The sequence below is a fragment of the Nostoc sp. genome (assembly GCF_036917155.1).
GTDB lineage: Bacteria > Cyanobacteriota > Cyanobacteriia > Cyanobacteriales > Nostocaceae > Nostoc.
Genome location: NZ_JBALDZ010000194.1, coordinates 1 through 49,877, shown reverse-complemented (window position 1 = coordinate 49,877; position 49,877 = coordinate 1). Strand labels below are relative to the sequence as shown.

General features: G+C 41.7%; 44 protein-coding genes and 1 pseudogene. 30 read left to right on the top strand and 15 right to left on the bottom strand.

From position 1 onward, the window contains the following. The 3 genes from V7K67_RS24935 to V7K67_RS24925 form a co-directional block, all read left to right on the top strand. On the top strand, window positions 1-394 hold a 394-nt coding region (locus V7K67_RS24935), incomplete at its 5' end, for a hypothetical protein (RefSeq protein WP_334729370.1). After that, window positions 357-941: a hypothetical protein gene (locus V7K67_RS24930; protein ID WP_334729371.1), complete on the top strand. Its 585-nt coding sequence runs from the start codon at window positions 357-359 to the stop codon at window positions 939-941. The genes V7K67_RS24935 and V7K67_RS24930, both read left to right, overlap by 38 nt. Before the next feature lie 236 nt (window positions 942-1,177). Next, window positions 1,178-1,375, top strand: coding sequence for a hypothetical protein (locus V7K67_RS24925; protein ID WP_334729372.1), 198 nt, complete (start codon window positions 1,178-1,180; stop codon window positions 1,373-1,375). Between the two features lie 299 nt (window positions 1,376-1,674). Here V7K67_RS24925 and V7K67_RS24920 read toward each other — a convergent pair whose 3' ends face one another. Next, a complete protein-coding gene (locus tag V7K67_RS24920) occupies window positions 1,675-2,178 on the bottom strand; it encodes a DUF4385 domain-containing protein (RefSeq protein ID WP_335168836.1) in 504 nt (167 codons plus the stop codon). Window positions 2,179-2,255: 77 nt separating this feature from the next. Between V7K67_RS24920 and V7K67_RS24915 the strand changes: the two genes are divergently transcribed. Both V7K67_RS24915 and V7K67_RS24910 read left to right on the top strand, forming a co-directional pair. Then, window positions 2,256-2,723, top strand: coding sequence for a VOC family protein (locus V7K67_RS24915; protein WP_334729374.1), 468 nt, complete (start codon window positions 2,256-2,258; stop codon window positions 2,721-2,723). Between the two features lie 28 nt (window positions 2,724-2,751). Continuing rightward, window positions 2,752-3,048 carry a hypothetical protein gene (locus V7K67_RS24910; protein ID WP_334710854.1) on the top strand — a complete coding sequence of 99 codons (297 nt, stop codon included), beginning with the start codon at window positions 2,752-2,754 and terminating at the stop codon, window positions 3,046-3,048. Between the two features lie 15 nt (window positions 3,049-3,063). Here V7K67_RS24910 and V7K67_RS24905 read toward each other — a convergent pair. Both V7K67_RS24905 and V7K67_RS24900 read right to left on the bottom strand, forming a co-directional pair. Beyond that, a pseudogene (locus V7K67_RS24905) lies at window positions 3,064-3,321 on the bottom strand (Uma2 family endonuclease); the annotation flags it as partial. A 64-nt stretch (window positions 3,322-3,385) separates the two neighbouring features. Further along, a complete protein-coding gene (locus tag V7K67_RS24900) occupies window positions 3,386-4,108 on the bottom strand; it encodes a class I SAM-dependent methyltransferase (protein ID WP_442943924.1) in 723 nt (240 codons plus the stop codon). Window positions 4,109-4,153: 45 nt separating this feature from the next. On the opposite strand from V7K67_RS24900, the gene V7K67_RS24895 reads away from it, so the two are divergent. From V7K67_RS24895 to V7K67_RS24885, 3 genes are all read left to right on the top strand, one after another. Next, window positions 4,154-4,972 carry a class I SAM-dependent methyltransferase gene (locus tag V7K67_RS24895; RefSeq protein WP_334729376.1) on the top strand — a complete coding sequence of 273 codons (819 nt, stop codon included), beginning with the start codon at window positions 4,154-4,156 and terminating at the stop codon, window positions 4,970-4,972. A 254-nt stretch (window positions 4,973-5,226) separates the two neighbouring features. Then, window positions 5,227-7,491, top strand: a complete 2,265-nt coding sequence (locus tag V7K67_RS24890) for a cation:proton antiporter domain-containing protein (RefSeq protein WP_335168832.1) — start codon at window positions 5,227-5,229, stop codon at window positions 7,489-7,491. 105 nt (window positions 7,492-7,596) lie between these two features. Continuing rightward, window positions 7,597-8,259 (top strand): class I SAM-dependent methyltransferase, encoded by a 663-nt coding sequence (locus V7K67_RS24885; protein WP_334729378.1) that lies wholly within the window; start codon window positions 7,597-7,599, stop codon window positions 8,257-8,259. Here the strand turns inward: V7K67_RS24885 and V7K67_RS24880 are convergent. Then, window positions 8,204-8,416 carry a transposase DNA-binding-containing protein gene (locus V7K67_RS24880; RefSeq protein ID WP_334729379.1) on the bottom strand — a complete coding sequence of 71 codons (213 nt, stop codon included), beginning with the start codon at window positions 8,414-8,416 and terminating at the stop codon, window positions 8,204-8,206. The genes V7K67_RS24885 and V7K67_RS24880 overlap by 56 nt on opposite strands. A 498-nt stretch (window positions 8,417-8,914) precedes the next feature. On the opposite strand from V7K67_RS24880, the gene cobO reads away from it, so the two are divergent. After that, complete coding sequence (gene cobO / locus V7K67_RS24875) at window positions 8,915-9,592, top strand: cob(I)yrinic acid a,c-diamide adenosyltransferase (RefSeq protein WP_334729380.1); 678 nt, start codon at window positions 8,915-8,917, stop codon at window positions 9,590-9,592. Window positions 9,593-9,752: 160 nt separating this feature from the next. Here the strand turns inward: cobO and V7K67_RS24870 are convergent, their stop codons facing one another. Beyond that, window positions 9,753-10,298: a fascin domain-containing protein gene (locus V7K67_RS24870; protein WP_334729381.1), complete on the bottom strand. Its 546-nt coding sequence runs from the start codon at window positions 10,296-10,298 to the stop codon at window positions 9,753-9,755. Window positions 10,299-10,745: 447 nt separating this feature from the next. Between V7K67_RS24870 and V7K67_RS24865 the strand changes: the two genes are divergently transcribed. Next, entirely contained in the window at window positions 10,746-12,140 is a 1,395-nt protein-coding gene (locus tag V7K67_RS24865) for an NB-ARC domain-containing protein (RefSeq protein ID WP_334729382.1), read from the top strand. 707 nt (window positions 12,141-12,847) lie between these two features. On the opposite strand, the gene V7K67_RS24860 is transcribed toward V7K67_RS24865, so the two are convergent. Beyond that, the gene (locus V7K67_RS24860) at window positions 12,848-13,678 is read right to left on the bottom strand and encodes a peptidoglycan-binding domain-containing protein (RefSeq protein ID WP_335168829.1); all 831 of its coding nucleotides are present in this window, start codon (window positions 13,676-13,678) and stop codon (window positions 12,848-12,850) included. Between the two features lie 898 nt (window positions 13,679-14,576). Here V7K67_RS24860 and V7K67_RS24855 point away from each other — a divergent pair. Further along, complete coding sequence (locus V7K67_RS24855; protein ID WP_334732122.1) at window positions 14,577-20,705, top strand: trifunctional serine/threonine-protein kinase/ATP-binding protein/sensor histidine kinase; 6,129 nt, start codon at window positions 14,577-14,579, stop codon at window positions 20,703-20,705. 45 nt (window positions 20,706-20,750) lie between these two features. On the opposite strand, the gene V7K67_RS24850 is transcribed toward V7K67_RS24855, so the two are convergent. Beyond that, the gene (locus V7K67_RS24850) at window positions 20,751-21,710 is read right to left on the bottom strand and encodes an alpha/beta hydrolase (protein ID WP_334707782.1); all 960 of its coding nucleotides are present in this window, start codon (window positions 21,708-21,710) and stop codon (window positions 20,751-20,753) included. Between the two features lie 150 nt (window positions 21,711-21,860). Between V7K67_RS24850 and V7K67_RS24845 the strand changes: the two genes are divergently transcribed. The 4 genes from V7K67_RS24845 (at window position 21,861) to V7K67_RS24830 (ending at window position 26,331) form a co-directional block, all read left to right on the top strand. Then, on the top strand, window positions 21,861-22,814 hold the full coding sequence (locus tag V7K67_RS24845; protein WP_335168827.1) for a lysylphosphatidylglycerol synthase domain-containing protein: 954 nt from the start codon (window positions 21,861-21,863) through the stop codon (window positions 22,812-22,814). A 297-nt stretch (window positions 22,815-23,111) separates the two neighbouring features. Next, entirely contained in the window at window positions 23,112-23,501 is a 390-nt protein-coding gene (locus tag V7K67_RS24840) for an agenet domain-containing protein (protein WP_334732125.1), read from the top strand. Between the two features lie 238 nt (window positions 23,502-23,739). Further along, window positions 23,740-24,177 (top strand): hypothetical protein, encoded by a 438-nt coding sequence (locus V7K67_RS24835; protein WP_335168825.1) that lies wholly within the window; start codon window positions 23,740-23,742, stop codon window positions 24,175-24,177. A 60-nt stretch (window positions 24,178-24,237) separates the two neighbouring features. Next, window positions 24,238-26,331 carry a tetratricopeptide repeat protein gene (locus V7K67_RS24830; protein ID WP_335168823.1) on the top strand — a complete coding sequence of 698 codons (2,094 nt, stop codon included), beginning with the start codon at window positions 24,238-24,240 and terminating at the stop codon, window positions 26,329-26,331. On the opposite strand, the gene V7K67_RS24825 is transcribed toward V7K67_RS24830, so the two are convergent. Continuing rightward, window positions 26,307-26,531: a hypothetical protein gene (locus tag V7K67_RS24825; RefSeq protein ID WP_335168821.1), complete on the bottom strand. Its 225-nt coding sequence runs from the start codon at window positions 26,529-26,531 to the stop codon at window positions 26,307-26,309. The two genes, V7K67_RS24830 and V7K67_RS24825, sit on opposite strands and share 25 nt — an antisense overlap. Window positions 26,532-26,696: 165 nt before the next feature. Here V7K67_RS24825 and V7K67_RS24820 point away from each other — a divergent pair, with 165 nt between their 5' ends. The 3 genes from V7K67_RS24820 to V7K67_RS24810 are packed head-to-tail and all read left to right on the top strand — an operon-like array spanning window position 26,697 to window position 27,341. Beyond that, window positions 26,697-26,990, top strand: coding sequence for a type II toxin-antitoxin system HicB family antitoxin (locus tag V7K67_RS24820; protein ID WP_012410920.1), 294 nt, complete (start codon window positions 26,697-26,699; stop codon window positions 26,988-26,990). Between the two features lie 2 nt (window positions 26,991-26,992). Beyond that, window positions 26,993-27,181 carry a type II toxin-antitoxin system HicA family toxin gene (locus V7K67_RS24815; protein ID WP_335168819.1) on the top strand — a complete coding sequence of 63 codons (189 nt, stop codon included), beginning with the start codon at window positions 26,993-26,995 and terminating at the stop codon, window positions 27,179-27,181. After that, entirely contained in the window at window positions 27,141-27,341 is a 201-nt protein-coding gene (locus tag V7K67_RS24810; RefSeq protein WP_335168817.1) for a hypothetical protein, read from the top strand. The genes V7K67_RS24815 and V7K67_RS24810 overlap by 41 nt, the downstream gene beginning before the upstream one ends. Window positions 27,342-27,364: 23 nt before the next feature. Here the strand turns inward: V7K67_RS24810 and V7K67_RS24805 are convergent, their stop codons facing one another. From V7K67_RS24805 to V7K67_RS24795, 3 genes are all read right to left on the bottom strand, one after another. Next, the gene (locus V7K67_RS24805; RefSeq protein WP_335168815.1) at window positions 27,365-27,724 is read right to left on the bottom strand and encodes a DUF5615 family PIN-like protein; all 360 of its coding nucleotides are present in this window, start codon (window positions 27,722-27,724) and stop codon (window positions 27,365-27,367) included. Continuing rightward, window positions 27,724-28,053 carry a DUF433 domain-containing protein gene (locus tag V7K67_RS24800; RefSeq protein WP_335168813.1) on the bottom strand — a complete coding sequence of 110 codons (330 nt, stop codon included), beginning with the start codon at window positions 28,051-28,053 and terminating at the stop codon, window positions 27,724-27,726. Before V7K67_RS24800 ends, V7K67_RS24805 begins: the two co-directional genes overlap by 1 nt. 234 nt (window positions 28,054-28,287) lie before the next feature. Further along, the gene (locus tag V7K67_RS24795) at window positions 28,288-28,533 is read right to left on the bottom strand and encodes an AbrB/MazE/SpoVT family DNA-binding domain-containing protein (RefSeq protein ID WP_335168811.1); all 246 of its coding nucleotides are present in this window, start codon (window positions 28,531-28,533) and stop codon (window positions 28,288-28,290) included. A gap of 264 nt (window positions 28,534-28,797) precedes the next feature. On the opposite strand from V7K67_RS24795, the gene V7K67_RS24790 reads away from it, so the two are divergent. From V7K67_RS24790 to V7K67_RS24770, 5 genes are all read left to right on the top strand, one after another. Continuing rightward, on the top strand, window positions 28,798-29,367 hold the full coding sequence (locus tag V7K67_RS24790) for a Uma2 family endonuclease (protein WP_335168809.1): 570 nt from the start codon (window positions 28,798-28,800) through the stop codon (window positions 29,365-29,367). A 119-nt stretch (window positions 29,368-29,486) separates the two neighbouring features. Beyond that, window positions 29,487-31,328 (top strand): aspartate kinase, encoded by a 1,842-nt coding sequence (locus V7K67_RS24785; RefSeq protein ID WP_334732127.1) that lies wholly within the window; start codon window positions 29,487-29,489, stop codon window positions 31,326-31,328. 509 nt (window positions 31,329-31,837) lie between these two features. Then, complete coding sequence (locus V7K67_RS24780) at window positions 31,838-33,898, top strand: tetratricopeptide repeat protein (RefSeq protein WP_335168807.1); 2,061 nt, start codon at window positions 31,838-31,840, stop codon at window positions 33,896-33,898. A gap of 387 nt (window positions 33,899-34,285) precedes the next feature. After that, the gene (locus V7K67_RS24775; protein WP_335168805.1) at window positions 34,286-35,266 is read left to right on the top strand and encodes a magnesium transporter CorA family protein; all 981 of its coding nucleotides are present in this window, start codon (window positions 34,286-34,288) and stop codon (window positions 35,264-35,266) included. 147 nt (window positions 35,267-35,413) lie between these two features. Next, window positions 35,414-36,922, top strand: a complete 1,509-nt coding sequence (locus V7K67_RS24770; protein ID WP_334732130.1) for an acyl-CoA synthetase — start codon at window positions 35,414-35,416, stop codon at window positions 36,920-36,922. Window positions 36,923-37,298: 376 nt separating this feature from the next. Here the strand turns inward: V7K67_RS24770 and V7K67_RS24765 are convergent, their stop codons facing one another. Together V7K67_RS24765 and V7K67_RS24760 are read right to left on the bottom strand one after the other, a co-directional pair. Next, a complete protein-coding gene (locus tag V7K67_RS24765; protein WP_334732131.1) occupies window positions 37,299-39,581 on the bottom strand; it encodes a DUF1796 family putative cysteine peptidase in 2,283 nt (760 codons plus the stop codon). Between the two features lie 312 nt (window positions 39,582-39,893). Then, the gene (locus V7K67_RS24760) at window positions 39,894-40,094 is read right to left on the bottom strand and encodes a hypothetical protein (protein WP_334732132.1); all 201 of its coding nucleotides are present in this window, start codon (window positions 40,092-40,094) and stop codon (window positions 39,894-39,896) included. Between the two features lie 226 nt (window positions 40,095-40,320). Here V7K67_RS24760 and V7K67_RS24755 point away from each other — a divergent pair, with 226 nt between their 5' ends. The 4 genes from V7K67_RS24755 to V7K67_RS24740 all read left to right on the top strand — a co-directional run bounded on the left by V7K67_RS24755 (window position 40,321) and on the right by V7K67_RS24740 (window position 43,921). Further along, window positions 40,321-41,037, top strand: a complete 717-nt coding sequence (locus V7K67_RS24755) for a biliverdin-producing heme oxygenase (protein ID WP_335168802.1) — start codon at window positions 40,321-40,323, stop codon at window positions 41,035-41,037. Window positions 41,038-41,222: 185 nt separating this feature from the next. Then, the gene (hemN, locus tag V7K67_RS24750) at window positions 41,223-42,605 is read left to right on the top strand and encodes an oxygen-independent coproporphyrinogen III oxidase (RefSeq protein ID WP_334732134.1); all 1,383 of its coding nucleotides are present in this window, start codon (window positions 41,223-41,225) and stop codon (window positions 42,603-42,605) included. 179 nt (window positions 42,606-42,784) lie between these two features. Next, entirely contained in the window at window positions 42,785-43,063 is a 279-nt protein-coding gene (locus V7K67_RS24745) for a GlsB/YeaQ/YmgE family stress response membrane protein (protein WP_334708402.1), read from the top strand. 165 nt (window positions 43,064-43,228) lie between these two features. Further along, window positions 43,229-43,921: a manganese catalase family protein gene (locus V7K67_RS24740; RefSeq protein WP_334732135.1), complete on the top strand. Its 693-nt coding sequence runs from the start codon at window positions 43,229-43,231 to the stop codon at window positions 43,919-43,921. Between the two features lie 365 nt (window positions 43,922-44,286). On the opposite strand, the gene psaK is transcribed toward V7K67_RS24740, so the two are convergent. Then, window positions 44,287-44,547: a photosystem I reaction center subunit PsaK gene (psaK, locus tag V7K67_RS24735; RefSeq protein WP_334708400.1), complete on the bottom strand. Its 261-nt coding sequence runs from the start codon at window positions 44,545-44,547 to the stop codon at window positions 44,287-44,289. Between the two features lie 622 nt (window positions 44,548-45,169). Here psaK and V7K67_RS24730 point away from each other — a divergent pair. The 3 genes from V7K67_RS24730 (at window position 45,170) to V7K67_RS24720 (ending at window position 48,875) form a co-directional block, all read left to right on the top strand. After that, a complete protein-coding gene (locus V7K67_RS24730) occupies window positions 45,170-46,435 on the top strand; it encodes a glycosyltransferase family 4 protein (RefSeq protein WP_334708414.1) in 1,266 nt (421 codons plus the stop codon). 287 nt (window positions 46,436-46,722) lie between these two features. Next, a complete protein-coding gene (locus tag V7K67_RS24725) occupies window positions 46,723-46,953 on the top strand; it encodes a hypothetical protein (RefSeq protein ID WP_334732136.1) in 231 nt (76 codons plus the stop codon). Window positions 46,954-47,141: 188 nt separating this feature from the next. Next, a complete protein-coding gene (locus V7K67_RS24720) occupies window positions 47,142-48,875 on the top strand; it encodes an Rqc2 family fibronectin-binding protein (RefSeq protein WP_334732138.1) in 1,734 nt (577 codons plus the stop codon). 138 nt (window positions 48,876-49,013) lie between these two features. On the opposite strand, the gene tnpA is transcribed toward V7K67_RS24720, so the two are convergent. Beyond that, window positions 49,014-49,424, bottom strand: a complete 411-nt coding sequence (gene tnpA, locus V7K67_RS24715) for an IS200/IS605 family transposase (protein ID WP_334732137.1) — start codon at window positions 49,422-49,424, stop codon at window positions 49,014-49,016. Window positions 49,425-49,877: the final 453 nt, after the last annotated feature.

Sequence of the window (49,877 nt, the reverse complement as noted above, 5' to 3'; positions counted from 1 at the left end):
GCTTGAGCGGACTTCGGCTATGAGCCAGGAAATTGATTTCCTGGCCGTTGTGGGCAAGCTTGTCAGCCTGAGTCTAGTCGGGGACTCGAAGTCCCCGACTAATAGCGAAAGTCCTCTGAAGAGGACTGAGGATTTAGGGGAGGGAATTTCTAGTCCGCTTGAGCGGACTTCGGCTATGAGCCAGGAAATTGATTTCCTGGCCGTTGTGGGCAAGCTTGTCAGCCTGAGTCTAGTCGGGGACTCGAAGTCCCTGGCGAGAGAGCAGGAAATCGCTGTTAGCGTTGGGCATGGGATTGGTATGGGTAATCGCGGACCAAGGGGACATACCGAGAGCGATCGCACTCTGGGAGCAATCCTTGGAAATACAACAGCAGATTGGCGATGTCAAAGGTAAAGCCACTACTCTGGCAAATATGGCTTATTGGGCAGGTGAAACTGGAGATAAACCTAAGCAATTAGAACTAAATCTGCAAGCTGTTTCAGCACTTACACAGGTTCGTGCATATAGTAATTTGGTAACAGTTTTGAGTAATTTAGGTGTAGCAGATGAAAGTAACGGTTTAGTTTACCTAGCTCAAGCAATCTGGTTGACGCTGAATATTCAAGCACCTTTAGGACAAACCATTAGACTTATCCGTGCTTTATATAATAGAGTTCCTCAAGGCGATGAACTAGAAGCTGTGCTAGGAGCAACGGCAATCTTCTTTTGCAGCCGCCGAGGTGAAGGTCATCCGCAGTTAAAGGAACTTCAGGAGGATAGTTTCAAAATTATATTAGGTGCGGCAAGTGCCCAAGGAATTGAAACACAGGAAGCGTTTGATACTTGGTATGTCCAGCAAATTGATCCAGAATATTTCCTCCCTCGACTCAATCAACGCCTAGAGGAAATAGTCGGCGATGGGTGGTTGTTTGACCGCAGTCAAGTTTCAGTGAGTGAATAAGGGGAAATGCGAGCGCACCGAGGGAACTCCATTTTTGCTGTGTTGCTGAATCTTTAATCTACAAAGCGCGATGTTTTCTCCGCGAGATGCTACCCGTAGCTTGCTTTTCCGTAAGAGTACGATGGGTTGTTCGGTGACGCATTTCTTACCCACCGCTATCTGAAATTAAGTCTCAAGATAGTGTGTACCTCACCATAAAAAACTTAAGCTTGGCTTATAAGTTTGGGGAAATAGTGATGAATAAAGAAACAGTTCCTAATCAAGCTGAAAAGTCGAATCCAGAAGGTGAGGCATCACAATTAAGTCCAGAGGTACTGGACAAAATCAAACACCCTCGGAGAATCGACGATGTTATCCGGGAGCAATCACCAGAAGAACGTAAAAGTAACCCAGCTTTAGTACCAGAAATGATTGACGATGTAAGTGATGATTGATTGGGTTTGCGAAAGAATAATGCAAAAGTTCATGCAGTAATTTGTTGTTATCCAGATCCCCGACTTCTTGAAGAAGTCGGAGATCTAAATCCAGTTTCATGAAGTGATATTCCGTAGTTGTTCACTCTCTCCTCATAAATGAGAGTTTGCCTTGTAAGTAAAAGATATTGTTTCACAGTTGGCTTACCCAGCAGAGTTTTAGGGTCTGAATGAATGTACTGTTGCCAGTCCATAGTTTATACTCCGATATAAAGACGCGATTCATCGCGTCTCTTGTCTTAACCGAACAGTATTGATTTCTAATCGCCAGGCATATTTATTTGCAAAGGTGAGATATTGTCATACATCTGCTTATGTTTGGCTAAAAGCTCTTGATATTTCTCATTTGTCTTTGCTTGTAACCACTTAGCTTTAAATATTGCTGCTGATTCCGCTTTCACGGGGTCTACTTCATAAGGAAGAATTTCTTTTTTGGTATCTGAAGTTTCGAAATTTTGTTTATATTTCCTGCCACTTTTATGATTAGCATAACGGCGAGAGCGAGTATAACCCATTTGGATAAACTTCCGTGCCATATCCGCACCAACAAAATCATCTTTATCTAAATAATCAAGAAACATCTCATAAATTTTTTCACTCGACTCTCTAGCAATCTCAGGAGTTTTAAACCGCCAGTAAGGAAGAATTTCTGATTTGTATGGTTCTACCAAAAGTACACCCTGCTCACCCTTGCCAACACGATAGAGTTCAGGATTTTGGCGAAAATCAATAACTTTAAAGTCTAAAGAATAATCAAAAGCCATGATAGATTTTTATTAAAAATAGTAAGCTTTAAGAAAAAAGTTCAACTTCTATCTTACTAAAGAGATTTTGTTCTACTATGCTATCCAGCACCCAATCCCTAAACAATGTCCTTGCGCCAGGAAATCTGCGTAAAGTGCATCATATTGCCCTCAACGTCCAGGATATGCAGGCTTCCCGCTATTTTTATGGCACAATCCTGGGTTTGCACGAACTCACAGGCGACGAAGTACCTGCAACTCTCGTGGAACTTGTCGCATCTGGGAAAGTAGCCAACTTCATCACCCCAGATGGTACAATTCTGGATTTATTTGGGGAACCCGATTTAACACCACCAAACCCAGATCCAGAAAAGACCTTCACCAGAGCCTACCATCTAGCTTTTGACATCGATCCGCAGTTATTCGATCGCGCGGTGACAGTAATCAGAGAAAATAAAATAGCGATCGCATACGGCCCAGTCACTCGTCCCACTGGTAGAGGAGTGTATTTTTACGATCCAGATGGCTTTATGATTGAAATTCGTTGCGATCCAGAAGCTAGTTAACTTAGGGGTAATCACAAAAGTATCTACTATGACCGCAAACCTCACGCAAATATTTCAAGTAATTGAAGACGCGATCGTAAAACCGCCAATTCCACACGAACCATACAAGCAATCATTGAAAGCTTGGGCGATGTATTGTTTGCGAGAGAAAGGTTTTATCGTCGTTTATGCTCAAAATGCCGACTTTGCTATTGAAAGAAAACGTGCAGAAAAGTTATATTTTAAAGTTTCAAATAGCGCCGATGATTTAGATAATTCTCTTAGCTGGATTGTTTGGGATAGTGCAACCAAAAGCGCCAGTCTCATTCCCCAAAAAATAGACTGATGCCAAAATAATCATCAAATGGACTGTTGGCTCAATTCCCAATCTCACACCAGGAGTTGATGCTTCATAAACTCCCAACCAAGTGATTGTATGACCATGTGGTTCAGCATGACTTTCAAAGCGTAATGGGGATGCCAAGTATACAACTCCTTCAATTAATTCTGCCTTTTGATGACGGGGCATTGCTTGATAGCGTCGTTCAAATTCGTAGCGAGTGAGGCGATCGCCATTTTCTAAAGGAGGAATTCGCTGTTTGAGTGATAGGTTGACCATGATTTTCTGCTCTGGCAAGGAGTCTTACTTTATTATATTTTTCTACAGACACACCGCCCAAGCTTTATTTTGTCAATAAATCGCTAGAATCAGGTTTCTCAAACACCATTAAATGCTGTTGAGGTAACAAGTTTTTAGTTTCACGCCAAACTAAACCAACAGCTTGCATTTCTTGGCGGACTTGCTTTTGAGTCATTTTGTGCAGACCTTTAATCATAATAAAGGGATTTTCACCCCGATACTCAACCAAAACCACTCGACCACCTGGTTTAAGTGCTTTCACAATTCCTTGCATCACTTCTTGGGGATACTCAAGTTCATGGTAAGCATCCACCATCAACGCCAAATCAATACTTTCAGATGATAAATTGGGGTCGCTAAGGGTTGGTAAAACAGGCTCAACATTGGTAATATTTTTCTCTTTTTTGAACAAATCAATGATTTCTAACATCTCTGGCTGAACATCTACAGCCAACACCTTACCTGCTGTTAATAGCGGCGCGATGCGAAAGCTGAAGTAACCTGTTCCAGCGCCAATATCTGCCACTACATCATTAGGTTTCAGATTGAGGGCGTTAACTACCTTATTTGGCTGTTCCTCTCCCTCTCGGCTGGGACGTTCTAGCCAGCCAGCGCTGGTGTATCCCATCACTTTGGCGATTTCGCGCCCCATGTAATATTTGCCGATACCATCTGGACTGTGGATGATCCGTTGTTCGTAAACAGTGGTGGATGAAGTCGCGGCTTGTGCTGTTAGGGTTGGATTCAGCAGCCAGCAACTCAACATCACAACAAGAGTTACGATAAAGTGGAGAAAATTTGACATTTGGTTATGACTGATCTAGATAGTTATAAGCAGCAACTAAGAGAATTTTATGGCAGTAGAACAACTTATGACCATGAAAAAGATACTCGCCATCCTCTAGAAGCCAAACTTCTACTTGAATTTGTTCCACTACATTCGGGACAGAAAATTCTTGATGTGGCAACTGGAACAGGTTTAGTTGCGATACCCGCATCTGAAAAAGTTGGTTCAGAGGGCTACGTGATTGGAATTGACATGACCCCTGGAATGTTGCATCAAGCAAGACAAAAGATTGCCGCAGCCAAATTACAAAATATTGAATTGCTCGAGGCTGATGCCGAATATTTCAACTTTAGTGATAGTAGTTTTGATGTTGTCTTTTGCTGTGAGGCAATTGTCCTTTTTCCTGATATCCTTGCGATTTTGCAAAAGTGGCATCGCTGCTTGAAAAGTGGAGGGTTTATAGCATTTACCTGTCCTCCCGAAACTGCTTTTATGGCATCTCTTCAGCAGAGTCTCTGCGCGAAAGTTTTGGGCGTATCACTACCACACATCCTAGAACCATTGGGGACTCCAGAAAAATGTCATGATTTGCTAAATCAGGCAGGTTTTAGAGATATCGAAATTAAGATTGAGCCATCAGGACGTTATCGACCTCTTAAGAATAACGGGTTATCTTGGACAGCAATTAATATTAATTTTAAAGGTAATCGCCTGTTGTCAACATTATCAGAAGAACAATTAAATCAGTTGCAAGTTGAGTACCAAACTGAAATTGAGAAACGAGCAACCGAGCAAGGTATTTGGGAAGACACTACAAAGCTTTTTGTTCGCGCCAGAAAATAGGTTGATGATCAAAACTTTACCCCTGACAACTTCGGGCGATCGCGCAGAATCATCTTGCCGTTAATACATACCCATCTCCAAAAATTAATTATGGGTTGCCCGAAATCCTTGGTAGGCACAATTCACGAATTGTAGCCCATCTCATTTTTACCAGATGTCTCAGGATAATGACAGTTTAATCTCATAGGCCGATGTGAAAGTAAACATTTTCAGGATTTACTTAAGCAACCCCTTTAAACCAACCTTTGGACATTATGCAAAACCTGTCCCTGATGTTAGTACCTGTACTCGCTGCACAGAAAGTAGCAGGTGACGGTGTAATTAAACCTCTCGGTCATCATGAGTTGCTGTTGGTGCTAATACAACTGTCACTGTTGCTTTTGGTAGCGCGGGGATTAGGTGAGTTGATGCGCCGGATTAACCTACCGCCTGTTGTTGGAGAATTACTGGCAGGTGTGTTGCTTGGTCCTTCTCTATTTGGCTTGCTCCTTCCAGATTTACAAGCACAAATCTTTCCCAAAAGTCAAGAACAATCTGATTTACTTTCGGTGATTTCTTGGTTGGGTGTGTTATTTTTGCTGATTGTGACTGGGTTGGAAACGGATCTCAAGCTGATTCTTCGTAAGGGTAAAACGGCTCTACTTATCTCACTGGGCGGAATTATTGTCCCCTTTATCAGCGGATTTGGATTGGGGTGGCTATTGCCAAATAGTTTTTTAGCCGACCCAGAAAAGCGGCTGGTATTCAGTCTATTTATCGCCACAGCAATGAGTATTTCAGCAGTCCCAGTGATTGCAAAAGTGCTGATGGACTTAAACCTGATTCGTCGTGACATTGGTCAAGTCACCTTAGCAGCTGGAATGACTGACGACACCATCGGCTGGATTTTACTTTCTGTGGTTTCAGGTCTAGCTAGTAGCGGCAAATTTGACTTTGGGACAATTTTCCATTCTGTGAGTGCGGCTATATTGTTTCTCGCGATCGCCTTCACAATCGGGCGTACTATTGTAGATCAGATTTTACGCTGGGTTGATGACTCCGTTGGTGGGATCGCCGCGAGTATCTCGGTTGTGCTGATTCTTTCGCTCTCGGCAGCAGCACTTACCCACGCATTAGGTTTAGAAGCAGCATTAGGTGCTTTCGTACTGGGGATTCTAGCAGGTCAATCCCGCCGCTTTAGCAATGAAGCCGGACACATGCTAGAAGTCTTCACAGTAGCCTTTCTAGCGCCAATTTTCTTTGCCTCAGCTGGCTTAAAAGTTAACTTGCTAACCTTGTTAGTCCCCCAAACATTGATATTTGGCTTAATTGTTCTCGCTGTCGCCTGTGTTGGCAAATTTACAGGTGCTTACATCGGTTCTCGCGTCGGCGGCTTGAGTCACTGGGAAGGTTTGGCGATGGGTTCGGGGATGAATGCTCGTGGGGCGATGGAAATTGTCGTTGCTACTATTGGTTTATCTTTGGGAGTGTTGAATCCCCAAATGTACTCGATTATTGTCATGGTAGCGATCGTCACTTCCTTAATGGCTCCGCCGCTTTTGCGCTGGTCTTTGTCAAAAGTAGTTATGGGTGAAGAAGAAGCTCGACGTTTGGAACAAGAAGAACAGGATAGCCGCAGCTTTATCAAACAGATTCAGCGTGTTTTAATCCCAACTAGTGGTGGCCCCAACATCCAACTGGCGGCGCAATTAGTCGGTTACATAGCTCACCAAAACTCGATAGAAGTTACCTCTCTATATGCCCTGAGTGATAAGCAACCTCAAAGCAGAGCCCGCCGAACGGAGGCAACCCAGGTTAAAGACACCGCCGCCGAGCAAGCTTTAGCTTCTGTTACTGAGGAAATGCAGCTACCGGCTGATACCAACCTGCAAACAAAAACGGAGTCTGGGCGTAATAAAGCCGAAGTAATTCTGAATGAAGCCAACAAAAATTATGACTTGATTGTATTAGGAGCTTCTGAACAGATCCGCCCCCAAAAAGCATTATTCAATTTGCTTGTTGATCGGGTTGTCCAAGAAGCGCCTTGTGCAACGATGGTGGTGAAGTCGCACTTACCCCAACCCAAAGGCGAGATATGCAAAATCCCTCAACAACAGCTGAAAAAGATTCTCGTGCCAACGGTGGGGACAGAATACAGCAAAAATGCCGTAGAGATGGCAAGTACGATCGCAGCTCAAACCGGGGCATTAGTGATGATTGTTAACGTGATTAATCTACCACAAGTTGAGTATATTCTTTATGAACAGCGATCGCTAAATCCAGTCAAGGAAATTGCCCATGATTTGCTCGAACAGCAAGCCGCAATTGGCCGTAATCTGGGCGCTGATGTCAAAACCTATATTCTTCAAGGAACCAGCCCCGAAAGGGAAATCCTCAAGTTTGCCCAAACCCAGGAAGTTGACCTAATTATTCTCGGAAGTAACATCCGCATGGTTACAGGTCGCGTTTTCTTCGGTCACAGAGTCGATGCAATTTTGAGTAAAGCCCATTGCCCAGTAGCGGTAATTACAGTGCCATAGGCGATGCCTTGACTTTGCTTGAATATATAGGACTTTTCGGGGTTTTCTGCATATTACCGATCAAAGGTGTATGTATGGGATTTAGACAAAAGAGAAACGGACTTTATGACAACTAAAACATTAGGACTCGAACAAAACCTCTACGACTATTTACTATCAGTTTCTCTGCGAGAACCGGAAATTTTAACCCGATTAAGACAGGAAACAGCCCAGTATCCAATAGGGAGAATGCAGATTGCTCCCGAACAAGGGCAGTTTTTGGCGTTGCTGGTGCAGTTGTTGGGAGCTAAGAAAACTTTGGATATTGGGGTATTTACAGGTTATAGTTCCCTGGTGGTCGCATTGGCGTTACCGGGGGACGGTAAGGTGGTAGCCTGTGAGATTAGTGAGAAATTTACAACGATCGCTCAACGCTATTGGCAGGAAGTTGGAGTGACGGATAAAATTCAACTGCATATTGCCCCAGCTTTGGAGACTTTGGATCGGCTACTAGCAACTGAAGAAGCGGAAACCTTTGATTTTGCTTTCATCGATGCAGATAAGAGCAACTATGATGGCTATTATGAGCGATCGCTGCAATTAGTGCGTCGGGGGGGATTGATTGCCATCGATAATGTCCTCTGGTCAGGCAGGGTTGCCGATCCCCAAGTGCAAGATAATAGAACTAAAAGAATTCGTGCCTTTAATCAAAAGCTGCATCAAGATGAGCGAGTTAGTCTAAGTTTAGTTGCGATCGCAGATGGTTTAACTCTGGCACTGAAGAAGTAATACTATGTAGAGTAGCCGCGATGTGAGGCTCAATTAATGCTTGATGTTTAACATCTTCTTCCGCAAATAATCGATATGCAGCACGAATCTCATTCCCGCCTTGCATGATATCCGGTAGACTCGCTTGTGGGTTAGCAGCTACACCCGCATTTCTCACAAGTTTGAAATGCAGAGGGGCAGAGGGGCAGAGGGGCAGAGGGGCAGAGGGGCAGAGGGGCAGAGGGGCAGAGGGGCGGAGGGGATTGAACTTGGCACATTGAACTCTCCTCTGCTCCCCTGCTCCCCTGCTCCCCTGCACAAGCACAGGCTTTGAGCATTGGTGAGAAATCCGGGTACAGCTGCTCCGACTGCGTGATCTTTATCTCGCCCAGCTCACCTATCCAAGAAAAAGACAAATTTTTCTGAGTAAAGTACTTTAATGAACATATTAAATTGTTTAAAACAGTAATAGTAAAACTAAAATTATGAGTTCGCCTTGTATATCATATATATTTCCATACTTGTCTGCAAATCATTAATAAAGTTAGCACACTATGAATATTTCACATGAAAACTTAATGGACATTTCCAATCAAGTAATTTAGGTGAAATTAGATAAGTAAGACGATTTTGGTTCATTTCCAACACTTTTAACAGTTATTTCTAGACAAGCTTGATGAAAAACGATACACCACAAGAATTGAACCCAGACCAAGAAATTGGGCGCTTGATTGATGAGGTAATGTCTTCATCTCTGACTGATGAACAGTACCGCAAAAAGATGCAGCGACGCAAAGAAGTGCAAGATAAGCGCATAGCAGAAGCTGTCCCAGAAAAAGGGTTAATTATTGTAAATACTGGTAACGGTAAGGGTAAAACTACTGCGGCTTTGGGGATGGTGTTACGATCGCTAGGTCATGGGTATAAAGTAGCGATCGTTCAATTCATCAAAGGTAGCTGGGAACCTTCTGAAAAAAGGGTTTTCAGCTATTGGGAAGACCAGATAGAATTTCACGCAATGGGCGAAGGCTTTACCTGGGAAACTCAAGACCGCGATCGCGATCTTGACAAAGCTAGCGCCGCTTGGGAAAAATCATTAGAATACATCCGCAACCCAGACTTTCATCTGGTATTGTTAGACGAAATCAATATCGCCCTCAAAATGGCTTACTTACCAGTAGAAGACGTTTTAGCGGGTTTGGCGCAAAAACCCGCTAACAAACACGTTATTCTCACAGGTAGAGGCGCACCACCTGCTTTAATTGAGCGTGCTGACTTAGTAACCGAAATGACTCTAGTTAAGCACCCTTTCCGCGATCAAGGTGTGAAAGCACAACCAGGAATTGAGTATTAAATCAGAATTCAGAATTCAGAATTGTTAAAAAACCAGGTTTCTGAATCTCTGTTGAGATTAGAAACCTGGTTTTTAATTCTCGTATGTCAAGAACTAATTGACAGATAAATTCCTTGTAGAGACGGCGATTTATCGCGTCTCTCTAACCTCGAAAGAAATACTAGGGTAGGATTTCGACCTGGAATTGAGAATAAGGATCAACGGTATCCTTTGCAGCTTCAATGGGATTTTGACCACCTGCACCGCCGTAATTAATACGACTTAGGAACTTACCAGTATCTGACTGTAAAGCAATTTTACCGCCGTCTAAAACTTTCACATTAAATTGAGAATAAGGATCAACGGTATCCTTTGCAGCTTCAATGGTATTTCTGCCATTTGATGTGTAATTAATGCGACTCAGATACTTACCTGTGTCTGCCTGTAAAGCGACTTTATTGCCATCTAAAACTGTCACCTTAAATTTAGAGTAAGGATCAATAGCATCTTTTGCAGCTTCAGCAGGATTTACGCTACCACGATTAATCCGACTCAAATACTTACCAGTATCCGATCGCAGGGCAATGGTGTCTCCTGTTTTGAGGCTAACTAAAGGAATAGATTGAGCAAAAGCATTGCTAGCAAAACCAAATACCAGAGAAACCACTAGTAAAACAGAAACAACAGGTTGTATAAAACCAGCAATAATTTTCTTGATGACAGACATATTCACATACCTCAGGAAAAAACTACAGAACCAAGTAGATTGTGACTCATGAAACTTCGGCAATCCGCAATTTCACTGCTCAAACATTGTTAAAAACAATGCTCCAATCGGTATTTGTTGGAACTGAATACAGTTTGACTATCCAAACCCAATATTGACAACCGAAGTTTAGGAACTTAAGAAAGAAGTTAAGAATTTATTACCCTCAATCACCAAAATCCTATCCCAGCAAGACTTTGCAATTCTGGCGATTTGATAAGTAATATGGTTGAATTCGCTTAACATCGGATAAAATTTTATATTTTGTACAAAATAACCAAAATTTTTCCTGGCAATAAAATTTTCTGTATATTTATTTACTTTATTTGTCAGTTTGGTAAGATACCAAAAATAGTTAATTTCGCTAGTCCATAAATGTATTGATAAATACAATAGGCTTGTGATGTGATGAATCGACAAAAACCCAGACGTAAACGTGGTGTAATTCTCACCACTGAAGGATTTCAGAAACTACACACGGCTAAATGTCAAGCAGAAAGTTGGGAAAACTCCGATCAACGTTACACTTTGGAACAACTCAGGTCACGTACTGGCTTAGATCCAGATACCCTGATGAAAGTATTTCGGTGTCAAATCGGAGTAGATAAGCAAAGCCTCAATTGCTGTTTTAAGGCTTTTAACCTACGACTGGAAGCAAGTGATTATCAATTACCTCCCATTGAAAATCCTACCCAAAATCTAGAATCCCCAACCCTAAATTGTATTGATTGGGACGATGCACCAGATGTATCTATCTTTTACGGACGCACAGCAGAATTGGCGACGCTGGAACAATGGATAATAGGCGATCGCTGTCGGTTAGTGACACTATTAGGTATGGGTGGAATCGGTAAAACTTGGCTATCGATGAAGTTGGCTACTCAAATTCAAGAACAATTTGAGTTTGTGATTTGGCGAACTCTCCGCAATGCGCCACCAGTCAAAGATATGCTAGCCCATCTGCTCCAAGTTTTATCAACCGATCCGTCAACTCATTTACCAGAAACGGTGGAAGGTCGAATTTCTCAGTTGATTAATTATTTCAAGAAACATCGTTGTCTGTTGATCTTAGATAATGCAGAGGCAATTTTAAAAGATGCTGCCGATAATGGTGATTATAGTTACCCTTGTCCAGAAAATGAAAATTATGGTCAATTTTTTAGACAAGTAGGAGAAACACTCCATCAAAGTTGCTTGATGCTAATAAGTCGGGAAAAGCCAAATCAAATTAGGCGAATGGAAGGGAAGAAATTACCCGTTCGCGTATTGCCATTACAAGGGTTACAGACACAAGAAATACAGGAAATATTTAATGCCAAGGGTTACTTTTGCGGTTCAAATATCGAGTGGAACAAGCTCATTGAACGCTATGAAGGCAATCCATTGGCATTAAATATCGTCTCTACTACCATTCAAGAGTTATTTGATGGCAGAATTGGCGAATTTCTCAAGCAGGATGTAGTAGTTTTTGGTGAGATTTACTATCTAGTCAAACAACATCTTAATCGGTTATCAAACGTGGAAAAGCAGATTACACACTGGCTAGCAATTAATTATCAGCCAGTTTCATTTTCAGAATTGCGATCGCAAATATCCACTTTAGTATCACCACAACAATTACTAGAGGTTTTGTCAGTTCTGCAAGAGCGATCGCTAGTTCATAAAAATGCTGCTCTTTTCTCTCTGTCGCCTATAGTCAGAGAATATATCAATAACCAATTAATCGAAAATAAAGTTAGCTACAAGATGAAATCTAAAAAGTATCAACAAAACGTTCCTCAGGTCATCCAGATCCAAAATTGACATCTTTCCACAGCTGCAAGCCGTGGGATTAAAAGCCTCTCTCCGAACAAGAGCTACGGTGTACACACAAGTCTTGAAATCCCACCTAAAACTCGGTTTCGTTGCCCTAGCCCTAAAATAAGGGGGAGAAATTGAGTTTCCAGTTGCCCAAAAGTGGGGTATTTATGGGGCTAAAAGGCTTGAAACCCTTGCTGAATATACTTGTGTGTACACCGTAGCCTTTATAAGGGGGGATTAAGGGGGGTAATTTGACTTGTATGTACACCGTAGCCTTATAAAGGGGAGGGAACTGGATTTCTTGTTTCCTGCTATCAAAACACTTTCAACCCAGTTAAGAGTTCCCTGTTCTCTACTAGACATCTCCAGAAATTAAATATGCGTTATCCAGAGTCCTTGTAGAGACGTAGCACTGCTACGTCTCTACATTCATTTTCACCAGATGTCTACTCCGGGATTTCTCACCAATGCTCAAAGCCTGTGCTTGTGCAGGGGAGCAGGGGAGCAGGGGAGCAGAGGAGAGTTCAATGTGCCAAGTTCAATCCCCTCCGCCCCTCTGCCCCTCTGCCCCTCTGCATTTCAAACTTGTGAGAAATGCGGGTACTGTATGTCTTACAGCAGATTTCAAGTTAGTGAGGTACACAAGCTAAGTCTGTTACCCAGGTATAAAGCGTGTTTTACTCCTGAATTCTGAATTCTGCTGTATTTGTTTACTTCTTATTCCAGAGATTTAAAAATGCTTGAGAGATGGCTGGGGTAATCTGACTTTGTAAGTGATTTAGTGCATCACGATGGTTTGCATTGTTGTCATCATAATAAGTAAAGAGATTCGTCAGCTTGACAATCTCAGGGTTTTGATCGTTTGTTCCCCTCCATTTGTTAGTAACTGTGTGTAAAACATCCTTGGGTAAATTTTGTTGTAAGTTATTTAACGCTGCAATGTAAGAAGGATTTTGAGGATTTTTTTTGAATTGAAAGCACAAATCTATCAGCTTGAGTTGTGACTGAGGCGGAGTTGGGGGCTTATCTGTGAGACTCGGTTGCTGTAGAATTTGACGCTGTTCAATAGTAGCAATACCATTTTCAGTTAAACCCTGAGATTTCTGAAATCTCTTGACTGCTGTATAAGTAGCTGGGCCATAAAAAGGCTTGTCGGGAGGAATTTCGGCATTGGTTGCAAAACCGTGAAACTTCAATCTATTCTGAAGCCCTTTGACTGTATCTTCCATTACAGTTCGAGTCTCGGCATCAGCATTCCCATTAACCGTAAGTCTTTGTGGGTACTGTTTCTGAAACTTTTTAATAGCTTCTTCAGTAGGATCATCTGTCAAGGAGTTGTTATTCCGCTTCCAGGGAGCAAATTTAGTGAGATCCGGCTTAGGATCAATCTCAGGAGCTAAATATCCCAGCCCAATCAATATATGACGGATGACTTCAGGGCTACTAACGGACATAGGTTTTGGTTCCTTTGCGATTAAACTACCATTTAATGTATCTTGGTTTACAAAAATTAGGTAAGTAGAAATAAATAAATCTAACATTTCTTGTTTGCAAGGTGTTCCAAAAGTTAGATGATGTGTGACGTTCAGCGTAGGCAACTACACACCGAGAAAAAGAAAGGGCGATCGCGATCGCTTCTTCTCAACTATTGATGATACTACGCGGTAGGGCAGCACAGCTGCGCTACCCTACCGCGAATCTGATCAAAATTAATGTGGTGGAGTACTAGCTAACTGACTGTCTGGCATTGACAACATATAAAAACTCATTGTCAATCGCTCATTTATGACCAGAAAAAAAAGCAAACTCTGATTAGATATTCCAGTGTTTACCGTAATGAAACAACAGGGTTAGTTCTGAAAAATATAAGTAATTATAAATCATTCCTGAAAATCTACCTTGATTCTCTCTGCTTTCTCTGGTTCTCTGCGGTAGCCTACATTAAGCCTCTCTGCATCTACATCATCAAAAATTATTTTTCATAAATTAAATTTGATTTCTATATAGCAATGCTATCTGATTTGTAAAAATCGCAAGGTTTAGAACCCCGATTTCTTAGAAAAGTCGGGGTTCTAATTAGATATCTCCAGAAATTAAATATGCGTTATCCAGAATCCTTGTAGAGACGTAGCAGTGCTACGTCTCTACATTCATTTTCACCAGATGTCTATTGTTTACGAATGATTTAGGATTGATATGTATATCTTAATTAATAATTTGATGAATTTTCTCCAACTTATCTACGTATTAATTATTGCTTATTTATCTATCTTAATAACTAGATTACTAAAAAACATAATAGATTCAATTATTTACCAAAAAATCTTGGGCTGATTTTTTTGGAGAATGAATTACATTTTGATGTTAAAAAACTATTAATTGGGAATAATTAATTAGTATAGACATTGAGAAAAAGTTGTTGGAATGAGGTCAGGGTATATGACAATAGAACTAGATTGGACAGTTGTAATGGAAGGATATCAAGTTGTTGAGCAACTTTATTTCAGTTCTAGGACTATTGTCTATCGGGGTATTCGAGATATAGACCTGCGACCTGTGATCATCAAATACCTAAAACGTGATTACCCATCCTTTAGCGAACTTTTGCAGTTCCGCAATCAGTACACAATCACCAAAAATCTTGATTTACCGGGTGTTGTTCAACCCTACAGTCTAGAAACCTATCGTAATAGCTATGCACTTGTGATGCAAGATTTTGGAGGCGTTTCACTTTGGGAATATACTAAAGTCCGACCACTAAAATTAAGTGAATTTCTCGCGATCGCGATTCATCTAGCTGATATTCTCAACGGACTCTATCAGCACCGAGTCATCCACAAAGATATCAAGCCGGCCAATATTGTCATTCATCCAGAAACCAAACAAGTTAAACTGATTGACTTCAGCATCGCTTCTCTGCTGCCTAGAGAAACCCAAGAAATTAAAAATCTCCAGGTCTTGGAAGGTACTCTCGCTTATCTTTCTCCAGAACAAACTGGACGAATGAATCGAGGTATTGACTATCGCAGTGATTTTTACTCATTAGGGGTGACTTTTTTTGAATTACTCACAGGTCAACTGCCCTTCCAGTCCAACGATCCGATGGAACTGATTCACTGTCACATTGCCAAACAACCAGAACAATTAACAAGCAGGAAGCAGGATAGCGCAGCAGGAGACAGGAGGGAAAAAGAAATTCCGCAGATGATTTCAGATATCGTGATGAAATTGATGGCGAAAAATGCTGAAGACCGCTATCAGAGTGCATTAGGACTGAAATATGATTTAGAAATTTGTTTGGCTCAACTCAAGGAAACGGGTAGAATTGAAAGTTTCCCAATTGCTCAACGGGATGTGTGCGATCGCTTCCTCATCCCAGAAAAACTTTATGGTCGTGAAACCGAAGTAGCTACCCTACTGCAAGCCTTTGACCGGATCAGTGGTGGTAGTAGAGAAATCATGTTAGTAGCGGGCTTCTCTGGTATCGGCAAAACAGTGATCGTTAACGAAGTCCATAGGCCGATTGTCCGACAGAGGGGTTATTTCATCAAAGGTAAATTCGACCAGTTTGGGCGCAATATTCCCTTTTCGGCCTTTGTGCTGGCATTACGAGACTTGATGGCGCAACTACTTACCGAAACAGATGCCCAACTGGAGCAATGGCAGACGAAAATTCTCTCGGCTTTGGGTGAAAACGGGCAGGTAATTATTGAGGTCATTCCTGAACTCGAACGGATTATTGGCAAGCAACCTCCTACGCCTGAACTCTCAGGAAGTGCAGATCAAAATCGCTTCCATCTGCTATTCCAGAAGTTTATTCAGGTACTCACAACCCCAGAACATCCCCTAGTGATTTTTTTGGATGATTTGCAATGGGCTGATTCGGCATCACTCGATCTAATGCAACTACTGATGAGTGACACAGAAACGGGCTATCTGTTGCTCATTGGTGCTTATCGAGATAATGAAGTCTCTCCTGGCCATCTCCTGATGCTAGCCCTGAGCGACATTGGCAAAACTGGAGCGGTAATTAACACGATCGCTCTAACTTCCCTGAAGCCATCCGACCTCAATCATTTGATTGCCGATACCTTTAGTTGTCCACCAGCGCTAGCAGCACCCTTGACAGAATTGGTATATCGGAAAACTAAGGGCAATCCCTTTTTCGTCACCCAGTTACTCAAGGCATTGTATGAAGAAGGATGGATTACCTTTGATGTTGAAAAGGGATATTGGCAAGGGGATATTGCTCAAATTCAAGAACTGACCCTTACCGATGATGTTGTCGAGTTTATGGCGCATCAAATTCAGAAGTTACCTACTTCTACCCAATGTGTCTTAAAACTAGCCGCCTGTATTGGTAACTCTTTTGACCTGGCAACCTTGGCAATTGTCTATGAAAAATCCCCAGATGAGACTGCCGTAGACTTATGGAAAGCTCTGCAAGAGGGTTTGATTTTACCAACTAGTGAAATTTATAAGTTTTTCCAGAACTCTGGGACTGGGGACTGGGAGAATTTGATGGCGGGTCTAAATCCCCCACCAAATTTTGAGGAATTTATACCCAGTACCCAGTACCCAGTACCCAGTTCCGAAGCGTCTTGTCACCAGATATCGCCTAGATTGGGTGAATCATGCCAATTACCCAATTACAAATTTCTACACGATCGCGTCCAACAAGCTGCCTATTCTCTGATTCCAGAGGAGCAAAAACAAGCAACTCACCTCAAAATTGGGCAACTACTGCTAAAGAATACAACCTTGGCGCAGCAAGACGAAAAGCTTTTTGAAATTGTCAACCAATTTAATATTGGCAAAAATCTAATTAGTGAGCGATCGCAGCAAACTGAACTTGCTCAACTCAATCTACAAGCTGGCAGGAAAGCTAGAGCCACAACTGCTTACACAGCAGCCTTTGAGTATCTTTGCACAGGCATTGCCTTACTGGCAGAGGAAGGCTGGCAAACACAATATCAGTTAACTTTGGCACTTTATGAAGGTGCTGCCGAGGCTGCTTATTTGAGTGGCAATCTAGAGCAGATGCCACAATTTGCGGCAGTCATTTTAGAATACGCCAGCACCCTGTTAGATACCGTCAAAGTCTATGAAATCAAGATTCAAGCAGCTCAAGCCCAACATCAATTTCTAGAGGCAGTACAAATTGCCCTGGAGATTTTGCAGTGTCTCGGAATCAGTTTTCCCCATGAACCGAACGAATCAGATATTGCCCAGGCGTGTGCAGCAACTAACTCCATTTTGGCAGGTAGACAGCCGTTAGATTTAATTACTCTACCCCAGATGACAGAGCCAGAAAAGATCGCCGCCATCAGAATTTTGACAAATGTCTCTTCTTCTGCTTATGTTGTTGCGCCATCTCTTTTACCATTTATTATTCTTGAGCAGGTGAATTTATCGATTCAACATGGCAATATTTCATACTCCGCAAATGGTTATGCCTACTACGGACTGATGTTATGTGGGGTAATCGGAGACATTGAGTCTGGCTATCAGTTTGCACAACTAGCGTACTTGTTACTCGAACGGTTGAATGCCAAAGAAATGAAAGCGAGAACCTATGTTGGAGTTCAGTGTAGTGTATGGCACTGGAAGCAGCCGCTTCAGGATACCTTAGCGTTTCTCAGAGAAGGCTATCAAAGTGGATTGGAAACGGGAGATTTAGAATCGGCCACCATTTGTGCATTTGTTTACGTTATGCACTCTTGGTTTGTTGGCAAAGAACTAGGCGATCTCAGCCGGGAAAGTATTGCTTTCCGTAGTCAACTGACTCACCTTAAACAGGAAGGGCTTCTCAGCCATCTAACTATTTTTCAGCAGGCGATTTTGAATTTAATCGGCGATGCTTCAGAAGCATGGAAACTGATTGGTAACGCCTTCGATCAAGAGGAAATGTTGCCAATCCTCCAGCGATCGGGCGATCAGACGGCGCTATGCTATTTCTATGTCAGCAAACTAGTCCTTGGCTATACATTTGGTAAATTTGAGCTAGCCGTTGAAGCTGCGATCGCCATCAAAAACCACTTGGGTGGTGCTACAGGCTTATTCCTAGTTCCAGTTTTCCACACATACCACTCTCTGGCACATTTAGCGATTTATTCTGAAGTTTCTGAAGCCGAACAACAATCCATTCATCAACAGGTAATTGCTAACCAGGAAAAAATCAAAAAGTGGGCTGGCCATATTCCAGCCAATCATTTGCACAAGTATTATTTAGTGGAAGCAGAACGGCATCGCGTTCTGGGCAATAAAGTTGAGGCAGTTGAATATTATGATTTTGCCATTGCTTTAGCTCAGGAAAATCAATACCTGAATGAAGAAGCTTTAGCCAATGAACTCGCGGCACGATTTTACTTGGGATGGGGCAAAGAGCGACTTGCTCAAGATTATTTACTCAATGCCTACTATGCATACTCTCGTTGGGGAGCGAAAGCCAAGGTTGAAGATTTAGAACGAACTTATCCGCAGCTTTTAGCCCCCATTTTGCAACAAGAGAAAATACAGATGATGGCTGATGTTACAATCAGCCCCGCTGATAGCGGCACTTTAAACTTAAATTATGTCAACTCCACGACATCTGCCAGTAGTGGTGTGTCAGTTGCATTAGATTTGGCAACACTCCTGAAAGCTTCCCAGACACTCTCTAGTGAAATTCAGCTGGAAAAACTGCTTGCGACATTGCTGAATGTTGTGATCGAAAACGCTGGAGCAGATAAATGTGTCTTGCTACTACTCGAAAAACAAAGATTGCTGATTGAGGCAATTACTACAGTTGGAAAGTCATCAATAGTAATGCAATCGCTGCCTCTAGAAGACTCACAGGATTTACCTATTTCACTGATCAATAACGTTAAACGCACCTTGCAATCCACGAATATTATCAATGCAACTACCTATCCTTTATTAATCGGTGATGCCTACATTATTCGCGAACAACCTAAAAGTTTGTTGTGTACACCGATTATTCATCAAGGCAAACTGTTGGGAATTTTGTATTTAGAGAATAGACTGACTACTGGAGTATTTACAAGCGAACGCGTCGAAATTCTGAATCTGCTCTGCACTCAAGCCGCGATCGCCCTGGAAAATGCCCGCCTCTATCAGCAAGCGCAGACTTATGCTCAACAATTAGAGCGATCGCTCGCCCAACAGAAGACCTTATTTAATGTTGTCACCCAGATGCGAGAATCTTTAAGCTTGGATGCTATTTTCTGTGCAGTCACCCAGAATATTCGTCCCATTCTCAACGCCGATCGGGTGGGAATCTATCAATTTTATCTCGAATCAGGGTATGAATACGGCGAATTTATTGCCGAAGACGTACTACCTGAATTTCCTTCGGCCTTGGCGATCAAAATTCAAGATCATTGCTTTGGCGAAAACTACGCAACCTTATATAAACAGGGACGCTTCTGTGCAATGGCAGACATCCAAACAGATAAAGTGCTAGATTGCCATCAGGTGATGTTGAAGCAATTCAATATTAGAGCCGCGCTGGTTGTGCCAATTATGCAAGATAATGAACTTTGGGGACTACTCTGTATTCACCAATGCAGTCAACCTCGTCACTGGCAAGCCTCCGAGATTCAATTTGCCCAACAAATTGCTGCTCAAATGGGAGTTGCACTCCAGCAAACAGATTTACTGATCAAAACTCGTCAACAGGCAACCCAACTAGAACAAACACTACAGCATCTCCAACAAACCCAACTTCAGTTAGTTCAAAATGAGAAAATGTCAGCACTGGGGAGCCTCGTTGCCGGAGTTGCCCATGAAATTAACAATCCCGTCGGCTTTATTGCTGGCAACCTCAAACCCGCTCAAGATTATGTGCAAGACTTGTTTGGGCTAATTAACCTATATCAAGAAAAGTTACCCAATCCCGGACAGGATTTGGAAGATGAAATCAAGGCAATTGATTTGGAATATATACGAGAAGATTTGCCTAAATTAATCGACTCAATGAAGCTAGGAGTCGATCGTATCCATGAAATTAGTACCAGCCTCCGCACTTTCTCTAGGTCTGATAAGGATCACAAAGTACCTTTCAACCTACATGATGGCATAGATAGTACCATCTTAATTCTCAAACATCGCTTAAAATCTCATGAACATCATCCGGCAATTGAGGTGGTGAGGGATTATGGCAATTTACCTCTTGTAGAATGCTTTGCAGGCCAGCTAAACCAGGTATTTATGAATCTGCTGGCAAATGCGATCGATGCACTAGGAGAGTCACATCGGCAGCGCAATTTAGCAAATATTCAAGCAACCCCCCATCAGATTATAATTCAAACTCGTCTCACAGAAGATGGACAGCAAGTTTTGATTCGGATTGCAGACAATGGGATCGGAATGACTGAAGAAGTGAAGCAACAGGTATTTGATTACCTGTTCACCACCAAGTCTGTGGGTAAAGGAACAGGGTTAGGATTAGCGATCGCTCAACAAATAGTCGTTGAACGACATGGGGGAATGCTCAAGGTAGATTCTGTTCTCGGACAAGGAACAGAGTTTACAATAATGCTTCCTGTTGCGGTTAAAACTGACTGAGAATTAAATCAGAATTCAGAATGCAATCAGATCTACTAATAATTGTTAATTATTTTGAGCATGTCTCTGATGATTAACACTTGAATTATCATCTCCATGTGCTATTTCAGAAGATCGAAATTGTTCACCGACAAACGTCAACGAATCGGCTAAATGTTCCCGCCAGTATTGCCAAGTATGACTGCCAGGAAACTGACGAAATGAATTTTGAATTTTGAGTTTGTTTAGGACTTTAGTAAATTGTTCGGCCTCGTTAATTTCTTCAGTATCCGATGTGCCCGAATCTAGGTAGATTTTCAACCTTTTTTGAGCTTTTGTGGGAACATTTTTAATATAAGATATGGGGCTATTTGCTGGGCCACTTTTGTCATGAAAATAACCACTATGACTAAATAAAATCGAGAAATGATCTACATTGTGTAATCCGACATTGATTGCACCCCAACCACCAGAAGATAAACCACCTATCGCCCAAAAATCTGGATTAGTTCGTGTCCGATAACGGCTTTGCACTACTTTTACTAACTCATTCCCCACGGCTGTGGAGACTTTACCGTTAGGGCCATCGATATATTGGGAGTCCCAGTAGGGGCTGGAGCCGCGTTTGTCGTTACCATCTGGTGTAATGATAATGCTGGGTGGCAACTTACCTGTAGTATAAAGTTGTTCGATAGTATTGAGAGCTTGTCCTTTGCTCTGAATAAACCAATCATTGGGGCTTCCATGTCCACCGTGGAGGAGAAAGATCACAGGATAGCTTTTTTTTGGGTTTTTTCCATAGCCAGGAGGTAAAGAAACGCCATAAGTGCGACTTGCACCCATTGCTTTACTATTGTAGGTTTCAATTTTGTAGGTTAAGAGAGTAGCTTGGGTTGAAAGAACGGGAGGCGTTGTTTGTAAATCTTGCTGCTGTAGTGGTTTTGCTACGACACTTTGGGAGAAATTACAGCCAAATAGGGTTAATACTGAAAATAACAAAAGAATTTTAGATTGTTTGTAGTTCATCTTTGAAGGGCATTGAGCATTGGGCATGGGTAATCTGTTGCTTGTCTTCAAAAGCTTATGCAAATGATATGTCAATACTGTGTCAACAGGATGGAAACTTTACGACTGGTTGTAAATTAAAAGTCAAGAGTTAGGATAAGTTTCTTCACGATGCTTAAAAAGTTGCGACTCAATTTTAGTTCTTTGTTTGGCTTGTTGCTGCTAGTGCTTTCTTTGTGGGCGATCGCTAGCGAATTACGTCAGTATAATTATCGTGATATCCTCAACTCTCTAGCTGCTATTCCCAAAAGTCGCTTAAGTTGGGCAATTTGGCTGACAGCTTTGGGCTATCTAGTGATGATTGGATACGATCTCTTAGGTTTTAACTACATTAATCGTTCTCTAAGTTGGAGTAAGATCGCTTTCACTAGCTTTATTAGCTCTGCATTTAGTAATACCATCGGTTTTGCCTTGCTGACTGGCAGTGCTATCCGTTATCGATTTTACTCAAATTGGGGAGTGTCAGCAGTAGCGATCGCTCAAGTAATTGCTTTCGCTAATTTTACCTTTTGGTTGGGGATGTTTGCCGTTGCTGGGTTAATATTTGTGATCAACCCTTTGACAATTCCCACACAACTACATTTGCCTTTTGCAACAGTACGTCCCATCGGTGTAATTTTTTTGCTGTTGATTGCTATTTACTTGTTGGGAAGTATTTTTATTAGACAACCATTAACCATTCGTCAGCAAGAATTTCGCTTTCCTTCCTTACCAATATCCCTAGCTCAAATTGCAATTTCTAGCTTTGACTGGATTCTGGCTGCGGCGGTTCTTTATGCGATACTTCCTAGCAATATACCTTTGTCTTATCTAGACTTTTTAGGAATTTATTTACTAGGGATGTTTGCAGGTGTTGTTAGTAATATTCCTGGCGGTTTGGGTGTCTTTGAAACTGTGATGTTGCTGTTTCTCTCTGATAAAATTTCGCCGGCGGCAGTTTTGGGTTCACTGTTAGCTTATCGGGGAATATACTACTTTTTACCTTTGCTGATTGCAGCAGGCTTGCTGGGAATATATGAAATTAGATTTAGAGCCGATAGGTTAAAAAATATCAATAAATTGTAAAGTTGAGCTTCAGTATGACTACGAAGAACAAGAACCCCGACTTCTTCGAGAAGTCGGGGATCTGAGCCTTTCTATTTTTATTTATATCAACTAAGTAAAATCTGTAACTACTATTTATTTTCAATGCGGATTTCTGCGGTGCTAACTTCACACACGGCGGCAGAAATTCCTAATTTTTGCTGAGGCGATCGCTAATTTAACCCCATAAAAATAGTAACAGTTAGTTGCAAATTTTGAAGTAGATTTCCATAAATCATCATCAAAATTCCGTTTTACTGTTTGAGGAGAGAAATAATCATGAAAAACAAAGTATTGTTTGGCGCCATCTTTATGGCAACTTGGGTAGGAACATTAATTCCTAGCGCTTTTGCTGCCTCACCCTGTTCTGTGGGACAAAAGGCTGAGGTTCTTTGGAAGCAAGCATGGTATCCGGCTACGGTACTTAAGGTTAATGATGATAAGTGCTATATTACTTACGATGGTTACAGCAGTTCTTGGAATGAATGGGTTGGTGCTACACGCTTTCGGGCATCATTTCAAGCTGGAGATGCAGTAAGAATTTTGTGGAAGGGTAAATGGTATAAAGGGCGGGTTTTAGAAGTTAGTAACAATCTTTATAAAATTACTTATGATGGCTACAATAGCTCTTGGGATGAGTGGGTTAAACCTTCCAGAGTAAGCAGATAGGGAATATTTCACTTTTATAAGTCCCTTAAATTTATAAAAGGGCGGTTAGAAACCGCAGCTACACAGGCAAAACCCACCTCCGTGGGTTTCAAACCCTCAATTTTTCCTTAGTCCGCCTCTGCGGACTACCCTGCGGGAAGCCGCAAAGCGTCTATGTTTGTGTAGCCGCGAATTCCATTCGCCCTGGCTCTGTTAGACTGAGAATCATAAGTAAAATCTCGTATATTTTGGCAAACTTATGGAGCCAGTATCACTGACAGCAGCTGCGATCGCAACCTTGGTAATCACCAAAGCTATAGAAAAAACCGTAGAGAAGATAACAGAAGGTACACTGGACAAGCTAAAACTGCTGCGTCAAAAAATTTGGGATAAGTTCCAGGGTAAGCCGAAAGTACAACAAGCTTTAATAAAAGCTGAACAAGGTTCTAAGGAAGATTTAAACTTTGTTGCTGCCTACCTACAAGTAGAAATGGACACCGACACCCAATTTGGCGAAGAAGTTCAAAGCCTTGCCCAACAGATTCACCAAGAAATTAATATTGGCAAGGTTCAAGGTAAAAATGTCCAAAATGTTTATGGTGGACAAGGTTTTCAAAGCATTGAGAGTAAAGCTCCTACCTTTCAAGGCGTAGACAATAGCCCCATTACTATCAATTACAATCATCCCCCTGATTGACTACAGTCGCTCGAACGGGAACGGGCAAAGTTAAATCCCTCTACTGAAATACCGCAAAATTTGCCCCTGAGTGGGGTGCTGGAGTTTGTCGGGCGTGAAGAGGAATTGCAAAATCTCCACCAACTTTTGCAGGATAATAAACAAGTAGCCATTGCCGCTATTTCTGGAATGGGTGGAGTCGGTAAAACAGAACTCGCCTTACAATATGCCATCAAATACCGCGAAACATACAACGGTGGGCTTTGTTGGTTGCTAGCAAAGACTGGAGATGTGGGCATTCAAGTTGTGCAGTTTGCCAGAACGCAGCTTGATTTAAAGCCGCCAGAAGATTTTGATTTACTCGCCAAAGTGCAATACTGTTGGCGGCGTTGGCGTGAGGGTGATGTGCTGCTAGTTTTGGATGATGCCAGCGACTATGAGGAAGTCAAGCCTTACTTCCAGTCGCTACCTTCTCGGTTTAAAGTGTTGATGACTACGCGCCAGAAGTTGGGACGCATCGCACAGTTATCTTTGGATGTGCTGCAACCAGAGGCGGCGCTGGAGTTATTAAAGTCTTTACTCAAAGAAACACCGGGGCGAATTGAAAAAGAATTAGCTTTAGCAAATCAGTTGTGTGAATGGCTGGGATATTTACCTTTGGGTGTGGAATTAGTGGGGCGCTATCTGGCGCGGAAACAGGATTTATCTCTAGCAGAAATGTTGCGGCGGTTGAAGAACAAGCGATTAGATGAGCGTTCCCTCTCTAAATCTAAGTCGGAAGCTGATATGACAGCACAACGGGGTGTGTTAGCAGCCTTTGAGTTGAGTTGGCAGGAATTAGAAGACAGCGATAAACAATTGGGTTGTTTATTGAGTTTATTTGCAGCCGCACCCATATCTTGGAACTTGGTGGAACTGTGTTTATCAGAAGAAGATGAGGAAGATTTAGAGGAAATTAGAGACGATCACTTGCTGAATCTGCATTTACTCCAGCGCAAAGGTGAGGGAATCTATCAATTACATCCACTGCTGAGGGAGTTTTTCCAATATAAGCTTACAGGTTTAGATAAGGCAGAGGAATTTAAGCAGAGTTTTTGCCAGGTAATGCTAGCAGTTGCCAAAGATATTCCTGATTTTCCCACCCTTGAGCAAATCACTGATGTCACTCCCGCCATACCTCACATAGCAGAAGTAGCGAAGAATCTCACTCAATATGTCAGGGATGAAGATTTAATTTGGGCTTTCATGAGTAATGCCCGATTTTACAATGGTCAGGGGTTATATGACCAGGCTGTATATTGGTGTAAGCTTTGTCTAGAAATTATCAAAAAACGCTTGGGAGAGTCACATCTCGATTTTGCAACCAGCCTCGACTACCTCGGTTATTTCTACTACTGCCAAGGAAAATATAGCGAAGCCGAACCTCTTCAGTTGCAAGCTCTAGAACGCAAGCGACGCTTGCTGGGAGAAGAACATCCTGTTGTTGCAACTAGTCGCAATAACTTGGGGGAACTCTACCGTTTTCAAGGAAGATATAGCGAAGCTGAACCCCTGCACCTGCAAGCTTTAGAATTAAGGCGACGGCTACTGGGCGAGTCACATCCTGATGTTGCAACTAGCCTCAATAACTTAGGATTACTCTACTATTGCCAAGGAAAATACAGCGAAGCTGAACCCCTGTTACTACAAGCTCTAGAAATAATACGACACTTGCTGGGAGAGTCACATCCTGATGTTGCAACTAGCCTCAACAATTTAGCATATTTCTACTACTCCCAAGGAAAATACAGCACAGCCAAATCCCTACATTTGCAAGCTTTGGAACTCAGGCGACGCCTGCACGGAGAATCACATCTCAATGTTGCACAAAGCCTCAACAACTTAGGAGAACTCTACTACTCCCAAGGAAATTACAGCGAAGTTGAACCTCTGTTTCGGCAAGCTTTGGAAATCAAGCGACGCCTGTTGGGTGAAGAACATTCTGATATTGCAACTAGCCTCAACAACTTGGGGGAACTCTACGACTTTCAAGGGAAATATAGCGAAGCCGAACCTTTTTACCTACAAGCTTTGGCAATTTTTGAGCAACAGTTAGGGGTAAATCATCCCAAGACTGTTACTGTTTGTGAAAATCTAGCAAATCTTCGCGATCACCTCCCCCCAAATCCAGAATAAGCTAGTTTTGTGCAAAGCGTACCGTGATAAAACTGAAAAGTGCGATCGCTTAAACTCGGACTTTCGTGTTCTGAACTCGGCCTTTCATGTTCTGAACTCGGAGTTTCGTGTTCCGAACGAGAACGTTCTTGTTTCAAGTGAAAATGTTCTTGTTCTAAACGAGAACGTTCCTGTTCCCAGTGAGAATATTTCTGTTCCAAACGAGAATGTTCCTGTTTTAAGTGACAATGTTTTAGTTTTAAGCTCGACGTTTCGCGTTTTGAGGTGGAATGATGGTGTTGTAAAGGCGTAGGCTCTAGAAAAGAAGTGTAAATCTACAAGCGATGTCTACGACGGGCTACGCCTACGCTATTATGCAGTTATGAATGATGAAGAGCAATGTCTCCCACAACAAAAAATCAGCTACGATAAATCATATAATTATCTTCACAAACATAGCAATGTTAATTACATACACTGCAAAATATACAAAAACTAATAGCGGATATATGGGACAACTTATTGAATGGCAAGAAGTTATCACAGAAGGAGAAACCATAGAAGAATGTAGAGCTATGTTACAAGATGCAACCAAAGAAATGGTTCTTGCCTATCGTCAACAAAATAAAGAAATTCCCACAGGTGGTTCTTTGCTGGAACAAATTCCTATAGAGGTCTGAGTGTGTCAGTCAAACGAAAAGAGCTAATTAAATACTTAGAGCAAAATGGCTTTTATTTATTAAGGGAAGGAGGAAATCATTCTATATATACTAATGATATCAAAACTCTTCCGGTAAAACGGCATAGTACCATTGATCGTATTACTGCTAATGAAATTTGTAAACAAGCGGGTTTATCACCTAATTTTTAACTGCCACTTAGAACCGTCGAAGGTAATGAAATTTTGGGCGGCTTGTAAACTCAGTGAAGGCGACTATTTGCAAGTTAAAGAAAAACTATTTGCTCCAGAAACGGTTGCCAGTTTATATGCCAAAATCAAAGAATATCAAGATAATGAGACTCTACTTTAAAGTGTAAATCGACAAGCGATCGCTTAAAAAGGAATCCATTCCAACTGATCTATCCATTCTTCTGCCTCAGTAGTCTCCCAAACTAGCAATAGTTCTTGTGCTAATTGCCCTATTGGTATTCTCGGACGCAACCAGAATAAGCCCCAAATATGTCCACCTTCTGCCCAATGTGTCTCTAAATGAGCCGGCATACTAGCGCGGTTATCTGTCACTAACAGCCGTTGAGATAATTGCAGATAAACCAACACATCAGGATCTAAAGTTCCTAATGATGGTGCATTACTTTCACCCACACGTAAAATATCTATCGCTGGGTTAAGACGAAGAACAGCTATTTTCAGACGCGGCGATAAATTTTCATCAAGCAAAAAACGAACTTTCACTAAGCACTTACCTGACGTTCATTTCTTTGAGTTTTTAAGATTCTGAGGCGCTGTACCAAAAATGAAGGATTTGCAAGCGATTCTTGGTAATGCTGTTCCCGCCATGTTGCCAGACGTGACAGATAAGCTTCGATATTGGTGCGATTATGGAGATAATAAGTAATAGTAGCGTGAATTTGTTCCAAACTCAAACTAGGTAGATTAGCAGCAATTTCTTCCGGCGTATATCCTTCCAAGTAATAATCAAGTATATTGTCGATGCCGATGCGGTGTCCTTTCAGGCGAATATCATCGGCTGATAAAAAGTCAAAATAATCTTCTAGTTGCATTGGTCTACCCAAATGGAGTTCACAGCTATATTATCTCGCCTCAAAGCCTTGAATGATGGTGTTGTCAAGGCGTAGGCTCTAGAAAAGAAGTGTAAATCTACAAGCGATGTCTACGACGGGCTACGCCTACGTTATATGGTTGTGAAACATTGCTCTCCCCCTTCGATAATTTCAGCAGCTTGCTCCCACTGCTTGTCATCATCTTTTGTTAAGTAGCGCACTAAAATATTTGTATCAAGTCCAATCACTTGAGCCTTCTTTAATTGCAGCTTCTATTTCTTCTAAAGTTGTGCTTTTCATTCCCGGACGGTGTAAAATCCCTGATAAACTTTGGATAGAGATATTCAGGGTAATTAATTTAACTATTCCATTTTCATCAATAACAAAATCAACCTTACTACCTGTATCAAGGTTAAGATAATCTCTAATTTCTTTAGGAATAGTTACTTGCCCTTTAGTGGTGATGGTCGCACTAGCCATTATCCAGGTTCCTTACATCAGTTCCTTACCTGATTATAAAGTCTACTGCACCTAAGAGGTTGTTTGAAAAGTCCTCTTCTTGGTAGCAAAACGTTCTAGATTCCCCTAAATCCCCCGATAAATTGGGGGACTTTGATTCCGGTTCCCCCCTTTTTAAGGGGGGTTAGGGGGGATCTAGAAGTGCCTAAAATCACAGCTAAATACTTTTCAAACAACCTCTAACGCATCGCCATAGGTAAATCGGCACAATAAAACCTTTAAAATATGATAGCCTCGCCCCAACAAAACTATCTTACTGCTGAAGAATACCTCCAAATGGAGGAACAGAGCAATATCAAGCATGAATATATAGACGGCTACATCTACGCAATGGCTGGAGCGCTAGATCCACACGTTACCATTGCGGGAAACCTGTTCGCTCTCCTCCGTAATTATGTGCGCGGCTCTGGTTGTCGTGTTTACATCGCTGACATGAAAGCCAGAATCGAATCTCTGAATCGCTTTTATTATCCCGATGTGATGGTTACTTGCGATCAACGAGATCGAGAAACGCCTGGTTATAAAAGATTTCCCTGTTTAATTGTCGAAGTTTTATCTAATTCTACTGAAGCCTTTGACCGGGGCGACAAATTTGCCGATTATCAAATACTCGAAAGTCTGCAAGAGTATGTTTTAATTAATACAAAACGTCAGCGAGTTGAGTGTTTTCGCCGCAATGAGCAAGGGTTATGGGTTTTACAATCCTACACAGCAGAGCATCAATCATTTCGACTCAACAGCGTGGATTTTGAGGAAACAATGGCAACACTCTACGAAGATGTGGTTTTTGAATAATCAATTATGATAGGGCATTCGACGCAATATTTAGTAAACTATATAACTGATAAGCCTTGAAGGCTTCCTAACCAGGTGGAAGCGTTGATGAAAGCAGGCACAATTGATTAAAAAAAGTTATGGCGCTCATAGTTCAGAAATACGGTGGTACATCTGTCGGTTCAGTCGAACGTATTCAAGCTGTTGCACAGCGTATTTATAAAACTGTTAAAACTGGAAACTCTATTGTCGTAGTGGTTTCGGCAATGGGAAAAACCACCGATGGACTCGTCAAACTAGCTACTGAAATTTCTCCAAATCCTAACCGCCGGGAAATGGATATGCTGCTTTCTACTGGCGAACAAGTGACCATTGCCTTACTCAGTATGGCTTTGCAGGAACTCGGACAGCCGGCAATTTCCATGACTGGCGCTCAAGTCGGAATTGTTACCGAAGCTGAACACAGCCGCGCTCGGATTTTGCATATTGAAACTACTCGCCTAACTCGCCACATAAATGAAGGTAAAGTAGTTGTAGTAGCTGGCTTCCAAGGCATCTCCAGCGCCGGAGAGATGGAAATTACGACTTTGGGTCGTGGTGGTTCTGACACCTCAGCAGTGGCGATCGCAGCCGCATTAAGAGCGAATTTTTGCGAAATTTATACAGACGTTCCAGGGATTCTCACTACAGACCCCCGCTTGGTTGCCGAAGCCCAGTTGATGGATGCCATCACCTGCGATGAAATGTTGGAATTAGCTAGCTTGGGCGCAAAAGTGCTGCATCCCCGTGCTGTGGAAATTGCCCGTAACTATGGTATTCCCCTTGTAGTTAGGTCTAGCTGGACGGATCAACCAGGTACTTGGGTGACATCAGCCAAACCCCAAGGGCGATCGCTAATCAATCTAGAAATTGCCCGTCCAGTAGATGCTGTAGAATTTGACACTGACCAAGCGAAGGTTGCTTTGTTGCGCGTACCTGACAAACCAGGCGTAGCAGCGAGATTATTTGGCGAAATTTCTCGGCAAAAAGTAGACGTAGATTTGATTATTCAGTCAGTTCATGAAGGTAACAGTAATGACATTGCCTTTACTGTCACCACACCAATATTAAAACGGGCAGAAGCAGTAGCAACAGCGATCGCCCCAGCACTGAGAAGTCAATCTAACCCCAACTTGGACGAAGCCGAGGTAATGGTAGAACATAACATTGCCAAAGTCAGCATCGCAGGCGCAGGAATGATTGGCCGTCCTGGTGTCGCTGCAAAGATGTTCGCTACCTTAGCCGAAGCAGGCGTGAATATTCAAATGATTTCCACCAGCGAAGTGAAAGTAAGTTGCGTAGTCGATGCCGCCCAGTGCGATCGCGCCGTCTTAGCACTCCGTACCGCCTTTGAGATCGAAGCAGGGGAGCAGGGAGCAGGGAGCAGGGGAGAATTCCTCACTCCTAACTCCTCACTCCTAACTCCTCACTCCCCACCTCCCGTTCGCGGTGTTGCCCTCGATTTGAATCAAGCGCGTCTTGCTATTCGCCAATTGCCAGATCGGCCAGGGATGGCGGCAAAATTATTTGGATTATTAGCGCAGCATAATATTAGCGTTGATATGATTATCCAATCTCAGCGTTGTCGGGTAATTGATGGTGTTCCCAGGCGAGATATTGCTTTTACAGTCTCGCGGATAGATGGGGAAAATGCCAGAGAAATGCTTATCCAAGTAGCAGCAGAGTTAGGATGGGGTGAAGTTGTTTTAGATAGTGCGATCGCTAAGGTGAGTATTGTCGGTGCAGGGATGGTAGGACAACCAGGTATTGCCGCTAAAATGTTTGAAGCTTTAGCCAAACAACAAATCAACATTCAAATGATTGCTACCTCAGAAATCAAAATTAGTTGTGTTGTGGCACAAGAGCAAGGTGTTAAAGCTTTGCAAGCCATTCACGCAGCCTTTGAATTGGCTGGTAGCGAGAAATTTGTCGTACCAGCGTAAAACTTAACTGAATAATTCGTAATTAACCGCGTGGTCTATTTACTCTTCTGATAAGTAGGCGTCAATAATTAAAGGTTTGTAGTAAGCGGCTCTAGTCATATTCTAAAGACTGGAGCCGCTTATACTAATTCTATGTGAGGGTGCGCTTTATTCAGGTAGGGGCAATTCCCTATGGGAAGCCGCTTCTCTACGAGACGCTCCGCGAACGCGTCTACATGCATTGCCCCTAACTGAATAAATAAATATTTACATTTAAAAATCACTATTAATAACACCTAAGCTATAATCCAATACGCTTGGGTTAAGCCTAAAACTCTTTGTCAAATTCAATTTTTTTAACGTAGACGCGGAGCGGCTTGCCGCAGGCTACCGCCTTCTCTGCGAGACACTGCGTGAACGCGCAGCGTCTCGTAAGAGTTGGACGCCAAGGACGCAAAGAGAAGAAAGAAATGCTTAACTGAACTGTATTGAGCTATAATCAAACAATTTATCAGACTATATTTATATTGATGGATAGTCATTTACTAGATGGACATTATCAAATACTAAAAGTTCTCAATGATGGGGAAAAAGGAAAAACCTATCTAGTTGAAGATGTTAATCTTCCTGGCAGCCAATTTATAGTCAAGCAGTTACGTTCTTCTAGTAGCAATCCTCAAGCTTTAACAAGCCTACGATGCTTGTTTACAAGTAAGGCAGCAACTTTAGAAAAACTAGGACAAAAATATGACCAAATTCAAAAGTTAATTACTTGTTTTGAAGAAAATGAAGAATTCTATGTAGTCAAAGAATTCATACCTGGTAATTCTTTAACTGACGAAATTCTCCAAGGAGAATCTCTGAGAGAAGACCAAGTAATTACTCTTTTATCAGAGATATTAAACCTTTTGGTGATTATACATAGCTATGGCGTAATTCATCGGGATATTAAACCAGCAAATATTATTCGCCGTGAATCAGATAAAAAGTTAGTTTTGGTTAATTTTGGTACTGTTAATGAAGCCATCACTAATACTGTTGACAATCTCGAATATATGCCTATAGAACAAGTTAACGGCAACCTCAAATATAATAGTGATATATATGCTTTAGGTATGGTTGCGATCGCAGCACTGAAAGGTTTAGCTGCAAAGGAAATATCTAATTTACGCAACCAGAAAAATAAGCTGACAGGTGAAATACTTTGGTGCGACAAAAACCTCAAAGTTAACCGAAAACTAGCAAAAATTATTAATCAAATGGTGCGTTTTGACTATCGTAAGCGCTACCAGTATGCAACCGAAGTTTTAGACGATCTGAAAAAGATAACAAATGTTGATGACGATCAACAAAAACAGCTTCAAAAAAAATTATTACTAGTTCTAATTGGGATAATTGTCTGTATCACCCTTGGTGTTGCAGCGTGGCAATTGAGAACGCCAAAACCTGTAAGTGATGCTCAACAGACATTGTACCAAAAGGGAGAAAATAAATATGAAGAAGGAAACTATGAAGGAGCTATTGAAGATTTCAATCAGGCTATTAAATTAGATCCGCAAAACGCTTTGGCTTATAATCGGCGAGGTGATGCCTATTATCGATTAGGAGACTACGAGCAAGCACAAGCAGACTCTAGCCAAGCCATTTTACTCAATCCTCAAGATGCTAATGCCTATTTTGACCGAGGATTTGCTTTTTCGGAATTAGGCAAATACAAAGAAGCGATCGCAGATTATACTCAAGCAATTAAGTTAAATTCTAAAGATGCTTATGCTTACTATGGCCGGGGATTAGCTCGTACTCAATTGAAGGATAATAAAGGTGCAATTGAAGATTTTAGCAAAGCGATCGCTCTCAAGTCTGAGTATACTGAAGCCTACTTACAGCGAGGGATTCTCCGTCGTCGTCTCAGACAAAGACTTGAAGCTATCCAAGATTTTGATAAAGTAATTAAGATTAATCCTAGTGATGCCAAAGCTTATTATCAAAGGGGTTTAACTCAATCGATTAATAAACAAAAATATGCGGCACTGAAAGATTATACAGACGCAATTAACATCAATCCCAAATATATAGAAGCTTATCTTAATCGTGGTGATATTTACAGCGATTTGGGCAATCAAGTAGAAGCTACTGAAGATTACAAGACTATCTTACAGATTGACCCGAAATTTATTGCAGCTTATATTCACAGAGGTATTCACCGCTTTTCTTTCGGAGATTATAAAGGTGCTATTGAAGATTACACCGCAGCAATAAAATTAGATACAAATAATCTAGCAGCTTACAACAACCGTGGTAACGCCTATCTCGAACTGGGAAATAAAAAAGCTGCAAATCAGGATTATTCACGAGCGATCGCAATTAACGCTAACAATGCCTTAGCCTATTATAATCGGGGCGTGATTCGCACCAAGCAGAAAAATAAACCGGGTGCGATCGCAGATTTTAAAAAAGCTGCAAAACTATTCCAACAGCAAGGGGAACAAGATAGTTATCAAGATGCACAACGGGAAATAGCAATTCTGCAAAATAATTCAGCGCCAGCGCCAACTACGCGCCTTAAATCTGGGAAAATAGAAAAAAATTGAGCCACAATTCAATATAATGTTGACTGTCAACTGTCAAAACTCTTAGAGAGTGATTGTGCTATTTAAATGTGTTTTACTTTACAAATTTACGACTAGTACTTTATCGAACTAGTTTTGAGAGGTGTTAGTAAGCTCTTTACTCCTTACTACTTAGGAACGCGGATTAAATAAAATGCAAAACTCCATCCTGTCTCACGATCCCTCTCCAATATATCGGAGAGGGATTGAGGGTGAGGTAAACCAGGGACATAAATTGTATGTTATTTAATTCTTATTCCTTAGCGTTATAAATTGTAGACTTTGACATTTGATGTGTCGTTGTAGTCAAATAAATTATTGCTCAATATGAGTCCCAGTATTTTCTTACGACTCAATTAGGATTGCTATATGCTAATTCTCCTGACTTTTTATCCAGATAACCTGGAAATATTTACCAGTAGGGATGTCGATACAATACTGAAAAGAATTGATGTTTCTCAGAATATTTGGTTGCGTTGTGTTCACTTCCGCGATCGCACTGGAACAGCCAGAATTATCAAGCACTTTGGACTCAACCCATCTCGTGTTAACATGATTTTCAACCATTCCCCTTTAGGAATTGATGAAGACGTAGAAGATTGTTTATTTGACAGCTATGAAATCCTAACTCCTCAAATAAAAAATAATGAGTTTGAGGTGGTACGTGGCAACATTGTAGTTGGAAATAATTTCATTATAACTTTTGAAATCACTGAACTAAAAATATTAAGCATTCTAGCTAATAATCTCCACAAGCGAACTCTAGATATTCAAAACTTAGGAATTGACTATCTTTTTTACCTCATATTTAAAGATATTTTGAATAATTACGAAACTGTATTTAATTATATTTCTAGAAAACTTGATGATTTAGAAGATGAAGTTTTAGATAATTCCGGTGATGAATCAACGTACCAAAAAATTGCCACAATGAGGCAATCTACTCGTTCTGGACGCCGTAATTTTCAAAGCATCAAGTTACTTATGGCTATTATGGATAATGAAGATTTCCAGTGGATTGGCCAGCCAGTGAAAGAATTATTCAATCAAGAATTGGTTCATCACGTTGATAAACTCTGGCAAGAATATCAAGCTATAAGAGCCTGGATGTCAGAATTAATGGAAATTCAACGTGATAATATTGCTAGTAAAACAGGCGAACGAATTAATCGTCTGACTATCCTTCCGACAATATTTTTACCAATCACTTTTATGTCTGGTTTCTATGGTATGAACTTCAAGTATATGCCGGAATTAGAACAACCTTGGGCTTACCCTATGGTGATCGGTATGATGGCATTCATTGTGATTGGCAGTATTTTCTATGCAAAAAAACAACGTTGGTTGTAGTATCTATAAAGTTATGAATAAAAAGATCCCCGACTTCTTCAAGAAGTCGGGGATCTGAGCCTGTCAGTGGAAAGCAAATCAAATAGGATTACTATTATATATACTTTCTGTAAGTAGACTGAATCAACCCTAAATCGGTAAATAAACGTGAATCTCCCATTGATTATTCGTGCTGAAGAACACAACGAAAAAACAGCAATTGTGACAACAGATGAAGCATTTACTTATCGGGATTTGCTGAACACTTCTAGTCAAATAGCAACAGGTCTTCTTCAAAATACAGAAGATTTACAAGAGCAGCGAGTTGCCTTTCTCATTCCGTCTGGGTTTGAGTATGTAGCCACTCAATGGGGAATTTGGCGTGCTGGTGGCATAGCTGTACCTCTGTGTGTTTCCCACCCACGTCCAGAATTGGAGTACGTAATTAGCAATTCTGGAGCATCGATTATTATTGCTCATCCCAATTTTGAGGGTATACTGCGATCGCTCGCCCAAGAACACAATTTACGATTTATCCTCACCTCAGAAACGCTCCCATCTAATATTGCTCCGCTCCCAGAGGTAGATATCACAAGACGCGCCTTAATTCTCTACACCAGCGGTACAACAGGTAAACCGAAGGGTGTAGTTACGACTCACCAAAATATTCAAGCGCAAGTGACTAGCTTAATCACCGCTTGGGAATGGACATCGGATGATTCTCCTGCAAAGACGCTACGCGAACGCATTTTACATATCCTGCCACTACATCATATTCATGGAATTATTAACGTACTGACTTGTGCTTTATGGGCTGGGGCGGAGTGCCATATATTGATCAAATTTGATGCTGAAACCGTTTGGAACCGAATTTGTGACGGCGACTTAACCTTATTTATGGCAGTACCAACAATTTATGTAAAGCTAATTACTGCTTGGGAAACAGCCTCTAAGGAACGTCAAAAAAGCATGTCAGAAGGCTGTGCTAAGATGCGCCTGATGGTTTCTGGCTCCGCAGCATTACCAGTTCAAGTTTTAGAAAAGTGGCAAACCATCAGCGGCCATTTTCTGCTTGAGCGCTATGGGATGACTGAAATCGGTATGGCGCTATCGAACCCTTTACACGGTGAACGGTTATCTGGATATGTGGGGAAACCTCTGCCTAAAATTGAAGTAAGATTAGTGGATGAGAACGGAGAGTTAGTCCCAGCCGAAACCCCAGGAGAAATCCAAGTTAAAGGCCCTGGAGTGTTTCTAGAATATTGGCAAAACCCTGAAGCAACCGCCAAAGCCTTCCAAGATGGCTGGTTCCGTACTGGAGACACCGCCGTAATTGAGAACGACAACTACCGCATTCTGGGACGAATGAGCGTGGATATTATCAAAACTGGAGGGTATAAAGTTTCAGCTTTAGAAATTGAAGAAGTGCTAAGAACCCATCCAGATATTCAGGAATGTGCAGTGGTTGGGGTTGCTGATTTAGAGTGGGGTGAACGGGTGTGTGCAGCGTTAGTATTGCAAGGGTCACAACCTTTAACATTAGAAGCTTTCAGGAGTTGGGCAAAAGAGCGATTGGCGGTTTATAAAGTGCCAACCCAAATTTTGATAGTTGAAGAATTACCGCGTAATGCGATGGGGAAAGTGACTAAGCCGACAGTGGTTGAGCTATTTTGCTGATAGCGATCGTTAACATCTAAATTGACCTAGAGTGTATGAATGAGGCTGCAAGAATGCTAGATGAATACTAAAGGTTGTGGAAGGATTGTTACCAGTCTATTTCTATTGGTTCGTTCCGTTCTTGAAATACCGTGAGCGATCGCAAATTTGGGTCAGGTTGATCTACTAACTTGTTTTTCAGTAGTAATCTCCAGAAATTAAATATGCGTTATCCAGAATCCTTGTAGAGACGTAGCACTGCTACGTCTCTACATTCATTTTCACCAGATGTCTATTAGAAAGACGCGATAAATCGCCGTCTCTACAAAAGACTGATTATTGTAGAGACGGCGATTCATCGCGTCTCTTGCCTTAACCGAACAGTATTGCGATCGCCCTATCTAGTTTCCCACCCCTTCGGAGGTTTGGGCGGACACCAAAAGAGGTTTTTACTAGACACACCAAGGGATTCCAGAATTCCTCGCATCACCTCTGTGCAATACATCCAGTGCCCCAAATCGTCATACATGCGATCGGGATTAAACTCGACATTATAGTGCAGCACATTGGGAAGGTCTAAAAACTCATCATCGCTTTGGGGAGAAAGCAGCAAGAGATGAAATGGCTTCCCCTGGCATTGTTTTTCCAGCTTGTTGACTAAATCTATCACACCACCGCGATCGCTAATTCCTGTGCGAACGAAAAGCACTTTGTCGCAATGCCGCAATGCGTACCAAAACCTTTCAGAGCGTGCTGTGTAACGAAGGCGCATCCGTTCATGGACGGGAAACATATCGTTTGTGGGGTCGTCTGTCTCCTCAACTTCATGGGCAAAGGATAAACCCGACCACTTACTATGGTAAATTCTACCTGCATCGGGGCTGTAATGCAAAAAGGCAGGGTTCCACATATCATCAAAACCGTGTTCGATCGCATCCGCAACATCTGCAATATTGGTGGTGCGCGTCAGATCAAAGGGAAAGGCGGGGCCATCATACTCCATTTTATACAACATCATGCGGACGGCACAGCGATCGCCAAGGGGAAGAATGGCCACGCGGCTGATATCCGATAATTTGCATTTGTATTGGAAAAACAGCGCAGATTTAGGTGGTGCTTTCACCCGACTTTCTAGCCCATTGTTACCAATCATCATGGTGCGAAAGGGGGCCTCGGGATGAAGCGGATCTTCATAGACACCCGATGGCATAGCTTTAAGTGCTAGGCAAACCTCCTGCCACATGGGTTGGATGTTGTACTCGTTGTCTGATTCGTTGATCACCCAGAGGTGGCATTCGCCCGCTTGCAAAATCCCCAGATCCCCGTCATAGAACAAAACTTGTGAGTTTTTCGGCGAAAAAAGATTGAAGGCGGTGCTATATTCTAGGTCGGCACCAGGGGGGATTTTTACTGTCGTTGCGATCGCGCCATCCTCTTGCACGGCAAAGAATGGGAGCGTCCCTGGCTGGGTATCCTTCGCAATGTAGATACCCGGTATCAATCCAGCCTTACTTTGCAGTACAGTTTGTAGTTCCTGCCAATAGGGAGCGATCGTATAGCTGTATTGTGATGGATTAATGATTCGTAAACGCTTCTCTTCGATACCGACAGAGATCCGAAAGCCGGCATTGTCAAAGTAGATGGGGAATTCATTCGGTTGTCGGAAGTGTTGTTTTTCCTTTGCTAATGCGTCTTTGTTGATGTCGAAGAGGTGGTGGTCAATCTGTTGATACATGAGACTGTGACCAAGGGTGTTTGGGTGAGCCGGGTCGAAAGATATCCCCGCTTTCCATCGTCCTTGCCCATCATCCACAGCTGCCAACCAATCTAATACAGTCACGCCCCAAGTTAGCATCCGGTTGTGTGTGTTTCGGATCAGCGAGTAATGTTCTTGGGAATAATCACCGTTGGGATAGACTCCGCCCAGAATCGGGATAGCTCCGATGTCCCGCGTCATTTTCACAAGCTGCTGTAAGCCACTTTCAAACCGCCGCTGTACTGCCCGGCGTTCGTGAGGGGGACAGTAGGCTAACCCTTCGTTGCCCAGGGATAAGGCAATGATTACTACATCTGGTTGTTCTGGAGTGACAACTGAGGGAAATCGGGCGATCGTTCTGCTGACATTCGCCCCCACCTCCGACACATTCAAGAGTTTATGCCCATATTTTTGCTGCAAAGCCTGTGCCAACAACCAGACCCAACCTTTCAAAAACCAGGCTTTATGACCTAATGCGACGGAACTACCAATGACTACGATTTTTAACCCTTTAGACTCTTCATCCAAGGGTATTCTGACAGTAGGGTTCTCAATATATCCAAACGGATAAGGTTGTAAATAGCCAAATGCGCCATCATCCACAATTATTGTGCTGGCATCAGCGTTAGAGTCAATGGGAATCCAACGGTTTGTATCTAGTAAGCTCTCCCATTGGGCGTTACCGTTTGCATCGAGACGCACATATTTATATTCAACTTTTTGGCGTAGACACGAAGTGGCTTGTCGTGAGACATCGCCTGACTCTTGAATGTCAATATCTCTCCACCATGAAGGATAGCGATCGCCACTTGTACGCAGGTGGACACATTTGCTGATGTCCCACATTCCCAACTCTGGAGTAGAACCGACGATACCAATGGATTCGCCCGTTTGCGTGTATGCACTGATTTGGAATCGATACATAGAGTTTATCCTGATTTAGTGAGTACGATACCAAATAGTCAGGCTGAATCTTTAAACCTATTTTGAGAATATCACATAGAAATCTTAAGAATCCGGTATGAATCTTGTTAAGTATACTGAAGCTTTGATTTATATCACCCAAAGCTATAGTAGCCAGGCTTTTCCAAGATTAAATCGGATTTTTATAAAAGATTTAATACTGATTTAATAAAATATATTGTATTAAAAGTCTTAGCACAACTAAGAACAAATCAAAAACAGGATAAGATTAAGTTAAATTTTTGCTTCAGTAGCACTGAAATCCAAGAGTTGCTACGTTGTATTGCAACCTCCTGCCTCCTTCACAATTAGGTAAGTCTGCAATAGATACCCAACAATGGAGGCTATCAAGGGTAATTTTTGGCAAAATTTTATCATTGGTAAGCGTAGCTTGCCGCCGTAGGTATCGCTCTTACTAATCTCTGCTAGCTTCAGATTAAGGTCAGATGCCTGAATATGAGCATCAGAAAACATAAATAAATATTAATATCCCCATAGCTATATATGAATGAATAGTTAAATACTTTTAGGAGAGATAAAAATAGCTGGGATTTGCATCGGCAGTGGTACTTGCTGGATAGAGTGATGCAAATACTTTCTAAACCTAAACCTAGAATAACAATTTTTTAGCTGGCCTTGGCAGGCATCATGAATCGATGACTGTCAAGAAACCTTACGCTTGAACACGAAGGAAGCAACAATGAGTAGCAATCTAGCCATCAAACTCCGTTCTGGAACTCAACAAGCCCACACATCAGCGGAAAATGTGGCATTCATGAAATGTTTTTTGCAAGGAGTTGTGGATAAAGACTGCTTTGCCAAGTTCTTAAGCAACTTGTATTACGTCTACAGTGAACTAGAAGCGTCATTAGAAAGCCATGTAAAGCATCCTGTAATTAGTGCGGTTTACTTTCCTGAACTTAATCGCCAATTATCACTCGAAAAAGATATGGTGTTTTATTATGGGGATAATTGGCGAGAGCGAGTTACAGCCTCACCAGCTGCCCAGACATACATTAGTCGCATTCGGGAAATTTCTGCTAGTGAACCAGCCTTACTGTTAGGTCATGCGTATACTCGCTACATGGGCGATCTTTCTGGGGGTCAAATGCTACAAAAAGTTGCTCAGTCAGCCCTGAAACTTTCTGGCTATGAAGGCACATCCTTTTACAACTTTGAGCAAATTCCTGACAAAAAGGCATTTAAGGATAAGTATCGTCAGGCATTAAATGCATTACCCGTTGATGATATAACAGCAGAACGGATTGTTGCAGAAGCTAATAATGCCTTTGGGTTCAATTTACAGATGGCTCAGGAGTTAGAGGGAAGTCTAATTAAAGCACTCGGTCAAGTTGTGTTTAATAGCCTCACTCGTTCTCGGAATTCAGGTAGCACTGAAGTAGCTGCGACTAATTAATTTTTATTGGGCATTGGGGAGCCAGTGCGTTGGGCGGGCAATGCCCGACTTGAAGCAACTGGCGTCATTGGGCATTAGAAAGAAACTTGTTCAATAATTCTCCCCAGTCCCCAGTCCCCAGTCCCCAGTCCCCAGTCCCCAGTCCCCAGTCCCCAATCCCCCCTCATTCATTGGAAAGCAACTCAATGGTTTTTCTATTACCTGGTGTCAAGTTTGATCTGGATCTGATTCAAAAGTACGACACTCGCGCACCTAGATATACCAGTTACCCGCCCGCTACAGAGTTAAGCGAAACATTCACTGAAACTGATTTTAAGGCCGCGATCGCAGCCTCGAATCAACGCAAAACCCCTCTTTCTTTATATTTCCATATCCCCTTCTGCCAAAGTGCTTGCTACTTCTGCGGCTGTAACACAGTAATTTCCAACAACAAGAATATTGCTAAACCTTATGTGGAGTCTTTGGTTCAAGACATCAAAAACACCTCAGCCTTAATCGATCCAGATAGAAAAGTCCTGCAAATCCATTGGGGAGGTGGTACTCCTAATTACTTAGAACGTCACCAAGTAGAATTTTTATGGAAAAATATCAATCGCTATTTCAACATCGATCCCCAAGCAGAAATCTCAATTGAGATTAATCCCCGCTATATCGATAAAAACTACATTTTCTTTCTGAGACAGATTGGCTTTAACCGCATTAGTTTTGGCATTCAGGATTTTAATCGCCAAGTTCAAGTAGCTGTAAATCGTGTCCAGCCAGAAGAAATGCTCTTTGATGTCATGAGTTGGATCAAAGAAGCTAAATTTGAAAGTGTGAATGTAGACCTAATCTATGGTTTACCTTATCAAACCCGCGAGACATTTCAAGAGACGCTGAAAAAGACGATTGAATTAGATCCTGACAGAATTGTAGTCTTTAACTTTGCTTATGTGCCGTGGCTCAAACCGACACAAAAAAATATTCCTCAAGAAGCGCTACCCCCAGCAGAGGAAAAGTTAGAGATTCTGAAAATGACCATTGAAGAATTGACGAATAACGAATATCTATTTATTGGGATGGATCATTTTGCTAAAACTAATGATGAACTAGCGATCGCTCAACGCAATGGCACTCTCAAACGCAATTTCCAGGGCTACACTACCCACGCTGAAACAGAATTGTTTGGTTTTGGTGCCACATCCATCAGTATGCTAGAAGATGCTTATGCCCAAAACCACAAAGAATTAAAGGATTATTATCAGACACTTGCAGCGGGTGCTTTACCTGTTAGTAAAGGTATTAAACTTACTCAGAACGATATCATCAGACGGGATGTGATTATGGATATAATGTCTCACTTTCAGCTTCATAAGCAAGACATTGAAAACAAATATCATATCAGTTTCGATGAATATTTCTCTGATGAGCTAGAGGCGTTAAAACCACTAGAAGCCGATGGCCTAGTCAGTTTATCAAAAAATCAGATCCAGATTACAGACATCGGTAGATTACTAGTAAGAAATATTGCCGTCATCTTTGATACTCATACAAGAACGCGAGAGACAAAATTTTCCCGCGCTATTTGATATCATTTCTGCAAATCTTGCTGCCCAGATCCCCGACTTCTTTAAGAAGTCGGGGATCTAAGTTCTTTGGATATAAACTCTTTTGTCTAACTTTTGGATTTAGCATTTACCCCATCTGGTAGAAAGAATTTGAAATCAGAGTTGATAACTTAGACACAAGTGAGATTGTTGAGGCAGTTATGAGTATTATTGCTTGGATAGTTTTAGGAATTTTGGCAGGTGCGATTGCTAAAGCTATTTATCCTGGTTATCAAGGTGGCGGAATCCTTTCCACAATGATTTTGGGTATCATTGGTGCTTTCGTCGGTGGAAGTCTATTTACCTTGTTACGAACAGGAACTCTACAAATTACTGCGGCTGGTACTGGTTTAACTCTTCCTGGTATTTTAGTGGCTGTGCTTGGCGCAATTGTTGCTATTTATCTATGGGGATTAATCAGAAGAAGCAGCAATACCTAATCCCTGATTAGCAGTTATCAACCAGGAGATAACTACTGTACTTTATTCAGTCTTCTAGTTCACCAATTGAAGAAGCTATCAAACATCAAATTAGCTCTATCTGGGAAAAGACTAAAAGATAAGCCGATTCATTCTGTAACACCAAATTTTGGGAAGTGTAAATCTATGTTTTTTCACAAAAAAGAGCCTATTCATGCAGTTAACGTTGGTGAAGCAAACCCTCGTTTTGCTCAGTTGCTACTAGAGCAGTTTGGCGGAGCTACTGGCGAACTTAGTGCAGCACTTCAATATTGGGTTCAATCATTCCATGTCGAAAATGCTGGCATTAAAGATATGCTTCAAGACATTGCGATCGAAGAATTCAGCCATTTAGAAATGGTTGGTAAACTCATCGAAGCTCATACCAAAAATGTGGATCAAACAGATGCTTATAAGAGTACTCTCTTTGCAGTTCGAGGGATTGGGCCTCATTTTCTAGATAGCCAGGGTACTGCTTGGACTGCAAGTTACTTAAACGAGGGTGGAGATGTAGTACGTGATTTAAGAGCTAACGTTGCAGCAGAAGCCGGTGCCCGTCAGACTTACGAAGCATTAATCAAGTTAGCAACCGATAAAGGAACCCAAGAGACTTTAGTCCATCTGTTAACACGAGAAATTTCTCATACTCAGATGTTTATGAAAGCTCTAGATTCACTAGGTAAGTTGACAGATCCATTCTTTGGTAATGTTAAGCCCGATGACACTGTTGCTCTCTACTACAACCTATCTACAAACGGAAATGATAAAGACGAGCGTGGCCCTTGGAATTCTGAGCCAACATTCAAATATGTCGCTAATCCGCTAGAAAGTCACTCTTAGAGTATAGGTTGATTTTGAGCAAACAGATTTTTGGCATATTCTGAAAAATTCCTAATCATCCGGTGGGCTGTTTACCCACCGGATGATTAGCAATTTTTAGGCTGCTTATACCATTTTGAATTTTAGATTTTAGATTTTGGATTGGGAATTGCTTTCTGTGTCTGGGTTGCGTGAAAATTTAAAATTTGGTGGTGCAACAATTTAGTAGCGGATCTCTTGATTCTGAATTCTGATTTCTGAATTCTTCTTCAACAAACCTCGATCTCTCAGGACAATTTGTATAAAAAAGAGCCAGAGAACTAACTCGCTGACTCAAAGCTGGAGACAAAAGAATCATCAAAATAAAGGCTAACTTGGGTAAAAGCCTATATTCTTCCCAGGTTATGCAGCCCTAAGACAACGCCCACGCCTAAGATATGACCAAAGGCGGTAGTTGCTAAAAGGGCAGGTAAACCAAAACCACCAAATAAATTGGGTGAGGGTAGTGCTGGTTCTGCGTTGGGATACTTGATGCTAGATTTGCCAAAGGCAATGGCAACAATATTAGCGAGAATTATAATCAGACCAACTATTGGACTCCATTCCAGGGGTGTGGTTGCAGCAGCGAGGAAGGTCGAAGTAAACACCTGATTTGCTCCTGAAATTTATTAATGGTTGAAGATATAATCTGAAACTTTCCGAAGCAAATTCAATAAATTACCCGATTTTGCATCAATATTTAACAGTTATTCTTACTACTTAATACAAAATGAGTTCAACGCGGTGAGGTAAATGTGGTAGGTGGTGTGAACTTCAATATCTAAATTGAACATATACTTATTAAAATTAATACTTACTAATAAGTTGTCTTACGGATGTAGCGTCAATGTATCTATAAACAAAAAGCTCCCCGACTTTTTCAAGAAGTCGGGGAGCTGAGTATCTCGGTAGAGAGCAAATTTAAGATTGCTATATCTATGAAATTAGAGCTAGATATGAATTAAAAATATAATTTTCATCTATCAAAAGTATGAGATATAAATATAACGATTTTCTATATCTAAAGAAATTAAAGACAAATTAAATACAGATTAAATATTTGTATTTAATCTAAAAGTATACTTCTGACAGAGGATGTAAAAAAAGATTAGGTATAGTAAATTAAAATCAATTCAATATTAATCAAAGTTCCTAAACAATTCAGGCAAGTGTGTTATTCACAAGCTTGGAACAGCCTAAAACTTTGTTAAAATCAGCAACACACAAACTATGAACTCTACCACCGAAAAACGTATCGCCTTGATTTCCGTCCACGGAGATCCGGCGATTGAAATAGGGAAAGAAGAAGCTGGGGGACAAAATGTTTATGTGCGCCAGGTGGGTGAAGCACTAGCGCAGCTAGGATGGCAAGTTGATATGTTTACCCGCAAGGTGAGTCTGGAGCAAGACTCGATTGTTGAACACAGTGACAATTGTCGAACTATTCGTTTAAAAGCTGGTCCTCTTGAGTTTGTGCCGCGAGATGAGATTTTTGATTATCTACCTGAATTTGTGGATAATTTCCTCAAATTTCAAGTAAAAAATGAGATTACATACCAGTTAGTTCACACTAATTACTGGCTCTCTAGTTGGGTGGGAATGAAGTTAAATAAAATCCAAGGAAGTAAACAAGTTCACACATACCACTCATTAGGAGCGGTAAAGTATAACACTATAGAAAATATTCCTCTGATTGCTAGTCAGCGATTAGCAGTAGAAAAACAAGTGTTGGAAACAGCAGAGCGAATTGTGGCGACAAGTCCACAAGAACAACAACACATGCGATCGCTAGTTTCCACTAAAGGCAACATTGACATCATTCCCTGTGGTACAGATATTCAGCAGTTTGGTTCCATTGGGCGAGAAGCAGCCAGATTTGAATTTGGTATTGACAAAGAAGCCAAGGTTGTATTGTATGTAGGACGTTTTGACCAACGCAAAGGTATAGAAACCTTGGTGCGTGCAGTCAACGAGTCTCAACTACGCGACTCGAAAAATATCCAGCTAATTATTGGTGGTGGTAGCACTCCAGGTAACAGCGACGGAATTGAGCGTGATCGCATTGAGGCTATTATCAACGAATTGGGAATGAGCGACTTTACCATCCTTGCCGGTCGTCTCAGTCAAGATATTTTGCCAACTTATTACGCAGCCGCCGATGTTTGCGTTGTTCCCAGTCACTACGAACCCTTTGGACTCGTAGCGATCGAAGCGATGGCAAGCGGTACACCAGTTGTAGCTAGTGATGTCGGCGGACTTCAGTTTACTGTAGTTCATGAAGAAACTGGTTTATTAGCACCACCACAAGATGTAGATGCCTTTGCGTCTGCCATTGACCGAATTCTTTTAAATCCAGAGTGGCGAGACGAATTGGGTAAAGCCGGTAGAAAGCGCGTCGAAAGCAAGTTTAGTTGGCATGGTGTAGCAACTCAGTTGAGTGAACTTTATACTCAACTGCTACAACCAGTCCAAGAACCCCTATTGCTTGCTAAATAATCTTCTCAGCAACTTGATACGGTTTGGATAAGATTATCTACATAGCGATAACTTTTGTAGAGACGCAAATTTTGCGTCTCTACAAGTCTGAAATTATGACAAACAATCTTTAAGTCAACAGTATTGCCAACCAACCGTAAAGAATTTGGCAATACTGTTTATTTTCTTAGCAATCCCTTTTTATAATAAGGGTTTCAGCCATGTAAATCGTGTGATAAATAGCGATCGCTTTAATTTAACTAAAGGCATCGGCTGAAACATCGAACAAAAAACAGGAAATTATATTCATGGTGGAAATTGAAAATTTGGGAGTGACTGTAGAAGAGTATTTGGATGGATTAACAGCAGGTATTGACGTTTTGGAATTGAAGCGGCTAGAAGCAAGGGGAATTCCAACAAACCTAGCTTTGGAAGTAATGGCGATTGCACCAAAGGTAATCGATGGTACAGCTACTCCTGAAGAAGTTGTCAGAGGGATAATGATTTTAACACCATCTCTTAGGCAACAAATTGAATAGGGAACTACCCAAAAATTCATGCGAATTATTTAAGTAACTGCAATCATCACCAACTACGCCAGAAATAGCCTTTCCAACTAATATAAGATCGCAAACGCGAGTCCGTCCCGTAGATAAGGCGGGCTACACCTACGCTAATATCGATAGATAGAAGTATACTGAGCATCGACCTTTGAACGCGAATGGCTATGCAACCAGTTGACTTCACTACTCTTACAGCTACCTGTAGCGAAATCCGCGCTAACTGGCTGCCCTCGCGGACAGAACAGGTTTATCAACGCGATCGCTACACTATTGCTATAGCATTACGCACCCTGAAACAACGGGATTGGCTACAAATTTCTTGGCATCCCCAAGCTGCACATATTTGTATCGGCGATCCACCACCGCGATCGCCTGATACCTTTACCTTTAGTCAACAATTGATACACCAATTGGGTGGTTTGGCATTGGTAGCGATTGAAGCGATCGCCCCTTGGGAGCGGGTTATTGATTTGCAATTTGCTCGTCGTCCTGGAGAAAGCGCCCTATATCATGTCTATGCAGAAATCATGGGCAAGTATAGCAACGTCATTCTCACCGACGCTAACAATATAATTATCACCGCCGCCCATCAAGTCAGTCAGCAACAATCTAGTGTCCGTCCCATCCAAACCGGACAACCTTATGAAACACCGCCAAAACTGACTGGGACTATCCCCAGTTTGAGCGAATCTCAAGAACGTTGGCAAGAACGGGTAAGTTTAGTGCCAGGGGCAATTAAGCGGCAATTGCTCAAAAGTTATAGTGGTTTGAGTGCAGCGCTACTGGAATTAATGCTTCTAGAAGCAAATATCGCACCAGAAACATCTACCGATACTCTCAACCCCGACGACTGGCGACGGCTGTTTGAGCGTTGGCAAGAATGGCTGCAAGCCTTGGATTCCAAGAAATTTCAACCCGCTTGGACAAAAGATGCTTACACCGTAATGGGTTGGGGTGCAGTTGAAAAGGTCAAAAATATTCAGGATTTACTCAACCGCTACTACAGTAACCAGATCGATCAACAGTTATTTTCCCAATTGCGCCATCAGTTGAGTCAGAAATTGAATAATATTCTGGCGAAATTACGCAATAAAGCTCAAACCTTTCAGACGCGCTTGCAGCAATCAGATCGAGCCGACGAGTATCGGCAAAAAGCAGATTTATTGATGGCTCACCTGCAAAACTGGGAACCGGGGATGAAAGAAATTATCCTTGCTGATTTTGAGACAAATTTACCAGTTGCGATCGCACTTCAGCCAGATAAAAATGCCGTCCAAAATGCCCAGAGTCTTTACAAACAGCACCAAAAGCTGAAACGCGCTCGTGCTGCTGTGGAACCGCTACTGTTGGAAGTACAGACAGAAATTGAGTATTTAGAACAAGTAGAAGCTGCGATCGCTCAGATAGACACTTACCAAACAGCAGAAGATTTACGAGCTTTAGAAGAAATCCGCGAAGAGTTGATAGGGCAAAAGTATCTAGAAGATCCAGAATACCGCAGTCGTAGCGCCAACGAAGCACCTAGCACCAACTTTCATCGTTACCTTACCCCTGGTGGCTTTGAAGTATTAATCGGTCGTAACAATCGCCAGAATGACCAATTGACCTTTCGTGTCGCAGGGGATTATGACTTATGGTTCCACGCTCAAGAAATTCCAGGAAGTCATGTGTTACTACGTCTAGAACCGGGTGCTGTGGCAGAAGAAGCTGATTTGCAATTTGTAGCTAATCTTGCTGCCTACTACAGTCGTGCCCGTCAAAGTGAGCAAGTGCCAGTAGTTTATACTCAGCTAAAACACGTCTACAAACCCAAAGGCGCCAAACCGGGAATTGCCATTTACAAGCAGGAAACTATCCTGTGGGGAAAACCACAATTAACAATTCAAAATTCCAAATGACGCTCTCTACTTCACCAAAACCTAAATCAGTTATTTTAGTTTTTCTCCGCTTGCTTTTTTCTTTTTTCTCTGGGTGCAAATTGATTAAATAAATCAGCTTTGAGTTGCCCGTAGATATTAGCAGTTTCTTTTTCTTGGTTATGCGACTGCTTTTTCTAAATGGGAATTTACCGTGCCTTCAAGATGATGTATTTTTTGATTTTGAACATATATAACAGCTTGCTCAAGTTGCTTACTGCCCAAAGAAAATATACCATATCCTTCTTGCCAAGCAAATTTTTCTGATGTAGGGCAAAGATTGTGGTTGAAATGGTGAGAACTACTTCCTTTAATTTTTTTCACAAACTCTGCAATCGCGATTGTTGGCGGGATAGATACTACTAAATGTATGTGGTCTTCAATACCTCCAATGGCATGGAGTCTACAATTTAAACTATTGGATTTATCAATGATGTAATTATAAAGCTCAGTTTCTTTATCGGAGGTAATTAGAGGTTGGCGTTCTTTTGTTGCCCAAACAATATGATAATAAAGTCGCCACAGAGACATAATATTTTCTAAATTTTGTATTTATTTACATACATTTATGTTTCCCATATTGCTGGAAAAAATTATCATATTAGCAGTGTCAGTCAGCCAGTCAGCTAGGCAATGAGTCAGTTAGCCAGGGAAGCAGGAATCAGCAAATCAGCCAGTTCACGAAGCCAGCCAGAAGGCAGCAGCCAGCAGCAGCCAGCCAGGGAATGAAATTCCCTGTCTGAAAGCTAAAGTCGTCTGAAGACGACTATGTGAAACTAGTGAACAATTAAACCAAGTTTTTTCTAGTCCTCTTCTAGAGGACTTGCACCATTAGACAGAGAATTCTATTCTCTGGCGGTCTGGTTGGTAAACCAATGAATTTGGTTAAGAATGAAATTCCCTGTCTGAAAGCTAAAGTCGTCTGAAGACGACTATGTGAAACTAGTGAACAATTAAACCAAGTTTTTTCTAGTCCTCTTCTAG

What these genes read in the sequence shown, in the direction of transcription:
- V7K67_RS24915 (WP_334729374.1), top strand. Translation starts at nt 2,256, where the DNA reads ATGCTATCCAGCACCCAATCCCTAAACAATGTCCTTGCGCCAGGAAAT.
- V7K67_RS24925 (WP_334729372.1), top strand. Translation starts at nt 1,178, where the DNA reads ATGAATAAAGAAACAGTTCCTAATCAAGCTGAAAAGTCGAATCCAGAA.
- V7K67_RS24900 (WP_442943924.1), bottom strand. Translation starts at nt 4,108, where the DNA reads ATGTTGAGTTGCTGGCTGCTGAATCCAACCCTAACAGCACAAGCCGCG.
- V7K67_RS24745 (WP_334708402.1), top strand. Translation starts at nt 42,785, where the DNA reads ATGAGTATTATTGCTTGGATAGTTTTAGGAATTTTGGCAGGTGCGATT.
- V7K67_RS24870 (WP_334729381.1), bottom strand. Translation starts at nt 10,298, where the DNA reads ATGTCTGTCATCAAGAAAATTATTGCTGGTTTTATACAACCTGTTGTT.
- V7K67_RS24760 (WP_334732132.1), bottom strand. Translation starts at nt 40,094, where the DNA reads ATGTTTTCTGATGCTCATATTCAGGCATCTGACCTTAATCTGAAGCTA.
- V7K67_RS24790 (WP_335168809.1), top strand. Translation starts at nt 28,798, where the DNA reads ATGATAGCCTCGCCCCAACAAAACTATCTTACTGCTGAAGAATACCTC.
- V7K67_RS24775 (WP_335168805.1), top strand. Translation starts at nt 34,286, where the DNA reads ATGCTAATTCTCCTGACTTTTTATCCAGATAACCTGGAAATATTTACC.
- V7K67_RS24910 (WP_334710854.1), top strand. Translation starts at nt 2,752, where the DNA reads ATGACCGCAAACCTCACGCAAATATTTCAAGTAATTGAAGACGCGATC.
- V7K67_RS24820 (WP_012410920.1), top strand. Translation starts at nt 26,697, where the DNA reads ATGATGAAGAGCAATGTCTCCCACAACAAAAAATCAGCTACGATAAAT.
- V7K67_RS24920 (WP_335168836.1), bottom strand. Translation starts at nt 2,178, where the DNA reads ATGGCTTTTGATTATTCTTTAGACTTTAAAGTTATTGATTTTCGCCAA.
- V7K67_RS24730 (WP_334708414.1), top strand. Translation starts at nt 45,170, where the DNA reads ATGAACTCTACCACCGAAAAACGTATCGCCTTGATTTCCGTCCACGGA.
- V7K67_RS24850 (WP_334707782.1), bottom strand. Translation starts at nt 21,710, where the DNA reads ATGAACTACAAACAATCTAAAATTCTTTTGTTATTTTCAGTATTAACC.
- V7K67_RS24865 (WP_334729382.1), top strand. Translation starts at nt 10,746, where the DNA reads ATGAATCGACAAAAACCCAGACGTAAACGTGGTGTAATTCTCACCACT.
- V7K67_RS24835 (WP_335168825.1), top strand. Translation starts at nt 23,740, where the DNA reads ATGGAGCCAGTATCACTGACAGCAGCTGCGATCGCAACCTTGGTAATC.
- V7K67_RS24860 (WP_335168829.1), bottom strand. Translation starts at nt 13,678, where the DNA reads ATGTTAGATTTATTTATTTCTACTTACCTAATTTTTGTAAACCAAGAT.
- V7K67_RS24890 (WP_335168832.1), top strand. Translation starts at nt 5,227, where the DNA reads ATGCAAAACCTGTCCCTGATGTTAGTACCTGTACTCGCTGCACAGAAA.
- V7K67_RS24800 (WP_335168813.1), bottom strand. Translation starts at nt 28,053, where the DNA reads ATGCAACTAGAAGATTATTTTGACTTTTTATCAGCCGATGATATTCGC.
- V7K67_RS24895 (WP_334729376.1), top strand. Translation starts at nt 4,154, where the DNA reads ATGACTGATCTAGATAGTTATAAGCAGCAACTAAGAGAATTTTATGGC.
- V7K67_RS24785 (WP_334732127.1), top strand. Translation starts at nt 29,487, where the DNA reads ATGGCGCTCATAGTTCAGAAATACGGTGGTACATCTGTCGGTTCAGTC.
- V7K67_RS24810 (WP_335168817.1), top strand. Translation starts at nt 27,141, where the DNA reads ATGAAATTTGTAAACAAGCGGGTTTATCACCTAATTTTTAACTGCCAC.
- tnpA (WP_334732137.1), bottom strand. Translation starts at nt 49,424, where the DNA reads ATGTCTCTGTGGCGACTTTATTATCATATTGTTTGGGCAACAAAAGAA.
- V7K67_RS24725 (WP_334732136.1), top strand. Translation starts at nt 46,723, where the DNA reads ATGGTGGAAATTGAAAATTTGGGAGTGACTGTAGAAGAGTATTTGGAT.
- hemN (WP_334732134.1), top strand. Translation starts at nt 41,223, where the DNA reads ATGGTTTTTCTATTACCTGGTGTCAAGTTTGATCTGGATCTGATTCAA.
- V7K67_RS24765 (WP_334732131.1), bottom strand. Translation starts at nt 39,581, where the DNA reads ATGTATCGATTCCAAATCAGTGCATACACGCAAACGGGCGAATCCATT.
- V7K67_RS24845 (WP_335168827.1), top strand. Translation starts at nt 21,861, where the DNA reads ATGCTTAAAAAGTTGCGACTCAATTTTAGTTCTTTGTTTGGCTTGTTG.
- V7K67_RS24755 (WP_335168802.1), top strand. Translation starts at nt 40,321, where the DNA reads ATGAGTAGCAATCTAGCCATCAAACTCCGTTCTGGAACTCAACAAGCC.
- V7K67_RS24855 (WP_334732122.1), top strand. Translation starts at nt 14,577, where the DNA reads ATGACAATAGAACTAGATTGGACAGTTGTAATGGAAGGATATCAAGTT.
- cobO (WP_334729380.1), top strand. Translation starts at nt 8,915, where the DNA reads ATGAAAAACGATACACCACAAGAATTGAACCCAGACCAAGAAATTGGG.
- V7K67_RS24780 (WP_335168807.1), top strand. Translation starts at nt 31,838, where the DNA reads ATGGATAGTCATTTACTAGATGGACATTATCAAATACTAAAAGTTCTC.
- V7K67_RS24740 (WP_334732135.1), top strand. Translation starts at nt 43,229, where the DNA reads ATGTTTTTTCACAAAAAAGAGCCTATTCATGCAGTTAACGTTGGTGAA.
- V7K67_RS24840 (WP_334732125.1), top strand. Translation starts at nt 23,112, where the DNA reads ATGAAAAACAAAGTATTGTTTGGCGCCATCTTTATGGCAACTTGGGTA.
- V7K67_RS24795 (WP_335168811.1), bottom strand. Translation starts at nt 28,533, where the DNA reads ATGGCTAGTGCGACCATCACCACTAAAGGGCAAGTAACTATTCCTAAA.
- V7K67_RS24720 (WP_334732138.1), top strand. Translation starts at nt 47,142, where the DNA reads ATGCAACCAGTTGACTTCACTACTCTTACAGCTACCTGTAGCGAAATC.
- V7K67_RS24885 (WP_334729378.1), top strand. Translation starts at nt 7,597, where the DNA reads ATGACAACTAAAACATTAGGACTCGAACAAAACCTCTACGACTATTTA.